Below are 47,069 nucleotides of genomic sequence, written 5' to 3' on the forward strand. Positions count from 1 at the left end.
TGCGCGCGGGTAAAGCCGCCCGGGCCGTAGAACACACGCACGATCGTCACGCGTTTGCCAGGCACGTTCGGCAGCGCATGGGAAGAGATCGGCTCGACGGTGTCGAGCGTCGAACCGGCAGGATCGCTGCTGGCACAGAGCGGTTCGACGATCGCCGAGATCGCGTCCATCGTCGACGGCATCGCCTTGCCGATGACAAGAGCGCAGGCGAGACCGGCGATGGCGGCGAGATAGAGTGGGTGGAGGTCGATTGTTGATGCGGGCCGCAATGTTACGAACATTTTTCTTCCAGTTTTAGTCTGTCATTCCGGGGCGATGCAAAGCATCGAACCCGGAATCTCGAGATTCCGGGTCTGGTGCTTACGCACCATCCCGGAATGACAGCATCGGAATTTCTACCCCTACCCCTCGTCGAACGCCTTGCGCAGCGCGACATAGCCCTGCTGCTGCTGGCTCCAGTTGCGGCCACCGGTCATCGCGCCGTCGACGACGAGATCGTGACCGTTGATGAAAGAGGACTCGTCGCTGGCGAGAAACACTGCCGCATGCGCGATATCCTCGGGCAGGCCGGCGCGCGGGATCGGCTGCGCTGCCTTGTAGACTTCGCGCATCACGGCCGGGGTCTTTTCGGCGGCTTCCACCGACAGGCCCAGCGCCTTGCCGAAGATGCCGGTCGCGATCGCGCCGGGTGAGATCGAGTTCACGCGAATATTGGCTTCGCCGAGCTCCATCGCCACGCATTTGGTGAGATGGATGACGGCGGCCTTGGCCGCGCCGTAGACCATCGACGACGAAAAGCCGGCTAGCCGGCCCGCGATGCTGCCATTGTTGATGATGCTGCCGGAGCCCTGCTTTCGCATGTGAGGCGCGGCGTGCTTCATTCCGAGCATCACGCTGCGCACCAATGTTGCCATCGCCGCGTCGAAACGCTCGACCTCGAGGCCCTCGATGCCGCCGGTCTGGGCCGGGCCGCCGGCATTGTTGAACAGGCAGTCGATGCGGCCAAATTTTTCGACCGACAGCGCGATCAGCGCCCGCATCTGCGCTTCCACGGTCACATCGGTCTGGCGAAAGATACAGTTGGCGCCGAGCTTCCTGGCCAGCGCCTCCCCCTCCGGGGCGCGGCGGCCCGCGATCACGATTTTCGCCCCCTCGGCGACGAATATCTCCGCGGTATGCAGTCCGATGCCGCTCGTCGCGCCGGTGATTACCGCGACCTTGCCGTCCAGCCGTCCCATGTCGTTATCCCCGTTTATCGTTGAGGCCAATATTCCCGTCCGCCGGCAACAAGGCAAGCGGCGGTTGCTCCGGCCAGATCGGCCGCCGCCAACCGGCTTGCCGCGCCAGGTCACGGAGAAATCCCGGACTTCCGTCAGGCTCGGCCTTATTTTGGATTCGCTGATCACGTGAAGTGACAACAACGATGACGAAATTGATCGACGAGTTCAGGCGCGGCTGGCAGGGAATTTCCCAGCCCTCGCCGCTTTTCAGCACCGGATTTGCGCTCTTCTGCCTGGCGCTGGCGACCGTGGCGCGGTGGGGACTGGCCCAGATCCGCCCCGATGTCTTCTTCACGCCCTACTTCCCGGCGGTATTCTTCGCAACTGCGGTCGGCGGCTCCAAGATCGGCATCGGAGCCGCCGTCGCGGGCGGCATGCTCGGCGTCATCATCAATTTCAGCGGCGCTTTGGCCGATTCCGCCAGGTTCGCGCTGTTGCTGATCTTCTGGGCGGTCTGCGGCCTCACCATTTGGGGGGTCGAGCACTACCGGACGATCGTGGCCCAGCAACGGGAGATCTCGAAACGCCTGACCGAGGAGGAGGAATACCGCAAACTCCTCGTCGACGAGTTGCAGCACCGGCTGAAAAACAAGACATCGACGATCCACGCCGTGTTGCACCAGGTGCTGCAGGACCAGCCGCAGATCTGGGACAGCATCGATCACCGCATCCGCGCGCTGTCGGCGACCGACGACCTAATCGCCCGGGTCGACGTCAGCGGCTGCGATATCAAAGACTTGCTGCGGTCGGAGCTCGGACCCTACGGCCATGTCCGGTTCAATCTGAACGGCGATCGGCTATTTCTTCCGGCCAAGCTGGCGGTCAGTCTGGCGCTGATCTTTCACGAATTGGCCACCAACGCCGGAAAATACGGCGCGTTTTCCTCCCCGCGCGGGCTACTGCAGGTGTCATGGTCGGTGTCGGACGATCGCCTCAACGTGACCTGGGACGAGACCGAGGGGCCTTCGATCGAACATGTCGGGGCGGCCGGCTTTGGCACCAGGCTGTTGCAATCGGCACTGCGCGCGTTCGACGGCAAAACCGAGATCAGTTTCCTGAAGACCGGCGTCCACTGCACGATGCAGTGCCACATCCCGGCGAACTGAGCACAGCCGCGGTCCCGGCCCGAACCGCTACAACGAACACGCGAACCGCCCTCCCACCGCAAGGCCAAGGTGAGCGGCGTTGAGATTCTGTTAATGACGATCGACGCGACTTGTTTTGAACGCGTCGACCTGCGCCAGCGTCATGGCTTTTCCCCGTTCCACTTAACGAAACCTATATGGGGCTTCGCCATTCTCCGCCGCCATGCACAGTCCCCATAAACATGACTTTCAGGCGGCCACGATCCCGGCCGGAACTGAAAGCACCATCGATTCCGAATTGAATACCCTGCGAGATGTCTTCAGGCTGCTTCCGGCCGGCGTGACGGTCCAGGACGAGCAGGGTGAATTTCTGCTGGCGAACGATGCCGCCACCGCCTTGCTGCAGATGACGGCCACCGCATCGGCGCCTTCGCAAGGCGGCGACCGTCGCGAGACCTGTCTTGAATTGCTCCGTTCCGGCCGCGCGGCGGTTCTGGAGGAGACCGTTACCAGCGGCCAGACCAAACAGGTGTTTCTGACGTCGCACCGGCCGGTGCGGATCGCCGACCGCAACTTCCTGCTGTCGAGTTCCACCGACATCACCGAGCAGAAGGCGCTCGAGGACCAGCTATTCCGCTCGGCCCATTATGACGAACTGACCGGCCTGCCGACCCGCCGCGTGATCGAACATCGCGTCAACAGCCTGCTGGAGCGCGACAACGATCCGGGTCATTTCGCGCTGGCCTTTCTCGACGTCGACAATTTCAAGCACATCAACGACTACTATGGTCACACGATCGGCGACGCGCTGCTGGTGGAGTTGGCCAAGCGGCTTGGGCTCGATCTTCGCGAATCCGACATCCTGTCGCGGATCAGCGGCGACGAATTCATGCTGCTGTTGAACCCGATCCAGGACGAGAGCGAGGTCGCGGAGTTCATCGCCTTCATCCTGCAGCGGATGAAGGCGCCGTTCTTCATCGAGGAGTCCGAAATCTTCGCCTCGACCTCGATCGGCGTCAGCCTCTATCCCGAACATGGGCGCAGCTACGACGTGCTGCGCCAGAACGCCGATATCGCGATGTACCGCGTCAAGAACGGCGGCCGGGGAGACGCGGTGTTCTTCGATTCCAGCATGGAACGGGAGGCGCTGGCGCGGATGAAGGTCGAGCAGTCGCTGCGCCTGGCCATCCTGGAAAAGCGCTTCTGCTGCGCCTTCCAGCCCAAGGTCGATATCAGGACCAGGGAGGTCAAGGGTATCGAGGCGCTGGTGCGGCTGAGGGACGATGAGGGCGTGATTCAGGCGCCCGGCACCTTCATCAACCTGGCCGTCGAGCTCGGCCTGATCGACGAACTGACCCATCTGGTGCTGGCGGAAATCGTCAAGTCGATCGACCTGATCAACGAGGCCTTCGGACCCGATACCACGATCAGCATCAACGTCGCGGCCAAACAGGCCGGCAACCCCGAATTCATGCGGCCGTTCGCGCAGGCGATCGAGGCCACCGGGTTTCCGAAGCGCTTCATGGTCGAGGTGACCGAAGATGCCTTCGTCACCAAGACACATTTCCAGGACGAGATCCTGCCGATCTTCCGCAAGCTCGGCGTTGGCATCTCGATCGACGATTTCGGCATCGGCTATTCGTCGCTGTCGGCGCTGGCCGACATTACCGCCGACGAGATCAAGATCGACCGCTCCTTCATCACCGACATCCATAAACGCCCGCGCAGCCAGGGCATCCTGCGGGCGATCGAGTCCTTGAGCGAAGCGCTCGGCATGACCGTGATTGCCGAAGGCATCGAAACCTTCGAGGAGCTGGCCTATCTGCAGGCCGCGACCAAGATCCGCTATGCGCAGGGCTATTATTTCTCCAGGCCGATTTTCCTGGAAGACCTCACGCCGGCCACCCCGCTCGCCAGCGAAGCGCGCGCCAGCCTAAGTAGCCGCCCGGCCCAGGAAAACCGCCCCGCTTATTCGCGCAGCGGCGGCTATCGGCGTTGATGCAGTTGATGGCGTAGCGCGGGCAAAGGCGCGCTTCGCGCCGTGCCCACCATCTATCGAACGCGTCGGGTCATATGGTGGGCACGGCAGGCCCGCCCCCTTTTGAGCAAGCCGGCAGCGGAATCGCAGCCGCGTCCGGTTAAGCCTTGGGTAACCGGTTTTCCTAACCGCTTATGACATCAGCGCATTGTATGCACGCTCCCGGGAGCAGGGGGCATGCGCGATCTCTTTCATTACATGCGGGGCATCAGCGCCCGCGCCGGGGCGGTCGGTCGGCATCTGGCCGCGACGATCCGGGGGCCGGTGCTGTGGCTAACGTTTTGCGGCGGGCTTCTGGTCGCGGCGATCTTCGTCGGCACGATCATGATGACGGCCGAATTCCGCGAGCGCGCGCTGGTCAACAGCGAGCGCGAGCTGGAGAACACCGTCCAGTTGCTCGCCCGCCACTTCGACCAGCAATTCGAGGACTCCGACGCGATCGCGGCCGACACCATCCTGCGGCTGCGCGTTTCCGATATCGACTCGCCCGTAACGTTCAAATTCCGGGTCTCGAGTCTCGAAGCGCATGAGATCCTGAGGTCCAAGGGCGGCGCGCTGTCGTATCTGGGCGACATTTCGATTTTCGATTCCGACGGCGCGATCATCAACTGGTCGAGGCCGTCGCCCCTGCCTGCGCTCAATATTTCCGGCCGCGCCTACTTCCAGACGTTCAAATCCGACCCGCAGGCGCCGGCGATCCTGACTGAGGCAATTCCGAGCCTGATCAGCGGCACCCTGAACACCGTCATTGCGCATCGGCTGACCGGAGCGAACGGGGTCTTTCTCGGCGTCATGACGCGGCGTATCAACCTCGCCAACTACGAGAAATTCTTTGCAACCATCGCGCTCGGGAGCGGCGCCACGATTTCCATGTTTCACAACGATGGAACGTTGCTGACCCGCTACCCGCGCGTTGAATCGATGATCGGGCAGAACTTCAGGAACGCGCCGTTGCTGGAGCGCGTCCTGACCAGCGGCGCTTCACAGACACTGCGCATGCAAAGCCCGATCGACAGCGCGGACCGGCTCGGCTCTGCGGCGCGACTGGAACATTTCCCGGGTGTCGTGATCGTAACCAACACGGTCTCCGCCGCATTGGCGGACTGGCGCGAACAAACCAGATTCCTGGTCGCCGCCGCCGCGCTGTCGGCGATGGTGGTCGCACTGATTCTGTTCCTGATCATCCGGCAGATCACCCGGCAGAGCCGTGAAGCGCAGCAACGGCTGGAGGCGGAGCGACGCCAGCTTGATACCGCGCTGAACAACATGATCCAGGGTCTGGTGATGTACGACCCTGCCGGGCGCGTCGTCACCTTCAACCGGCGCTACATCGACATGTACGGCCTGTCGACCGAGATCGTGAAGCCGGGCGCCCATTTGCGCGACCTGATGCAGCATCGCAAGGACACCGGGTCCTTCTCCGGAGACGTTGACGAATTCTGCTCCAGGGTGATGCGGAACATCGCAAACGGCACCGTCGATCAGACCAGCATGCAATGCACCGACGGGCGTTCGTTCATGGCGATCAGCAAGCCGCTGGCGCATGGCGGCTGGGTCGCCACGATGGAAGACATCACCGAACGCTGCAACCTCGAACAGGAACGCGACCGCAACCAGACCTTCCTGCGCGAGATCATCGATCACATTCCTTCGCAGATCACGGTGAAGGATGTGCATGATCGCCGTTATCTGCTGGTCAACCGCGTGGCCGAGGCTCAATTCGGCATTTCGCGCGACTTCATCCTCGGCAAGACCGCCTTCGACGTGTTTCCGAAGGCCGGCGCCGACAGGATCCTGGCCGACGAAGAGAAGGCGCTGCAATCCCCCCACGGCGGCCTGTTCATGGACGAGCATGTCTGGCAAAGTCAGGCAAAGGGCAAGACCTACATCACCTCCAAGCGACTCGTGATACGCGATACCGCGGGCGCGCCGAGCTACATCGTCACCGTCGTCGACGACGTCACCGAACGCCGGAACGCCAACGAAAAGATCGCACATCTCGCCCATTATGATGCGCTCACCGACCTGCCGAACCGGGTACTGTTCCGCGAACAGATCGAGCGTGAACTTCAGAACGCCATTCGGGGCGAACAGTTCGCGCTGCTCTATATCGATATCGACGAATTCAAGGGCATCAACGACTCGCTGGGACACCATGTCGGCGACGAATTGTTGAAAGCTGTCGCCGCCCGCATCCGGGGCTGCATCAAGCCGACCGACCTCATCGCACGGCTCGGCGGCGACGAATTTGCCGTGATCAAGACCGCGGTCGGCGACCGCGCCAACGTGGTCGAATTCGTGACGCGGATTCACGACGCGATCCGCCAGCCCTATCAATGCCTCGGCCATCATCTGTCGACCGACGCCAGCATCGGCATCGCGCTCGCGCCGCAGGACGGCACTGAACTCGACCAGTTGATCAAGAGCGCCGATCTGGCAATGTACGCCGCCAAGGCCGAAGGGCGCCGCACCCATCGCTTCTTCGAGCCGGCGATGGACGCCCGCGCGAAGGCCCGGCTTACCATGGAGCAGGATCTACGTCAGGCGATGATCGATGGCGGCTTCGAGATCCACTATCAGCCGCTGGTCGATCTCGGCAGCAACGCGGTGAGCGGCTGCGAGGCGCTGCTGCGCTGGCGGCATCCCGAACGCGGCATGGTGTCGCCGGCCGAATTCATCCCACTCGCCGAGGACACCGGCCTGATCAACGAGCTCGGCGATTGGGTGATGCAGACCGCCTGCGCCGAGGCGGCCGCCTGGCCATCCGCGATCCGGCTCGCTGTCAACGTCTCGCCGGTGCAGTTGAAGTCCCTCACTTTGGCCTTGCGGATCGCCCGCGCGCTCGCCGTCTCCGGCCTGTCGCCGGACCGGCTGGAAATCGAAATCACCGAAGCCGTGCTAATTCATGACGACGAAACCGCGCTCGCGATCTTGCATCAGCTTCGCGCCATCGGCGTGCGCATCGCACTCGACGATTTCGGCACCGGGTTCTCGTCCTTGAGTTACCTGAAGCGGTTCCCGTTCGACAAGATCAAGATCGACCGCTGCTTCGTCAGCGATATCGAGGTCGACGGCTCGGCGGCGATCGTGCAGGCGGTGGTGAACATCGCCGCGGCACGCAACATGACCACCACGGCCGAAGGCGTCGAAACCGAAGCCCAGCGCGAGGTGTTGCGCAAACTCGGCTGTACCCAGATGCAGGGCTATCTGTTCAGCCGGCCGAAGCCGGCCAGCGAGATACGCCCGCTGCTCGGCGCTTCCGGCGAACAGGCGCGCGTTTCGGCCTGACGCACCGACTTTGTCGGTGCAGGCCTACGCGGCCCAGCGGCCGCGGTTGTTCTCGGCGAGAATTGGCCTGATCAGCCGCCCGAACCGCTCGGCTTCCTCGTCGTGCAAATAACCGGACAGACAGAACGAATGGCAGCCGGCATCGATGAACTGCTGCAGCGTGTCGGCGCATTGGGCGGGATTGCCGACCACGGCGATCCCCGCACCCGGGCGGACCTTGGTGATACCGGTCCATAGATGCGGCAGCAGCAGGTCGCCGTGTTCGCGCGCGAGCTGCTGCACGCGCTGGTTTGCCTCGGACTTGTTGTAGAGCGTCTTCATTTCCTGCTTCTGACGCTCGGTGGCGTGGCGCACCAGCTGGTCCGCGGCCTCCCAGGCGTCCGCTTCATCTTCACGGCATATCACCTGCAACCGCATGCCGAAGCCGATATCGTTCTCGCGGCCATGGGCCCGCGCCATCTGCCTGATTTCGGCGATATTGGACGCGATCTTTTCCGGCAGGTCGCCCCAGAACAGATGCACATCGGAATGCTTGGCCGACAACTCCCAGGCCTGGCGCGAGCCGCCGCCGAGATAGAATTTCGGAAACGGCTGCTGCAACGGGCGCGGCCGGATGTGGGCGCCGGACAGCTTGTGAAACTTGCCTTCGAAGTTGAGCGGGCCCCGCGTGCTCCACAGCGCCTTGAGGATCGAGACTTCCTCCTCCATCAGGGCGTAGCGCTCCTCCTTGGGATAGCGCACGCCCTCGCCTTCCACTTCGCTTTCGTTCTGGCCAGCGATCAGATTGACGCAGATCCGTCCGCCCGACATCTGGTCGAAGGTCGAGATCATCTTCGCCAGCAGCACCGGATTGATGTAGCCGGGTCTTGCTGCAATCAGCGGCTTGATGGTCGACGAACGCGCCGCCATGAAGGCGCCCGAGATCCAGGCCTCCCAGCACGTCGAGCCGACCGGGATCAGCAGATATTCGAAGCCGGCCTTTTCTGCCGCCTGCACCACGCGATCACACAGTTCGGGCGAGCCGGGAATCTGCGCATCCATCAGGCCATAGGCGGTGGTGTCGCCATGCGTGGGCAGATACCAGCCGAATTCGAGCGGACGCATTGACGCTTCTCCCCGTACGTGCCTGTCGTTTGATCGTCTTGATAACAGGTTACAGGAAGCAGTTTAACGCCTATACCAGCCGCGACAATCCGCTTCACGGCGCGCCGCACGGTTCTGATTTGAATCAATGTCGTCGGGGGCGTATTCTGGTTTTAATCGCGCCTTTGGCAGGATGGAGATTCAAGCCATGTCACCGGTCTCATTGCTCCTGAACGTTCTCTGGATCGTCCTCGGCGGCGCGTGGATGGCGTTCGGCTGGCTGGTCGCAGCCGTCGTCATGGCGATCACGATCGTCGGCATTCCCTGGGCGCGGGCCGCCTTCAATATCGCGGCCTACACCCTGTTCCCGTTCGGCTCCCGGGCGGTGTCGCGCGCGGACTATACCGGACAGGAGGACGTCGGCACCGGCCCGCTCGGCGTCATCGGCAACATCATCTGGCTGGTGCTGGCGGGATGGTGGCTGGCGCTGGCGCACGTCGTCACGGCCGTCGTGCTGGCCGTGACCGTTGTCGGCATTCCCTTTGCGTGGGCGCATCTGAAGCTTGCCGGCATCGCGCTGTGGCCGATCGGCAAGGTCATCGTTCCCGCATGATCTAAATGGGAGACCCAGCCGAGGCCGCCTTTTCGGGCGGCTTCAGCCGCTCGAATTCATCGTCGCCGATCTCGGTTTGCCCGACCAGCACGCTGCAGCGCAGGCGCTTGACGAGATAGCTGCCGATCGAGCCGAACCATCGCGCCAGCGGCCCTTGCGGGCGATGACCGACGACGACGAGATGCGCCCCGATTTCTTCGGCGACTTCGGCTATTTTCTGGCCGGCGTCTCCGACCTCCAGACGAGAGGTGGGGGTGAAGCCGAGCGCCCTCAGGCGCTCCGCGCCTTCATTCAGGATGGCCCTGTAGTCCTCGGTCTGCAGCTCGATCGGTATCGTGAGCCCGGCCTCGGGCGTCATGATCGAGGAGACCTCGACGACAGCCAGCAGAAAGACCTCGGCACGGCAAAGCTGCGCAAGCTTCGCACCCTCGCGCAACGCGCGCCGTCCTTCAACGGACCCGTCGTAAGCGAGAAGAACCTTCTTATACATCGGACGTCCCCATCGATGGTGAGAAGATCAAGAACCCAAGACTAGCACCAATTGGCCGGAACGGATCAGTTTTTTGGCCGGGAAAGCGGCCCGGGGTCCTGCCACCTTAGTCGTCCCACCCCCGGAAGGGCCGTTGCCCCCTTGCCCGGCCAATCGGCTAAATGAACCCCTGCTGCACCCGTAGCTCAGCTGGATAGAGCGTTGCCGGCAAGTTCGACGAGATGGCGGTGTCGTTTTGTTGCCGGCTTGCCGGCGGCGAGGATCGCGGCGATTGCCGCGTTGCCCTCGGCCTCCAGCGCAACGATGGCCTGTCGAGCCCAAAGGTAAGACGCGCGAAAAATCTCCGTGTGGCGGTCGAAATCTGTCACATCGATCCCGGGCGGACAGGGTGGCCGCATTACCATATCGAGCGGCGCGGTCGGCAGAGTATCGTAACGCTGATGCGCCACGAGACTTCGCCACAGCACGTTGACCGCACTCGGTGCGGCGGGAAGTAGCTTCTTACGGAACGGCATCAGCATTGCTGCAAAGAGCTCGATCCGTCCAGGCAGCGCCTCATACGCGACGTCAAACATCTCGGCCGCCGGCTCGCCGAAATGCACGACCAGATTGGGACCGCTCTTTAGTTGATGCATCGGCGCCAGCGGCACATTATCGATGAGGCATCCATCGACAAGCATCGCGCCTTCTGCCGTATAGAATGGCGGCAATAGTCCAGGAATTGCACTCGATGCACGCACCGCCTGCCATAGCGGTCCCGACCGGATCAATTCCAGACTGTGGGTCGAAAGATTGGTTGCGACCGCCGCGAAAGGCCGCCAGCAATCCTCGATCAGGCAGTTGCGACCGTATTGATCGGCGAGTGCACGATCGAAAGCCTTGTGATCCAGCAGGGCGTAACGCGGCCAGGTTGGCCGCCGGAAGCTGCGACTTCTGACGAAGATTTCGTGTGTGCCGCGCTCAAGATCCTCAGCCTCGAAATTCTTGGCAAATCCCGCCGCCATCGCCGAGCCGACACTGGTGCCGACAAAGATATCGAACATCACGCCGAGCTCACGAAAGGCTTTGTAGATACCTACATGTGCGGTTCCAAAGCTACCGCCGCCAGCGGCCACGAATCCAATCGCGCGACCGGACAGAAAACGGATCAGACTGTCGATATCAACCTGATCTTCCAGAGCAACATGGTGATGCATGAAGGAGGGTAGCCGGGCAAGCCAAGCCGCGGTTCCACTGACTTGACTGCTCCGTCGGTCATGAACGCGAACGAGGCGTCGCGCCGACATCGGATGGACCTCGCAAGCGAACGCTTCGAGGTCCGTCAAGGCTCCCGCGGGCGCATCTCCACGGCACGCGAACACAACTATGTCGGCTTGGCGGATAGCCTTGCGCGCCCACGCGGAAGCTTCGCGACCCCCGAGATAAACCACCAGCGGCGCGGCGTGTTCAAGTTTGTTGAGCCAGTCAGTGACTTCGGGTGCGTCCAACGCTCGTCCAGGAAACATGGCGTAGACACGAGCGGGATCGACGATCTCGGCATCGGTAGCGGCGAGTCCATCACGCATTCGACGATCAAAGCCGCTTGGCAACGGCTCGCGTCCACCGTCGATCAGCGCGACGGTTCGCGCATTCGGCGACGCGCGAGGCGGTGTGAGGCGCGCAGTCTCCTTGGCGAAACGGAGCGCGAGGGCCGCAAGCAGCACCTCGACGATGGCGGGGGCGTCTTTGGCAAGTTCCAGGTAGGCTGCGCGCGTCAGCGCAAGCACGCTCGTGTCCCGAATGGCAATCACATTGGCGGTGCGTGGGACATTTGCGAAGAAACCGATTTCGCCCACTATTTCGCCGGCGCGAAGTTCGGCGATCGGTTCGAGGTCGCCGTTTCTGCGCACAGCGAGCGCACCATGCAGCACCATAAATAGTGAGTCCGAGGGGCCTCCTTGTGCAACGAGCATCTGCCCGCGCACGAGATCCAGACGGACCATTGCGTTGAGCGCCTTCAGCCGCTGTTCCGAACTGAGCGTTCTGAACAGAGCGAAGTCCTCCGACACGTTTCCCCAGGCAAATGTCGCGCTCGTTCCACTCATTGGCGACACCGGTTCGCTTGTGTGCGGCCCGATGTTAGCGCCGGGCGGCCCTCACCGCGAGCAGTAAAGGGGCGGTACGCCAGCCCGCCGCTGCGATGCATCTTATGGAAGCGCTGCAACATGGACCGCGAAACACCACCGCCGCCTCTGAGGCGCCGCTTTCTGGTCCCCAGCCTTGTCGCCATAGGACTGTGCGGGCCGCATTGAGAAGCCGACCGGCGCCTGGACTGAACGAATTTCAAGACGCACGAGCGGCCGCGGGGCATTTCGCGCCCCTGCAAGTTCATTGACCTTTTTTAAGCGAGGCGGGCGAGATCCCCCCGCGCCACGGTCCCGGCACCCCCGGCACATGCTTTCCTGGCGCACCCGACACGATTCGAACGTGTGACGTCTGCCTTTGGAGGGCTACGCAACCATCCAAACGAGCCTGCCCCACCCCCGGAAGGGCCGTTGCCCCTGCCCGGCCAATCGGCTAAATGATCCCCTGTTGCACCCGTAGCTCAGCTGGATAGAGCGTTGCCCTCCGAAGGCAAAGGTCACACGTTCGAATCGTGTCGGGTGCGCCAGTTTCGTAGAATCGACGGCTTTGGGGTGTGTTGGGGACTACTTCGCGGGCAGACGCAAGCTCGTGAGATCAGTCCCCACGATGATATTTCCAGTGAAGCCGCCGTCTTGTGCTGCTTTTTTATAATCCGCTTCCGTCAGTGGGCTGCCCGGAACCTTGAACGGATATTGCTGATCTGCGCCGAGTGGCGGGATCAAGTGGGTGAGTATCAGATGTTTTGCGCCTGAGCGCTGCGCCATCGCGGCGAGGTCGGGGACCGAACTCTGACGAAGATATGCATACGGAAACATTCCGCTGCCTTTGTCTGGCCCCATGATGGGGTGAATCGCCGAATGCACGATAATGTCGGCGCCCCGGGCCAATCTCTCAACCTGCTCGGATGTCGAGGAGTTGCGCGGCGGTGCGGGGACATCGTTGCCGGCGTCGCCGCCGATCACGACGCTCCCGGCGGGCGTGTCCACGCGGTAAGACGCATGGCCTGCGATGTGCGTCGACCGGACCGCGCTGACCCTCACGTCTCCCGACGACCAGACGAGTTGCGGCTCGTTCGTCGGCTCGAAGGTGATCGTATTGATCAGTTCGGCGGGGCCGCCCGCCGTGCGCTCCTTGAGTTCCGAATGGCGTTGGGCCACTTCGCCTGATTGGATGAACGCATCGGCAATGTGTGCGGTGAACTTCGTGCAGCTTATCGTGACGCCGAGAGGTGAGACCGCATCGGCGCTGCAGACAACGTCGATCTTCGGACCCATGCCGTTGAATGACCAGCGGAGCTGGACAAGGTCCGCAAATCCCTCCGTGTGATCGTTGTGCATGTGCGTGAAGAAGACGGCAGCAAGCTGCTCCGGCCCGATCCCCAACTGCGCCAAGCGCATCGTCGTGCCGCGACCGGCGTCAAACTGCAACTTCACGGCCCCGCAGGCATTGGTATCTTCGCCATAGCGGACCAGGGTTCCGGCGCCAGCCAAACCATTGTAGGACTGCGGACCGCCCTGTGTGCCGGTCAGTGTCACGATGAGACATGGCGCTGCTTCGCCGGTTGATACGTTGGCCATGTACCAGGCCCCGGCAAGCAACGCAGTCGCGACGAAGCGACTTTTCACCCTCAAGCTCCCACGCTCGCTACTGCCAACCATACTTGTCAACATTTGAAGCCGATGGCAATCGCGAAATCGTCACCCCGTGGCACATCATGTCAACCGGCTAGATGGGTGCTATTGGAGGGCAACTGGACCCCGTGCGATATCAGGAAACCCATGATGCGTTGGGCAAAATCGCAGGCCGTCGCAGATTTGCCGATTGGGTCGCGTGGCGGGCTACGAGATCATAGAGCCACGGCGAACAAGTAGTGCCCATCTTCATCGGCCGCGGCGCGCCAGCTCGGAATACATCATCGACGCCGAAACCCGCCGTTCTCGCGATGCAATCCGCGTCCGAACTTATCGCCTATCGCCTGGGCACACCAAGCAATCGCTACCGTGGGCGCCGCGCCAAGTTCAAGTTCCGGGCCCTGTCTAGATTGCGGGTCTGGGCCAGCGCGGCCGCGCTCGGCAAGAGGGCCGACGCAAGGTCGGTCCCGGTGAAATCGGCGCCGGCGAGATTGGCGTCGGATAAGTCGGCTCCCGCAAGGTCAGCGTGGTTGAGATCGCAATTCGCCAAATTCGCGTTCTGCAGTTTCGCGAATTCGAGATCGGCGCGCGAGAGATTGGCGCCGCTCAGATCCGCATTCCTAAGATCGGCGGATTTGAGTACGCCACGCATCAGGCCCATCGATTGGTTGCGCATGTCAGCGCTCAAATCGGCGCCCGCAAGCTTGGCCCCGATCAGGCTGGCACCGGAAAGATCTGCGGTTATGCGAGCGCCGCTCAAATCGGCGTCGCCAAGCCTGGCGCGCTGCATCTGTGTGCCGAGCAGCGATGCCTTTGCGAGAGACGCCTCCGTCAAATCGGCGTCGATCAGCCAAGCCTGGTTCAGGATGGCCCGATCGAAGCGCGCGCCTTTAAGGCTGGTCCCGATGAACTTTGCGAGGCGAAGATTGCCGCCGGAGAAGTCGAGGCCCGAGAGATCGAGGTGCGAGAGCCGCTTTCCTTGCAAATCTGCAGAGCGTTGGCCCGCAGCGTCTTGAGGCGCCGCCTTGAGAAGCGCCTCGACCTCGGCGCGCGTCATCTCCGATGTCGACATTTCGGGACTGTTGAGATCGACGCTGCGCAGCATGTCCTGCGACACGGCGTCAATCGGATTGACCAGCAGCGCCGTCATCGACACAAGAGCAAATGCGAGACGAAACAGCATCGCCGTCTCTCCGCTTTCCAGTAGCCCGTCTCTTGCATTTGTTCGGGCTGGTCGCACCGTCAGGTTGGCCGGTCGAGGTGCGCCTCCGGCTCATGCCAGAGTATGAAACCCGATCATGATCCTGGCAATGCTCGTGATCGCCCCGTCCGAGGCAAAAGCTGCCCGCGAGGGCGAAGTGCCAGATCGCAGGCTATCGCAGTCCTGGCGATTTGGAGCGCGCAACCCGGACGCTGCATCATAGGGCTACGGCAAAACAATAGTGCCCATCTTCATCGGCCGTGGTGCGCCAACAATAACTCAGGTGAAAGCGCGTCTCGGCATAGACCGAAGGGCAAAGCCGGATGGTTCCGCCTTTGGCACCAGTGCCGCCGATCAGTCATCGATCGCCGCAGGCGTCAGAATGGCACCTGTGCTTTCGCACTCAGCGTCCAGATCTGCGTGTTGCTGCCAAGCCCGCCGAACTCTCCGCCGATCGCTACACCGGCTCCGCCGGGGAAGCGGGCGGCGAGACCGCCGGTCGCGCGTGCCGACCATCCTTGCAGCAGGGGTGTCGATGCCAGCGGGAGGCCACCTGCGGCGAGGATCGCACCGCTATCCTCCTTGTTGAAGTAATAGTCACCGTAGAGCCCGGCGAACGGCGTGAGCACGATGCCGCTATCCAGCCATGGCACCGGGTACGCGGCCTTCACGCCACCCGAGGCGCGCCCGCTCATGAAGTCGTGGCTGCCTTGTTGGGTGCCGAGAGAGTCGACATAGGCGTTCTCATGCTCCCAGAGCGCGTAGACCTTCGCGGATGGTTCGATCACGAAGCCGGCAGTCTTGTAGGTGCCGGTCAGGCCGGTCGCGAACATCCAGCGTCCGCCGGTGAAATTGCCCTGCGCGGCGCCGGCGATGCCATTGTATCCGATGCCGGAGTAGGTGACCGCCGCGTCGTAACGCAGTGCCGGCAGGATCTTCCACCCGAGATAGGTGCCTGCGGTCCAGCCGTCGCCCTTCAGCTTCCCGTTGATGTCCTGCTCCGTGTAATTGAAGGTCTCCCAGCCGCCGACCACACCGATCGCAAGGTTTGGCATGACCTTGTAGGTGAGGCCCATCAGCGCATTGACCTGCTGGCCGTAGAGCGAAGCCTGCGAGGCCTGCGAGGCCTGCGGCACGCCATTGGCGTTCGTCGTGCCCCAGCGGTCGATGCCCGAGGTGCGCACGTCGGCCCAGAGCAGCCACTGCCTCTCCTCCTGCCATTTCGGAGGCGCCTTCTTCGGCATCTGCGGATTGATCGCGGCAAAGGCGTCGTCGACCCGCGAGCCGCTGCGTCGCGCCCCTCCGAATGCGTCGCGGCGTCCGTCAGCGCCGAAAGCGCTGCTGGCGATTCCAGGCGTACTTGCGGTTGGCCCGGCCTGGGGATCATCACGTGGATCGGCAGAGAAATTGAAGCGTATGCGTCCATTGCCTGGCGTCACGAAGCTACCGCCATCATTGAAGCTGTCGGTGATCGCGTCATCGATCGCGCCTGATATCGCCTGGCCCGAGGTCTGCGCCGCCACCTTGGTGACGTTGAGCTGAAGCGCCCGCAGCCGCACGCTGTCGACCGGCACGTTGACCGTCTGCGCGAGCGACGGCGAGGTGCTCGGCGCGAACGCAGTGCTGCCGCCGTAGCTGGCCGTGATCGTGTGGCTGCCGATCGCAAGCGTCGAGACGGCGAAGGTTGCAACGCCGCCCGACAAGGTTGCGGATCCGATCGTCGCGCCTCCATCGGCGAATGTGACCGTGCCCGCGGGCGTTCCACCCGTCGCGGTGACGGTTGCAGTGAATGTCACGGGTTGTCCGAACTGGCTCGGATTCTGTGACGACGCCAGCGTGGTCTGCGTCGTCGCCGATTGATAGGTGAAGCGATCGCCGGCCGTGACGGAGGACGTCTGCGAATTGTTGGTCACGACGATGTCCACGGTGCCCGTGCCGGGTGGCGAGACCGCCGTGATCGAGTTCGCCGAATTGACCGTGTAGCCGGCCGCGTTCGCCGCACCGAACCGGACGGCGCCGGTGCCCGCCGTTCCCGCGAAACCTGATCCGGTGATGGTCACCGAGGTGCCGCCCGCCGCTGGACCTGTCGTCGGCGAGATCGACGTGACAACCGGGGCTCCCAGATAGCTGAACTGGTCCGCGGCGGTGGTCGCAGACGTGCCGCCCACGGTCGTCACTCTGACATCGACGACACCCGTGCCGGCTGGCGCTGTCGCTGTGATCGCCGTCGCGGAATTGACCGTGAAGCTGGTCGCGGCCGTAACACCGAAGGTCACCGCTGTCGCACCGGTGAAGCCGCTGCCGGTAACCGTCACCGAGGTGCCGCCGGGCGCCGGTCCCGAGGTCGGCGAGACCGACGTCACCGTCGGTGCCGCCGTGTAGGTGAACTGGTCAGCCGCCGACGTGGCGGAGGTCCCGCCTGGACTGGTCACCCTGATATCGACGGTCCCGGCTCCGGCAGGCGAGACCGCGGTGATGGATGTCGCGGAATTGACCGTGTAGCTCGTTGCCACTGTCGCACCGAACGTCACGGCCGTCGCTGCCGTGAATCCGGTACCGGTGATCGCCACCGAGGTGCCGCCCGCAAACGGCCCCGCCGTCGGCGCGACTGCCGCCACGGATGGAGCCGCGGCATAGGTGAATTGATCGGCGGCCGAAGTCGTCGAGGTGCCGCCGATCGTGGACACCCGGATATCCACGGTGCCGCTCCCGGCCGGTGAGGTCGCGGTGATCGAGGTCGCGGAGTTGACGGTGAAGCCGCTCGCGACTGTGGCGCCGAAGGTCACCGCCGTGGCGCCCGAGAAGCCCGAACCAGTGATGGTGACAGTCGTGCCACCTGCCAAGGGTCCTGATGCCGGCGAGATCGAGGTGACGGTTGGTGGCCCGATATAGGTGAACTGGTCGGCGGCCGACGTTGCCGAGGTGCCTCCTGCGGTCGTGACCCTGATATCAACCGTGCTGCTGCCGGCCGGTGAGGTCGCCGTGATCGAGGTGGCGGAGTTGAAGGTGAAGCTTGCCGCGGACGTGGCACCGAAGGTCACCGCCGTTACACCCGTGAAATTGGTGCCGGTGATGGTAATGGTGGTGCCGCCCGTCTGCGGTCCTGCCGTCGGCGAAATCGAGCTAACGGTCGGGGATGGGATATAGGTGAACTGGTCGGCCGCCGATGTTGCCGACGTTCCGCCGACGGAGGTTACCCTGATATCGACCGTGCCGGCGCCGGAAGGCGACGTCGCGGTGATCGTGGTGGGAGACACGACGGTGAAGCCCGCCGCGGCCGTCGCCCCGAAGGTGACGGCCGTCGCTCCCGAGAAGTTGGCGCCGGTGATGGTCACGGTGGTGCCGCCGGCGCCGGATCCCGACGTCGGCGAGATCGAGCTGACGGTGGGAGCCGCGACATAAGTGAATTGGTCGGCGGCTGACGTGGCGGAGGTGCCGCCTGCCGTCGCCACCCTGACGTCGACCGTGCCGGTGCCGGCGGGCGACGTTGCGGTGATCTGGGTTGCAGAATTGACCGTGAAGCCTGTCGCAGCGGTTGCGCCAAACGTCACCGCCGTCGCACCCGACAGATTGGTGCCGGTGATGATCACGGTCGTGCCGCCTGTCAGCGGTCCCGCCGTCGGCGAGATCGAGGTGACGGTTGGTGGCGCGACGTAGGTGTACTGGTCGGCGGCCGAAGTCGCCGACGTCGTCCCGCTGGTCGTGACGGTCACATCGACGGTGCCCGCCGAACCAGTCGGCGCGACCGCGGTGATCTGGGTGTCGGAATTGACGGTGTAGCTCGTCGCATTCGTGGAGCCGAACTTCACGCCGCCGGCGCCCGTGGTGCCGGTGAAGTTCGTGCCCGTGATCACGACCGAGTTGCCGCCGCCCAGGGTCCCGGATGTCGGCGAGATCGCCGTCACGGTCGGCTGGGCCGAGCAGGTCACCGTCGCCTGGGCCGACCCAGGTGAAATGCTCCAGACATAGACGATGAACTGCGTATCGCTCGCAGGCAGAACGTAATTGCCATTGAGATTGAGTTCGGCGCCTGCTGCCCCGTACTGCTCGAGAATGACGGTGTTTCCATTCTGCCCGTAGAGCGCGAATCCGGAACCGTTGAAAGGGTTGGAGGGCGGATTCGTATCTCCCGACGTCGTGGCGGAATAGGTGAGCTTCTCACCGGCCGAAAGGCTGTATGTCAGATATTGGTAAGCGTCCGACGAGACCGAGAGCCCGCCACCCCACGTCGCGTTGATCTGACTGCAGCCGACAGACATCGCGAAGGAAGGCGATATGAGAGCCAGCTGAAAGAGCGCCACAAGAAGCCACGCGAGCGACGCCTGAACGCATCCTGCGCGGTTGCGGATTGGCGAAATAAATCCAAACGCGGAAAGCATTCTTGTAATCATTGCATGGACGAAAACGATCGCCCGCCCCAAATCAAAAAACAATCCTGCTACGTAGGCAGCCCCACATCGGCCATAGCAGTCAGTTTCGGTCATTGCCACAGAAAACTTCCCAGCGGGTAATGCGGCACTGCTGCCACGCAGAGTTGCGTTGTCAACGCAGGTTCACGTGCTCATAATGGATGCATGAACGTCATCGACGGCAACGGCGCCAGGACTCCGGCCATCGGGCTCGGTGCGGTGGGAATTGCGCGGGCGCACCTGCCCGCGGACAGCCGAAACAGGCAAGGACGCCGTCGCCCATGTACCTCGCAACGAAGTGGTACTTGCCGATGATGTCCCGGAAGTCCTCAGGGTCGAGCCTTGTCGAGAGTGCCGTCGATCCGACAAGGTCAGCGAACATCACCGTGAGCTGACGCTTCTCGGCCAAGATGCTGGACTGCATCGCTGATCGCTCCGCGCACGGAGCCGCATGCTCCGCCACTGCACCCGGCCGACGCTGAAATCATCGGTTGCGCAGCGCGCCATGGCGCACGCGGACCGTGACCACAATTGCACGACCGGAGTGAGTGCTTGCAGAGCTGCCGGCGAGGACCGACAAGATTTGGCTCCAGTGGCGTAGAATCGGATGCCGCATCATGGCGCCACGGCGAGCCATGGTGCCCATCTTCATCGGCCGTAGTACGCCATTCTCGAACGGCAATCGGAAGTTGGGGGCGCCCGTCACACCGCGCCGGAACCGCCCACCACGATTTTCTCGTTCAGCTTTTGGTCGACGATCTCGACCGTACTGTCGATCTCCGCGCTGGCCACGCCGAGCTGATGCCAAATCAACTTCACCAAGAGGTCGACCCGCTCGATGAACGGCGCGCCGCCGGCCACGGCCGGTCCTTTCCGCGCGGCAATCGCTATCCAGGAAAAACTGCCCGGTGATTGTCGTCGGACACGGCTTTTTGTGCGATTTTGAGATGCGTGCTGCGAGGTTGAAGGCCACGAACCAGCCAGACGTTAATGAATTTCTAATTCAGGCATGCAAATGCAGCCTGTCAGAGCTGAATATTTCATAGCTCATGAGGGCGCTGGATCGAATTCATGGGTGGTGACCGCATCGGCGACATGGATGTTGAATATGCGGCGACGGTCGCCGGCGGCGCTATCCAGTCGATGGCAAAACAATCGGTGCCTGCCACGCCGAACAATTTCTCCGTCTGGTTCAACTATGCAATGGGCGCCACGCCAGCGTTGAGAAAGACCATCGACATCCTGGTCGGCGGCAAGCGGAAGTTCGACGCTTCGGTAAATCACGACCTCTACGTCACCTACATCAATCCGCAATCCGATTCTGCGGCTCCAGCCGACTTTCCCGAACAACTAGCCGGCGTGATCGCCAACGCCAAACAATTCCTCGCCACGGCGATAGCCGACAATCGCGTACAGATTGCTTCGCTCGGTGAAGTCTCTTCGCAGGTTCAAGCAAGCAGCGATCCGCGGCCGATCATTGAAAGACTGGTTAGCGAGCTCTCCAAGGCAACGGCGCGGGCCTCTGCCCTGGAGACAACTTTTGAAGCATCGTCGCTGGAACTGGATAAAATCCGTAACTCGCTGAAGGAAGCCGAAGAGCGGTCCAACACCGATGCGCTTACGGGGTTGGCCAACCGCCGCTCATTGGATCAGTTTCTGCGTTCGGCTCAAATTGCCGCGATGGAAACCGGCGACCCGCTGAGCGTCCTCTTGATCGATATCGATCATTTCAAGAAATTCAACGACAGTTACGGGCATCAGGTAGGCGACCAGGTGCTTCGGCTGGTGGCCAAGGTTCTGCAGGAAAGCGTTCGCGAGCAGGACCTTGCGGCTCGCTATGGCGGCGAAGAATTGTTTGCCGTGCTCCCCGGTGCCACCCTGGATGTTTGCGCAGGAGTTGCCGAACGCATTCGTTGCCGCATCTCCGACGCGCGACTGACCCGGCGCACCACCGGCCAGGAGATATCGAGCGTCACCGCTTCAATCGGCGTTGCGCAATTCAGGATGGCCGAATCCGCCGAGGCCATGATTGAGCGCTGCGATCTCGCGCTATATCAAGCGAAACGATCCGGTCGCAATCGAACGGTTACGGAAAAAGACATCAAAGGCGAAGAGGTCGCCGTATCAGCCTGACGATCCTGTTTGCGACAGCAGGATCGCGCCGCCTCACACCGCGCCGGATCCGCCTGCCACGATCTTCTCGTTCAGCTTCTGATCGACGATCTCGACCGTGCGGTCGATCTCCGCACTGGACGCGCCGAGCTGGTGCGAGATCAGCTTCACCAGCAAGTCGACCCGCTCGATGAAGGGCGCGCCGCTGGCCACGGCCCGGGCCGCCGACGACGGCTTGAGCAGGCTTTCCGCCGCCTTGGCGTATTTTGCGAACGGCACCTGGTCCTGCGGGTCGGCGCCCAGTTGGCGGGCAATCGTATCGACGTGGTCATAGATCGACTGCGAGAGTTTTAGATCGCCATGCACGGCATCGCGGATCGACTGCGGCTCGTGCGGCGTGATGCAGCGGTAGTTGCCGGTCAAGAGCATCGACCATTTCGCCAGCGGGACGAACAGCGAATCGAACACCTTGAGCTTGACCGGGACGTCGTGGCCATCCAGCCGCACCGCGTCGATGTCGGCTTCCAGTTCGCGCAGCACCCGGTTATGTGCCTCGTCCTCGAATATCGAAGCCTTGAAGTTGGTCGGCAGACCGACGTGAAGGACGTTCGCCGCCTCTTCCGGCGGGCGGAAGGCCTGCGGATCCGGTGAGCACAGCGATACCAGCCCCGGCTTGAAACGCTCCCAGACCTGGGCGTTGGTATAGGCCTCTTCCAGATCCATTTCCGCCAGTGCCGGGATTCGCTTGAGATAGGGCAGCGGCGGCATGTTCATGATCGACAGACAGGGCAGCTTCGCCTCGGCGATCTTGACCATCAGCACGCGCACGGTGTGATTGGCGTATTGCGGCTCCTGCATCGCCAGGCAAACCAGATCGTAGCGGGAGACGTTGACGTCCTGAGGCGTAACCGCGTCGAGCTTGCCAGGCAGGTCGCGCGAGAAGATCGCGCGGTGCACGGCCTCGTCACGCAGCTTGATGCGAACTTCGGTGCCGTCGCGGTTGATGAGTTCTGCGGTCTTGTTGCGGCAAACCAGCGAGACGTTGTGACCCGCCATCAACAGCTTGGTCGCCAGCAACGAGCCGTACGAGGCCCCAAGGATCAGAATGTTACGCGCCATGATCTCTCTTCCACAGACAGTGCCAGAATTTCTTTACGCCCCGATCCAGGCCAGGCCGGAAATGTCCGCCGGAGATCCGCAATGGGCGGCGGAACGAAGCAGGCATCACGAGGGTGCGGCCCCTTCGGGCAAGCCGCCGCGTTTATCGCAAATTGAAAGGCAGTACAATCGCGCAGCCGTTCTTGTTTTATCCCGCCGCGGGCTTCTGCCGCGCAGCGCGCGACGACGAAACGATGCGGCAATATTGCCCATTTCCGTCGAACGTGGCAGGGCAATGATCCATGCACCGTTGGCATATCCTTGGCATGGTGCGGCATGGAGTGAGTAGCAATGGCTGAAGCCGATCTCGACGTCGTCATCCGGCAAATCGCAAAGGCGCAGAACAAGAGCCTGATGGCGGCCGCCAAGAAGCGTCGCGACCAGATCATGGCCCGCGCGGCCAAGGCCAAGACCAAGGAGGCCCGGGATCAGTTCCGGCTGGTCGCCAAGAGCACGATGCTGCTCGGCGCCGCCGCGGCCAAGCGGCTGCAAATCTCGGCGGAAAACACCGCCGACAGCTACGCCCGGGCGATCAAGAACGCCGAGGAAGAAGCAGCGGCGGCCGCGAAAAAGGCTGCCGCCGCGAAGAAGCCGGCGAAGAAAGCCACCAAGAAGGCTACGAAGAAAGAGGGCTGAGAGCCCGGCCGAAAGAGCAGCCAGACTCTTTCCGTCATGGCCGGGCATAGCCGTCTGAAGGACGGCGTCGCTTCCGCTCGCCTATGCCCGGCCATCCACGTCTTTTCGCGGGCCGATACAGCTAAGACGTGGATGCCCGGGACAAGCCCGGGCATGACGGCTAGTGAGAAGCGCGGCGCTCAAGCTCGCTTGGTGCTGCGATAAATGCCGCGCTCGAACTGACGATAGACCTCGAGCGCACGCCGGTCGGCGAAGGGGAGGATCTGCATCATGATCACGCCCGCGATGCGCGACGCCGGATCGATCCAGTAGTAGGTATTGTACAGACCGGCCCAGGTCTGGCTGCCTGCCGCACGCCCCTCAGCCACCGGATCGATGTTGATCATGCCGCCAAGTCCCCAGCGCAGGCGGACGCCCGGGAAAAAATCGACATCGTTCGACAGCGCCGGATTGGTCGTCTTGAGGATTCCCGCGTCGATGCTGCCGATCTGATTGACCGACATCTGCGCCACCGTCTGCGGTCGAAGAATGCCTTTTCCCCCGTTCAAGACGGCCTGTAGCAGAGCCAGATAATCCGGCGCGGTCGAATGGATGCCCCCGCCGCCGGAAAACACTTTCGGCTCGGCTCGCTTCACCAGAGGCTGCGCCGACAGCGCTCCATCCGCCTTGCGCAGGTGCAGGCTTGCCTGCCGTGCGCGCTGCATCTCCGTGGTCGTGTACGCGGTGTCATGCATGCCGAGCGGACCCGTGATGTTATCGCGGAAATAGCGATCCAGCGTTTGTCCGCTGATGATTTCCACCAGGCGGCCGACCTGGTCGAGACTGCCGCCATAGGCCCATCTGGAGTCCGGATCGAACATCAGCGGCGAGCGGGGCAGCGCCGGGTTGTGGCGGGCGGCCTTGCCGTAGCGAACGACATTCGCGTCCCACAACTGATAGCTGAACCCGGACGTGTGCGTCAGCAGATGACGCAGCGTGACGGGCTTTCGCGAGGGCCGCAGTTGCGGAGCACCTTTTTCGTCGAAGCCGTCGAGCACCTGCGGCGATTCCAGCGCCGGATCGATCCGTGCCGCCGGTTCATCCAGCGTGAGCTGGCCGCGTTCGACCAGCTGCATGGCAGCGACGGAGGTCAACAGTTTGGTCATCGACGCGATACTGAAGACCGTATCGACCGACATCGCAGCGGGCGCGCCCTTGGCGTGTAGGCCGAAGGCGCCCTGGTAGATCACGGAATCTTTCGTCGCGGCCATGGCCACGACACCAGGCACGTCAGCGGCGGCGACCCGCGCCTTCATGATGGCGTCGATTTCACCGTTATGGAGGGTTGGCGCGACAGCCGGAGACGACACGGCCGGAATCACGCTTGCAGCGGCAACGGCCCCCGTGAACAACAGCGTGTCGCGTCGGCTGAGCCGCACCGTCATTCGCTTTTCCCTCTAACGGACCGAGAGCATTTCCTTCAGCTTCAACACTGCGCTGTCAGGCGTGGTCAGCACCGGACGTCCGGTTGCGGCGGCGACCAGTTCCGCCGCGGGCGCCATGCTGTATTGGGCGAGCGCGATCAGGTCGCAGTCGCGCAAATCCTTTGAGGCTTCCACGACCAGCCGGTCATGCGTCGCGCGGTCGCCGCGGTCGAGTGCCGCCATGGCGCCTTCCACCAGCTTCGGCACGATTTCGATGGAGGACGGAAATTCCCGCGGCATCGAGGCCAGCGTCGGCGGGAACGACGACAACAGGCCGATCCTGCGCCCTTTGGCGGCGGCCTGCTCGATCATGGCTTCGTTGGGCTTGAGCACCGGCATCGGCGCGTGCGCGCGGGCGACGGCTTCGATGCAGGGGCCGAAGGCGGAACAGGTGAACAAAATAGCGTCCGAACCGGTACCAGCCGCGTAACGCCCAAGCCCGAGGAAGCGCTCGGTCATGGCGTCGGAAAGCCCGCCATCGCGTGCCAGATCGGCCGACAGGCTGTCGTCCATCAGATTCATCAAGCGCGCCTCCGGCCAAAGCCGCGCGAACGAGGCCTCGATCGGCACGATCGAATGTTTCAGGGCGTGGACGAGAGTGATGCGCATGTCGAGCATGTAACGGCGGCGGCGCAACGAGTGTCAACCCGTTGCGCCGCGCCGCTAGCTCACTTGAACGGGAGGGCGTACATCAAGCCGCCCTTGGTCCAGGTCGCGTTCAGGCCGCGTTCGAGCTTCAGCGGGCTCGCCTTGCCGACGTTGCGTTCGAACATCTCGCCGTAATTGCCGCCGGCCTTGATCGCCTGCAGCATCCACTTGTTGTCGAGGCCAAGGCGCGATCCGAGATCGCCGGCGGAACCGAGCAGGCGCTGGATCGCGGGGGTCGTGGACTTTGTCATTTCGTCGGCATTGGCGGCGGTGACGCCAAGTTCCTCGGCCTCGATCAGGCCGTAATGCAGCCAGGCGATGATGTCGGTCCAGACGTCGTCGCCGTTGCGGGTGAACGGCCCGAGCGGCTCCTTGCTGATGGTCTGCGGCAGAACGGTGTAGTCGGCCGGATTCTGCGCTTGGGTGGTGACCGAGCCCGCGAGCGCCGAAGCATCCTGGGTCATGGCATCGCAGCGCCCGCCAAAGAAGGTCTGCAGCATCGTGTCGGTGCGATCGAACACCAGCGGTTTCCATTCGATCCCGTTGGCGCGGCCGTAATCGCCAAGCGTCACCTCGTGGGTGGTGCCCTGCGCGACGCACACCGTGGCGCCGTTCAGCCCCTTGAGATCCTTGACGCCGCTGTCGGCCCTCACGACGAAGCCCTGGCCGTCATAGAAATTGACCGGCCCCTGCCGCAGGCCGAGCGTGACGCCGCGCAGATAGGTCTGCGTGGAATTGCGGTAGAGCACGTCGATTTCGCCGGACTGCAACGCCGTGAAGCGGTTCTGCGCCGTCAGCGCGACATAACGCACCTTGCTGGCATCGCCGAGCACACCGGCGGCCAGAGCGCGGCAGTAATCCACGTCGAGGCCTTTGTAGTTGCCCTGGGAATCCGGTGTGGAGAATCCGGCGAAACCGGCGCTAACGCCACACACCAGCGTGCCGCGCTGCTTGATCGTATCGACCGTTGCCGCCGATGCCGCAAGGCTCGACGTGACGAGCAAGCCTGTAGCGATGACAATTCTCTTCATTCTGCTCCTCCTAATGACCAACACTTTTCAACGCAGCGTCGACGGCCTGGCCGAGCCGGTCGACGATCATGTCGATGTCGTCGGATGTCGAGATATAGGGCGGCGCCAGCAACACGTGGTCGCCGCGGCGGCCGTCCGCCGTTCCGCCCGCGGGGTAACAGGCAAGGCCACGCTCGAAGGCGGCCGCCTTGATCCGCGTGTTGAGCTTGAGCGCGGGATCGAACGGTTCACGGCTGGCGCGATCGGACACCAGTTCGATGGCCTGGAACAGGCCGCGTCCCCGGATATCGCCGACGTGGCGGTGATTGCCGAAGCGTTCGGTGAGCCGCCGCTCGAGCAGGCCGCCGAGATCCTTGACCCGATCGAGCAGGTTTTCGTCATCGATCACGCGCTGCACTTCCAGCGCCGCGGCGCAGGCCAGCGGATGCGCCAGATAGGTATGGCCGTGCTGGAACGAACCCGACCCCTGCCGGATGGTGTCGATGATGCGATCGCTGGCGAGCATCGCGCCGATCGGCTGATAACCGCCGCCGAGGCCCTTGGCGATGGCCTGGATATCGGGCGTGATGCTCTCCTGCTCCCACGCATGGCGCGTGCCGGTGCGGCCCATGCCGCACATCACCTCGTCGAGGATGACAAGTGCGCCGTGCTTCCGGCAAATCGCGCTGACGGCGCGGAAATAGCCTTCCGGCGCCGGCACACATCCGGCAGTGGCTCCCACCACGGGCTCGGCGATAAACGCCGCCACGGTATCGGGGCCGAGCCGCTGGAATTCCGCCTCCAGTTCGGCGGCCAGCCGGGCCACGAAATCCGCCTCGGACTCGTCATCGTGCTTTTCGCGATAGGCGAAAGCCGGCGTCACATGGCTGAACGCCTGCGACAACAGCGGCGCATAGGGCTCGCGCCGCCAGGCGTTGCCGCCGGCGGCCAGCGCGCCCAGCGTATTGCCATGATAGCTCTGGCGTCGCGCGATGAAGCGCTGGCGCTGCGGCTGACCGCTCTCGATGAAATATTGCCGCGCCAGCTTGATGCTGGCTTCGATCGCTTCGGAGCCGCCGCTGACGAAATAGGCGTAGGCCAGACCGCCCGGCTCATCGCCGACGATTTTCTCCGCCAACGCCTCGGCCGGCTCCGACGAGAAAAAGCCGGTATGGGCATAGGCCAGCTTCGAGGCCTGCCGGGACATCGCCTCGAGCACGCGCGGATGCTGATGGCCGAGACAGGACACGGCAGCGCCGCCGGAGGCATCGAGAACACGCCTGCCATCCTCGGCAATCAGCCAGACGCCCTCGCCGCCGACGGCCTTCGGCGGGGTTTCTCGCAGACTTCGGTGCAGCACCCGGCTCTTGGCAGCGCCCATGATGATCAACCTTTCTCGGCAACATATTGCGACATTGCAGCCAGCCGGGCTTCGGTCTCTGCGAGACGCCGTTTGGCACCCGCGCCGCCCAGCACGAAGGTGACGGCGGCGAGCGACTGCGCAATGGCGACGGCGCCGGTCAGGCTGGGGAAGAACCCCGGCGACGAGGCCGCCTCGTACAGCAGCAGATGATCGGCACCCTCCGCCATCGGCGCCGCGATCGTATCGGCAATCGCAACTAAAGTGGCGCCGGAACCATGCGCGGCGCGCGCCGACAGCACGCTTGCGGTGGAATAGGGCGCGAAACCGATCACCACGACCGCGTCGCCGGCGCGGAACGCGCCGAGGTCGAGATCTTCCGGACCGGAGCCGCCGACCAGTTGCACCTCGTCCGCGCGAAACAGCCGAAGCTGATAGTTGAGCAGTTCAGCAACGCTGCGGCAGCTGCGAAAGCCGGCGATCCAGATGCGGCGCGCGGCGTGCAGCGCCTTGGCGGCATTGGCGACGGAGCCGGCCGAAATGCGCGAAAGACCCGCCGCCTCTGCATCGAGCTTGCCGGTGATCAAGGAGACATCGGAATGGGGGCCGCGCCGCCGATCCCGGGTCCGCGCTGAAAACGGCGATGGTTGCGCGGGCCGGCGCGCCTCGGTGAGCGCGGCGCGCAACTCGTCCCAACCAGAATAACCCAGCGCCTTGGCCAGCCGGGTAAAGGACGCAGGATCGGCGCCGGCCTCGGCGGCCAAATCGCGCATCGAGCGCGTCGTCGCATCGTAGTCGTTGGCGGCGACAAAGCGCCCGACCTGCTGCAGCCGCATTGGCAGCGACGGCAGGGCACTGCATAATTCGGTCAGGGGCGAGGATTTCGGAAGCGGCTGCGCCATGAAACATATGTTGCACAAATCCAAGTTTGGTGCAACATATGATACGCGCCCGCAAGCGCATGGCCGAAGATCGCTGCTTTCAAGAAGGATCCTTGTGCTGTGACGACATCCACGCCCGAACTCCCTCGCCCCCGACGGCTGCGCCCGGCCCTCACCCGCCAGCAGATTACGGGGCTTGTCTGGCAGGTCGTGGTGGTCGGGATCGCCGTTGCGGTCGTTGCCTGGCTCTGGTCGAACGCCCTTCACAATCTGTCGGTACGCCGGATCTCGACCGGATTTGCCTTTCTCGGTCGCGAAGCGGGGATGCCGATTGCGGATTCCTGGCTCGCCTACAGCCCGAAGAATACCTATCTGCGCGCCTTCCTCGTCGGCATCGTCAACACGCTGCGCGTCGCCGTCATCGGCATCGTGCTGGCGACCGTACTCGGCACCTTGATCGGGATCGCGCGGCTGTCGAAGAACTGGCTGTTGTCGCGATTGGCCGCGGTCTATGTCGAGATGCTCCGCGACATTCCGCTGCTGCTGCAACTGTTGTTCTGGTACGTGCTGATGCAGGGCCTGCCGGCGGCGCGCGCCGCCTGGAAGCCGATCGAAGGCGTCTTCCTTTCCAACCGCGGCCTGGTGCTGCCCTCGATTCCGATCGACGAAGCGAATCTCTGGGTGATCGCAGCCGCCGTGGCCGGACTGATTGCGCTGCATCTGGTGCGGCGGCAGTTGATTGCGCGGCAGCTCGTCGACGGCAAGCCGCGCCACCTCTGGCCTTACGCGCTCGCGTTGGTCGTGGGATGGCCGGCGCTGGTATCGTTGGCGCTGGGCGCCTCCTGGACCATCTTGATGCCTGAACTGCGCGGCTTCAACTTCGTCAACGGGCTGACCTTGGCGCCGGAATATTTCGCGCTGCTGATCGCGCTCGTCACCTATACCTCGGCCTTCATCGCCGAGATCGTGCGCAGCGGCATCCAGGCGGTTCCGAGCGGGCAGTGGGATGCCGCCAATGCGCTCGGCTTGAAGAAGAGTTTTGTGCTTCAGCGCATCGTGCTGCCGCAGGCGCTGCGCGTCATCATTCCGCCGATGACCAGCCAATACCTGAACCTGACCAAGAACTCGTCGCTGGCGGTCGCGGTCGGATACCAGGATGTGGTGTCGATCGCGAACACCACGCTCAACCAGACCGGCCAGGCCATCGAGGCGATCGCGCTGATCATGCTGGTGTTCCTGACCATCAGCCTCGGCATCAGCTTCTTCATGAACTGGTACAATGCGCGCATCGCGCTGGTGGAGCGCTGATCCCATGACCTCGATCACGGATTTTCCGCAAAGCCCGCTGCCCGTCGACCGGCCGCGCACCCGCAGACCGTCGGGCGGCCCCATCGTCGGATGGTTGCGCGCCAATCTGTTCGGCTCGATCCCTTCGACCATCGTTTCCCTGCTGTTGATCGCGCTATTGGGCAAGGCGTTCGTAAGCCTCGTGCAATGGGGCTACTGGAATGCGGTCTTCACCGTGCCCGGCGACCAGACCGCCGCCTGCCGGGCGATCCGCGGACTCGGCGCCTGCTGGGCCGTGATCCCTGAAAAATTCCGCTTCATTCTGTTCGGCACCTATCCGTACGACCAGCAATGGCGCCCGGCATTGGCCGTGCTGACATTCATCGCACTGTTCTTTGTGTCGAGCCGGCGCTTCTGGTGGCGCAAGGAGTTGGTGCTGGTGTGGGCGGCCGCACTGGTCGTGATTGGCCTGTTGATGTGGGGCGGCGTCCCCGGGCTGCCCTTTGTTTCCCAGGACCGCTGGGGCGGCCTGCCGGTGACGCTGATCCTCGCGACCTTCGGGCTCGCCTTCGGCTTTCCGCTCGGAATCCTGGTCGCGCTCGGCCGCCGCTCCAAACTTCCGGCGATCCGCTCGCTGTGCGTACTCTATGTCGAGTTGATCCGCGGCGTGCCGCTGGTCAGCCTGCTGTTCATGGCAAGCGTGATGTTTCCGCTGTTCATGCCCGACGGCGTCAACATCGACAAACTGCTGCGGGCGCAGATCGCGTTCGTGCTGTTTGCCGGCGCCTATCTGGCGGAAGTGATCCGCGGTGGATTGCAGGCCGTGCCCAGGGGACAGCACGACGCCGCCGACGCGCTCGGGCTCTCGTACTGGAAGAAGAACGGCCTGATCATCCTGCCGCAGGCCATTCGCCACGTGATCCCGCCGCTGGTGAACACGTTCATCGCCTTCTTCAAGGATACCAGCCTGGTTCTGATCATCGGCATCTTCGATCTGCTGACGACGGCCAAGACCTCGATCATCGATCCGGCCTGGCAACCCTTCAGCGTCGAGGTGTATTTGTTCGTGGCGCTGATCTATTTCGTGTTCTGCTTTGCCATGTCGCGCTACAGCAAGCATCTCGAGACGCAAGCGCGGCCGAATTGACAGCGCAAGGCGGCCGCATCGCCGTCGTTTTTCTGATCGTGACGTCGATCATCAAGGTCTTGTCGAACGCGGCATCGGAGCCGGCTTCTACTTCTGCTTCGAGGCACCTTCCTCGCGCGCGGCGTCATCGCCCGAAAAGGCGGCCCGAGCCGCCAACGCCGCACCGTGCCGCCGCGGCAGCCGGCTCTTGAACCGATGACCGACCACGATGAGTTCACCGGGCGGGCGCCCGGCAGCGTCGGAGCGGTCCAATAGGGGCAGCTCGATTTCAGCGGGCCGATTGTCCTGGGTCACGGCTTCGAGCGCGCGCAGAAAATCCCGCCCGTCGGTCGTGATCTGCCATCCCTCGTCATCGCGAAGCACATGGCCGTTGCCGAAGATATCGATGGCCTGAACCCGCGTCGAAAGACGCTTGAGGCGCACGCTCCAGTCACCACCACTGGCGGTCAGGATGATCATGTCCCGTTTGAGTGAGGCAAGCGTGGCTCGGCCGTTGCCGTGACTAGCCAAGACCTTCAGAATAGCAATCTGTATGCTCACGCCTACGCCTCGGGCCGCAACGCTTTTTGTTATTCTGCGCAGCCGTTGAGGTCAGCTTATTGCGTTTGCGGGGGCGGCCGTCCAGCCGCCGCCACCAGTTATCCGCAGGCTTGATGCCGCCGGTTACTCCACCTTCGCGATGTTGGCGCCTTCGATCACTTTCTTCCACTTCTCGGTCTCGGCGGCGATGTCGGCGCCGAACTTCTCCGGCGTCTGGATCAGCGGCTCGCCGCCGAGTTCGACCAGGCGCTTTTTCATGTCCGGCTCGGCCAGGATCGCGTTGATTTCGGTGTTGAGCTTGGCGATGACTTCCTTCGGCGTATTCTTCGGCGCCCCCATGCCGAACAGCGCGCTCGCCTCGTAGCCGGGAACGGTTTCGGCCACCGTCGGCGTGTCCGGCAGTTGCGAAGACCGCTCCGTCGTCGTCACCGCCAGGGCCCGCAGCGCGCCGGATCTGACGTGCTGGATGATCGACGGCATGTTGTCGAAGATCACCTGCACCTGGCCGCCGAGCATGTCGGTGATGGCCGGCGCCGCGCCGCGGTACGGCACGTGCTGCATCTTGACGCCGGTCATCGCCATGAACAGTTCGCCGGACAGGTGCACCGAGGTGCCGTTGCCGGAGGAAGCCATGTTGACCTTGCCCGGATTGGCCTTCGCATAGGCGATGAACTCGGCGACGTTCTTGGCCGCCACGTCCTTGTTGACCGTCATCACGTTCGGCACGCGGTTGAAGGACGCCACCGGCGCGATGTCGCGGACGAAGTTGAACTTCAGATTGGCGTAGAGCGAGGCGTTGATGTAGTTCGCCGGGTTGATCAGCAGCACCGTGTAACCGTCGGGCTCGGCATTGATGACGCTCTCGGTGCCGATGTTGTTGCCGGCACCGGGCTTGTTCTCGATCACGAATTGCTGGCCGAGCTTCTCCGACAGCCGCTGGCCGATCAGCCGCGCGATGATATCGGTGGCGCCGCCGGGCGGGTAACCGACCACGAAACGCACCGGCCGCGTCGGATAATCCACCGCGGCGGCGCTGCCGATGGAGGCGAATGCCGAGAGGCCGATAGCCGTCAGGCAGATCGCGGTGCGGCGTGAGACCATGAATTTTCTCCCAAAAAAAAGCCGGGTTCAGAGCCCGGTCCGTTCTATTGAATTGATCGCGGGCCGCGTTGTAACAAACAAACCCAAACGCGGCCAGTGCGACACGTGCGCTGACGACCGCGACGAAAGGATGAGGCATGTCCGTCAAGGTGAACGCACTCGACCATCTCGTGATCAACGTGTCCGACGTGGCGCGCTCCACCGAGTGGTATCGCAAGATCCTAGGCATGGAGGTCAGGGTGTTCGACCCCGGCCCGGGCAAGACGCCGCGGACATCGCTGGTGTTCGGGAACCAGAAGATCAACGTGCGGCCGCGTGGCGCCGACAAGGTCGAGTGGTTTACGGCCGACCACGAGACCGCCGGAAGCGACGACCTGTGTTTTCTGACCGCAAGCACGCCGGACCAGGTGGTCGCGCACCTGAAGGCGAATGGCGTCGCGATCGAGGAAGGCCCCGTCGCCAAGCAGGGCGCCCGCGGCACGTTGCGCTCGGTCTATTGCCGCGATCCCGACGGCAGCCTGATCGAGATTTCGTCGTATGAGGGTGGGATGTAATAGAGTCTCCGTCATTCCGGGGCGCGAAGCGAACCCGGAATCTCGAGATTCCGGGTTCGATGCTTTGCATCGCCCCGGAATGACGGATCGGAGAGTCACGATTTGCTCCCCGCGCCATCCAATGGCAGAACTACGCCCAAGCAAGAACCAAGGCAGACGGTCCAAAGCTGCACGGGAGGAACCATGTCGATTTCACAGCCAGCGCCGGGCGTCGTCGGACCATTTGCGGGCCTCGACGTGCCATGGCTGCTGCGGATGCGCAGCCAGACCCGCCGCAACCATCCGTTCCTGATCTGGGCACCGTTCGAGGCGCCGGCGCGGAGCTGGTCCTACGGCGAATTTCACGAGCGTGTCGGCGCGCTGGCTGCCGGCCTGGTCAGGCGCGGCGTCAAGCCCGGCGAATATGTGCTGATCCATCTCGACAACTGCATCGAGGCAATGCTGGCATGGTTTGCCTGCGTCGAGCTCGGCGCCATCGCGGTTACCACCAACACCCGCTCGGCAGCGGCGGAAATGGAATATTTCGCCGGCCATTGCGGCGCGGTCGCCGCCATCACGCAGCCGGCTTATGCCGAACTGATCTCGGCCAATTGCCGCGGCCTGCGCTGGATCGCGGTGATCTCGCATGACGCCGGCAGCGCGCCGGCAGCCGGTGCATCGCGCGGCGACAGCTTCGATTCGCTATTCGCCGACAGTGCCGACCGGCCGCGCCGCGCTACCGATCCGATGGCCCCGTGCAGCGTGCAATATACCTCCGGCACCACGTCGCGTCCCAAGGCGGTGCTGTGGACGCATGCCAACGCGCTGTGGGGTGGCAAGATCAACGCCGCGCATGAGGACCTGCATGCGACCGACGTGCACCAGACCTATCTGCCGCTGTTTCATACCAACGCGCTGGCCTATTCGATGCTGGCAACGCTGTGGGTCGGCGGATCCTGCGTGATCCAGCCGCGGTTTTCCGCCAGCCGGTTCTGGAACGTCGCGCTCGAACACAACTGCACCTGGACCTCGACGATCCCGTTCTGCATGAAGGCGCTGCTCGAGCACGAAATCCCGAGCAACCATAAATTCCGGCTCTGGGGCACGGCGGTGAACGATCCGCCGCCCTTCGCGGCCTTCGGCATCAAGACCATCGGCTGGTGGGGCATGACCGAGACCATCACCCACGGCATCGTCGGCGAAGTCGACCAGCCCAATACGCCGATGTCGATCGGCCGCGCGGCGCAGGAATATTCGATCCGCGTCACCGACGATGACGGCGCGCCGACCGAGGTCGGCGACACCGGCAATCTCCTGATCAAGGGCATTCCCGGCCTGTCGCTGTTCGCGGAATATCTGCACAACGAAACCGCCACGCGCGAAAGTTTCGACGAGCATGGCTACTTCATCACCGGCGATCGCGTCACGCTGCTCGACGACGGCTTCCTCAAATTCGGCGACCGCGCCAAGGACATGCTGAAGGTCGGCGGCGAGAATGTCGCGGCATCCGAAATCGAACAGGTGATCGCGGTGGTGCCCGGCGTGCGCGAGGCCGCCGTGGTGGCGAAGAAGCACCCGATGCTGGACGAGGTGCCGGTGGTCTTTATCATTCCGGCCGCGGGTGTGGCGGATGCGCCGCCCGGCCTTCATGACTCTGTCATGGCCGCCTGCCGCAAGTCGCTGGCCGACTTCAAGGTGCCGCGCGAGATTCGCTTTGTCGATGAAATGCCGCGTTCGACGCTGGAGAAAGTGGCAAAGGCGGAACTGCGGAAGATGCTGGGGTAGCGCATTCACCGTCATTGCGAGCGCAAGCAATCTCGAAATGGAGGCGTCATTCCGGGGCGATACGAAGTATCGAACTACGATGTGCAATTGCACATCTGAGAATCTCGAGATTCCGGGTTCGCTTCGCGCCCCGGAATGACGGAACAAAACTCAATTCACCTCGAACCGGATCGGCAGCTTCTTCGGACCGTTGACGAAGTAGGCCTGCGTCATCTTGACCTCGCCGTCGAGCGCGACCGATTTCAGCCGCGGCAGCAATTCCTCGAACAGGATCTTCATCTCCAGCTTCGCCAGATATTGCCCGAGGCAGAGATGGGCGCCGTAGCCGAACGCGACATGGCGGTTCGGCTTGCGGTCACAGCGGAACCGGTACGGCTCCTCGAACACGTCCTCGTCGCGATTGCCTGACGCGTAGCACAGCATCAGCCAGTCGCCCTTGGCGATCCTGCGGCCGCCGAGCTCGGTATCCGCGGTCGCCGCGCGCATGAAATGCTTGACCGGGGTCATCCAGCGGATCGCCTCGTCGACCAGCCCCGGGATCAGGTCGGGATTGGCCTTGACCCGCTCGAATTGCGCCGGGTCTTCAGCCAGCGCCCAGAGCGCACCGGCCGTCGAGGACGAGGTGGTATCGTGGCCCGCGGTCGCGACGATCATGTAATAGCTGGTGGCGTCATGGTCCGGCATGTAGTCGCCGCCGATTTTGGCATTGGCGATGACGGTGGCAAGATCCTCACGCGGGTTGCGGCGGCGGTCCTCGGTAATCGCGCGGAAATAGGCGCCGAAATCGTTCACGACGGACTGCATCATCATCGAGAACTGTTCCGCCGACAGCGCCTCCCTGATCCGCGCCGTATCGGGATCCTGCGGGCCGAACAGCTCCTGCGTCAGCTTGAGCATTCGCGGCTCGTCCTGTTCGGGCACGCCGAGAATCTCCATGATGACATGCAGGGGATAGCCGAGCGCGACGTCGGCGACGAAATCGCAAGCGTTGCCCTTGTCGAGCATGCGTTGCACCGTGGCGCGCGCGATCTCGCGCACCCGCGCCTCGAACTTTCCGAGATTGGCGGGCATGAACCAGCCCTGGGTCAGCGCCCGGTATTTCGGATGGTCGGGCGCGTCCATCTGCACCAGCGAGCGCACCAGGTTCGGCCCGCCGGCGATCTTGCGGACGCGCTCCTCGACCGCTCGCGTCATCAGCGTGGTCGGACGATCGGCGTTGTGGAACAGCTCGTTCTGGCGGCTGACGGACTGGATATGCGCATGCTTGGTGACGACCCAGAACGGGTCGAATTTCTCGGGCCGCGCGATCCCGAGCGGGTTGTTGGCGCGAAGCCAGCGATAGCTGTCATGGATGCGATGATCGGCATAGGCGGCCGGGTCGACCAGGGTCGCCGCGATGTCAGCGGGAATATCGACATTGCCGCTCAAGGTCGCCGTCGTATCCATGGGACTTCCCCGTCTGCATCATTCGTCACGGCGCCGTGCGCACCGATGATCCCAGATAGCTAGCCGGGTGAAAAGCCCGAATACTTGCGTTGAGCGGCTGACGGGAACTGCGCGAACCGGCAGGAAGACCTATCGGCTCGTCATTGCGAGCCAACGGGTCGCGCGAATGCGCGCCCGATGACAGGCTCCGCGAAGCAATCCATTCCTCGACTCGGGGATAGATAGATCGCTTCGTCGCTAGCGCTCCTCGCAATGACGGGAGAGATAACTCAATAATGCCCGAACGCCACCGGGCGGAACGCGTGCAGCAAATGCTGGTCCAGCTTGTCGCCCATCTCTTCCATCATGGCGAATGCCTTGGCGTGGGTAAACTGCAGCCGGTAGGCACGCTTCTCGACCAGCGCGGCGTAGATGTCCACGATCGTCGTCAGGCGCACGATGTCGCTGATCTCCTTGCCGCTCAGGCCGTCGGGATAGCCGGTGCCGTCGAGGAACTCGTGGTGATGCAGTATCACGTCGAGCATTTCCGGCGGGAAGCCGCCCTGCGCCGTCAGCGCGTCGAAGCCGCGGCGCGGATGCTGGCGCATCACTTCCATTTCTTCCAGGGTCAACGGATCCGGCTTGTCGAGGACTTCAACCGGAATGAATGCCTTGCCGACATCGTGCAGCAGGGCGGCGCGGACGAGACGGCGCTGGTCGTCCTCACGCATGCCGAGATGTTGCGCGAACGCGACCGCAAAACCGGTGACGAACAGGCAGTGTCGGTAGCTGTCGGTGTGGTGGCAGCCGACGGTCGTCAGCCATTCCCGCAGCGAGGAGTGCTTGATCGCCTTGATGATCTTGTTCTCGACCTCGACGATGTCGCTGAATTTCAGGGGGACGCCGGCCGGGAGCCGATTGAAGATCTTGACCAGCACCCCATGCGCGGCCTCGACGCCGCGGTTCAGCGCCTTGCCGCGATCGGTTTCGTCGTAGCTTTCGGTGTCCGGAAACGCGGCGCGGATCCGCTGCAGGATACCCTGCGCATCGAACGGCCGCGCGATCGTATCGGTGGCGCCGAGCGCCCAGGCCTGCATCGATCCGTGGTGAAGCGCGTCCGCCAGCACGAACAGCCGCGGCATCTCGCGATAGGCATCGGCCCGCAGCTTGTTGCGCACGAGCTGCACGCTCTCGGCGGAGCGCAGGTTGATATCGACCACGATCCCGGAGAGATCGCGCGAGGGAGAATCGGGAATGGCAGAAGTCGCGATGGTGTCGACCTGGCCGACCGCCTGCAGGATGCTGGCCAGTTCGCTGCTTTGATCGCTCCGATCCGAAGCCAGCAGAAGCCGGCGCATGGTCGGAGTCTTGTTGGGTAGAGCTGACATGGGACCCCAGAGCCTCACGGTGATGACCGAGGCAGAGGCTACCGGACAAGGCGTTCCCTGCGCCTTAAGAGGTATTGTCAACGGGAAGATACCGTAATCGTTACAATTTTAGGGATTGGGCGCATCCCCGACTGCCATCATCCGCGAAGGCGGATGATCCAGTACGCCGGGGCGCCTGCGAAAGCTGGCGCGGCCGCGGCGTACTGGATGCCCCGCATTCGCGGGGCATGACCGGACAAAAAAATCCGCCGGAGAAAATCTCCGGCGGATCGTGCTTGTTCGATATGGCGGCGCCTTACGCCTTCATGTTCGCCTTCACCGCTTCCGCTGTGATCGGCAACGCGCGGATGCGCGCGCCGCAGGCGTTGAAGATCGCATTGCCGAGCGCGGGCGCGATGACGGTGACGGCCGGCTCGCCGACGCCGGTGGCCTTCTCGCCATTGGCGATGACGTTGACGGCCACTTCCGGCACCTGGCTCATCCGCAGCGGCGTGTAGGTATCGTAGTTGGTCTGCTCGATGCCGCCGTCCTTCAGCGTCGCCTTTTCGTACAAGGCGAGCGAGAGTCCCCACAGCGCCGCGCCCTCGACCTGGGCGCGGATGTTGTCGGGATGCACCTGCGTGCCGACGTCGGTGGCGATCGTCAGCTTCTTGACCTTGACCTCGCCGGAAGGCGCCACCGCAACATGGGCCACGCACGCGGTCCAGCTTGCGGTCGCCCGCTCCTGCGACGAGACGCAGGCCACGCCCATGCCTTCACCTTTCGGCAATTGCTTGGTGCCGTAACCCGCCAGGCCCATCGCGGCCAGCAAGGTATTGCGCAGGCGTTGCGCGCCGCCGTCGTTCTTGCCTTTGCCGTCCAGCAGCGCGATCCGGTATTGCGCCGGATCCTGGCCGGCAGCATGGGCGAGTTCGTCGATCATGCTTTCGACCGCCCAGAAGGTCCAGCCCGGCGCCACCGACCGCAACTGTCCCGACGGGGTGGCATTTTGCGCCATCTCGTTCTTGATCGCGCGGACGTTATGATTGGGCACGGAGTAGAAGAAGTCCGCGCCGTTGACGGTGAAGCCGTCGAGACCACCCTTCTTGTCGACCGAGGGCGTCAGGAAGTCAGGAATGCCCCAGCGCTGGGTCGGCCACGCGCTGACCACGTCGTGGTTGAGCGCGATCAGCTTACCGTCGGCGTCGAGACCCGCCTTGATCTTCTGGAACGTCAGCGGCCGCGAATAGTCCATGGTCATGTCGTTTTCGCGGCTGTAGATCACCTTGACCGGCTTGCCGACAGCCTTCGCCGCCTGCACCGCCGGCACCATCATGTCGGCGTCGAGACGCCGGCCGAAGCCGCCGCCCAGCCACATCTGGTGCATCACGACGAATTTGGGATCGACGCCGGCCGCTCCTGCGGCGATCGCGCCGGAGCGCGTCGCGAACTGGTTGCCGGAATAGATATGCCAGATATCGCCTTTCAGTTCGGCGGTCGCGTTCATCGGCTCCAGCGGCGCATGGATGTTGATGCTGGTGGTGTACTCTGCCTCCATCACCTTGGCCGCCGTCCCGAACGCCGCCGCCGTGTCGCCGTCCTTGACGAAGAACAGGCCGGAATCATCGAGGGCCTGGAGTCGTTTGGCCTCGTCGAGCAGCGACTGGCTTGTCAGCTTGGCGTTGGGACCACCGTCATAGCTGATCTTCAGCGCGTCCGCCGCCTTGGCCGCGTTGGTATAGGTGTTGGCTACCGCCACCACCCAGCCGGTGGTGCTGCCGGTCTTGTCGTCGAGCGTGACGGCCTTGACGAAGCCCGGCACCTTCTTCGCCGCGCTGTCGTCGACCGCCTTCACCGTGGCGCCGTAGCGCACCGGCGGCGTGACCACGCGGCCGTACAACATGCCCGGCAGCATGACGTCGATGCCGTATTTGGCTGACCCGTTGGTCTTGGAAGGAATGTCGAGCTGCGGCACCGAGACGCCGATCATGGTGTACTGATCGGATGTCTTCAGCTTGATCGCCTTGAGCTCGTCCGGCGTGAAGGTCTTGGTGATCTTGCCGCTCTTGACGATGTCGGCAAAGCTCATCGACTTCTTCGACTTCGGATGCGTGATCGTGGAATTGCGCACCACGAGTTCGCCCGCCGGCACGCCCATCGACGCGGCGGCGGCTTCCGTCATCGCGATACGTCCCGCGGCGCCGGCGCGGCTCATCGCCTCGAAGTTCATCATCGTCGACCAGCTTCCGCCGGTGATCTGCGCGCCCAATACCGGGTCATTGAACTTCGGATCGTTGGAAGCGAGTTGAACCCGCATGTCCTTCCAGTTCGAACCGAGTTCCTCGGCGACGAGCTGGGCCATGGTGGACGCAATGTGCTGGCCCATGTCGGCCTTGCCGCAGGTCACGGTGACGATGCCGTCGGGCGCGATCGAGTACCAGACGCTGGGATCGAAATTGGCAGGCGCGGCGAACGCCTGGTCGGCGCCCAACAGGCCGGGGACGGCCGAATAGCCGAGCGCAAGGCCGGCAGCGGCAGAGCCGACCAGGAACGAGCGGCGGCTGAGCTCGGCTGAAACGCTTGAGGTGATTTTCACGTGCGTATTCATGTTGCCCTCCGCTCGGTGCCGGCATTGGAGGCGGTACGCATTTCGGATGCGGCGCGCATAATCGCCTTCTGGATGCGCGAATAGGTCATGCAGCGGCACAGATTGCCGTCCATATGCGCAACCACTTCATCCTTGGTCGGATTGGAATTCTTGGAGAGCAGCGAAGCCGCCTGCATGATCTGGCCGGACTGGCAGTAGCCGCATTGCGGAACCTGCTCGACGATCCAGGCTTTCTGCAAGGGATGATCGCCCTTGGCGCTGAGGCCTTCGATGGTGGTGATCTTCTTGCCGACGGCGTCGCTGACCGAGGTCTGGCAGGAACGAACGGCTTCGCCGTTGACGTGAACCGTGCAGGCGCCACACAGGCCGGCGCCGCAACCGAATTTCGTGCCGGTCATCTGCAATTGCTCGCGGATGACCCAGAGCAGCGGCGTATCGTTGGCCGCTTCGACGGACATATTCCGCCCGTTGATATTCAGATTAGGCATTTGCGCATCCCCTTCCGGTGTCGGAAGCCGCTTACGGCGGCAACTCACTTTTGGGTATTGGCTGGTATCCACCGGGTCGATGCCAGTTGGCGGGCAGAATGATACCGAACCAATCGGGTGGCAATGCAATTTGGAATCGTTCGAAGAGAATATAATTCTGAGTCCTTGTGTTGTGCGTTGCGGCAAGACTTTGTCACGAACTTGTCAATAAACCCGCCGACGCAAGCATCGTCGTCCGTTTCTGCATTTCCCAACAGCGAATGGATCGCGCTAGGATGCGGCAAGGTCAGATTTATCCGGAAAAAATTCGTGGGAACGCGCAATGCCGAAGCTCAATCGTGACGGGGTCAACATCTATTACGAGGTGCACGGCTCCGGTCCGCCGTTGTTGCTGACGCACGGCTATTCCTCGACCTCGGGCATGTGGCAGGGCCAGATCGAGGCCTTGTCGAAACATCACAAACTCGTGTTGTGGGACATGCGCGGTCACGGCCAGTCCGATTATCCCGACGATCCCGCGGCCTATAGCGAAGCGCTGACGGTCGGTGACATCGCCGCCCTGCTCGACGAAATCGGTGCCGCCAAGGCGATCGTCGGCGGGCTTTCGCTTGGCGGCTACATGTCGCTGGCGTTCTACCGCGCTCATCCCGAGCGCGTGCGCGCGCTGCTGATCATCGACACCGGCCCCGGTTTCAAAAAAGACGACGCCCGCGACGTCTGGAACAAGCGCGCGCATGACACCGGCGACCGTTTCGACCGCGAAGGCCTGGAGGTTCTGAAATCCGCCAGCCGCGAACGCTCCGGCGTCACCCATCGCGACGCATCTGGTCTGGCGCGCGCCGCGCGCGGCATGCTGACCCAGCGCGACGCCCGCGTGATCGAATCGCTGCCCGATATCAAGGTGCCGTCACTGGTCGTGGTCGGCGCCGACGACACGCCGTTTCTTGCCGCCTCCGACTACATGGCGGCGAAGATTCCCGGCGCGCAGAAAGTGGTGGTCCCGGCGGCCGGCCACGCCGTCAACATCGACCAGCCGCAGGCCTTCATCGACGCGGTGCTGCCGTTCCTTAACGGGCTCGACGCCAAAGCCGCCGCGAAGGTCGCATCATGAGAGCGTTTGCCGCCGCGGCCGTGGTGCTGATGTCAGGCTTCTCCGCACCCGCCTTCGCGCAACAATTGCCGCCGGGCGGCGGTCCCGCCCCGCCGCCCTTCATTGCGACGCTGTCGAACACCACGCCGCTGGCGTTCGGCATGAACGAGGAAACCGCGGCCCGCGCGCTCGGCACCCCGCTGCATTACGTCAGCGGCCGCAGGGGCGAGGAAATCTACCTGACGTTCCGCAATATCGGCGGCAGCGGATTGTTCTACAAAAAGGACCGGCTCTATCTGCAATTCCGCAAAGGCAGACTGACCGGCTGGAAGGGCGACTGGGGCCATAACTGGATGTGGCAGTAACTCCCGTCAGCAAAAATTACACGTAACCTGCTTCGTGCAACTCAAACGCAAATGGATGACCCGTGGGACAAGATATCAGGCTGAAGGCTTCGGACGGATTTGAACTGGGCGGCTATCGCGCCGATCCCGCAGGCGCGCCGAACGCGGCCATCGTGGTGATCCAGGAGATTTTCGGCGTCAATCACCACATCCGCGCGGTGTGCGATCGTCTGGCTGCCGCCGGCTATGTCGCCATCGCGCCGTCGATCTTCGACCGCATCGAGCCGAATTTCACCAGCGGCTATACGCCGGACGAAGTCGCGAACGCGCGCAAGTTCGTCGCCAATCCGGACTGGGCCGCCATGCTGCTCGACACCCAGGCGGCGATTGACGCGGTCAAGGGCAAAGGGCCGGTCGGCATCATCGGCTTCTGCCTCGGCGGCAGCATCGCCTATGTGGCGGCCACCAAGCTGTCGGGCCTGTCGGCCGCCGTCGGCTACTACGGCGGTGCCGTCGTTCGCTTCGCCGACGACAAGCCGAAGGTCCCGACGCAACTGCATTTCGGCGAGAAGGATGCCGGCATTCCCTTGACCGATGTCGAGACCATCAAGGCCAAGCGGCCCGATGTCGAGGTCTTCATCTATCCGGGCGCGCAGCACGGTTTTCACTGCGACGAACGGGCGAGCTACGACAAGACCAGCGCCGACATCGCCTGGCCGCGCAGCCTGGAGTTCTTTGCGAAGCATTTGAAGTGACGACGAACGTTCGCGCGTAGTCTAACCGCCGTCATTCCGGGATGGTCCGAAGGACCAGACCTCAGGTGCGCAATTGCGCACCGGGGAAGCTCGAGATTCTCGGATGTGCAATTGCACATCCCAGTTCGATGCTGCGCATCGCTCCGGAATGACAGCGTGAGAAAAATCTAGAACCAGCGCTCGCCGACCAGCACGGTGTCGCCGGGGCTGATCGAGGTGCCGGGCAGGACCACGAAGCGGCCGGTTCCCGACACATCGGTGTGGGTCACCGTGACGCTGTCGCGGCGGGCGCGCGGCGAGAAGCCGCCGGCGATCGCCACCGCGCTCTCGACCGTCATGTTCGGCACGTAGGGATATTGCCCGGGGGCAGCCACCTCGCCCAGGATGAAGAACGGCCGGTAGGATTCGATCTCGACGGCGACCGAGGGGTCGCGGATGAATCCGCCGCGCAGCTTGACCGATATCTCCGACGCCAGTCCCGCCGTGGTGCGGCCGCGCGCCGGCACCGAGCCGATCAGCGGCATGGTGATCGAGCCGCCGGCGTCGATCGCATAGGTGTTGGTGAGGCCTTCCTGTCCGTAGACCACGACGCGTAGCTTGTCGCCGGCATCGAGATGATAGACCGCGTCGTATCGTGCCGGCGCCGCCGCCCGCATCGGCTCGACATAGGCTGCTTGGGTTACTTGGGCGACCTGTGCGGGCGGAGGCGCCGAAGCATCACGCGGGGCGGCCGCGAAGGCGGAGCGAAGCGCGCCGATGGCGCCGCCACCCGAATCCGCCGCGACCGCGAGCGGCGGCGGGCTGTACGGCTGGCCATAGGCCATCGAATCGAGATCGCTTTGCGGCGCGACCGCAACGGGTCCGGCCGTCCGCATGCATCCTGACAGAGCCAGCGCGGTCATGGTCGCAGTGATCGATAATCGAAACGCGCGCGCAACCCGCACCGGAGCCATCCCTCAAAGCGAGACCGCCCTAGTCTTGCACCGGTTATGGTTAACAAAGGGTTTTTTGCGGGCGGTTCGGGCACCGGACGTAACCTCTCCCCGCGCAGCGAGGAGAGGTTGAGAACCAATCAGGCGGTGACGCCGACACCGATCGGGCACGACACGCCGGTGCCGCCCAGTCCGCAATAGCCCGCCGGATTCTTGGCGAGATATTGCTGATGATAATCCTCGGCAAAATAGAATTCGCCGGATGGCGCGATCTCGGTGGTGATGGGGCCGAGCCCCTTGGCCGCCAGCGCCTTCTGATACACAGCCTTCGACGCGTCAGCCGCTTTGCGCTGCGCGTCGCCGAACGTGTAGATCGCGGAACGATACTGGGTGCCGACATCGTTGCCCTGGCGCATGCCCTGCGTCGGGTTGTGATTTTCCCAGAACGTCTTCAGCAACTGCTCGTAGGAGATCTTCTTCGGATCGAACACGACCAGCACCGCTTCGGTGTGACCGGTGCGGCCCGAGCAGGTCTCTTCATAGGTCGGATTGGGGGTGTGACCTCCGGCATAACCGACGGCCGTCGTATAGATGCCGTCCCCGAGCTCCCAGAACTTGCGCTCCGCGCCCCAGAAACAGCCGAGCCCGAACACCGCCTGTTCGAGACCTTCGGGATAGGGCGGCTGCAACTTGCGGCCGTTGACGAAGTGGGTGGTGGCGGTCGGGATCGGCGCGGCACGGCCGGGCAGCGCTTCGGCGGCGCTCGGCAACGCGGTGGTCTTGCGCATGAACAACATGGAGTACCTCCAGGCGGGACATCGGCGGACGCGGCAACCGCGCCGGCCGGTTGACTTCTATATAGGTGTTTACGCCGGTCGCGGCAGCCCTGTTACCCGCGACACGTGACGTCCGCTCAGTCCCGCGAATAGCCGATCAGCGGCTTGCGGGGCCGGAACAGGATCATCAGCAGGATGCCGACCACGCCCAGCACGGCGAAAACCGGCTGGTCCAGCAGGACCTTGACGATGCTGTTCCAGAGCCAGGGCGCGTGGCCCTCCACCCAGGTCCGGAACGCTTGCTGGCTGGATTGGTGAATGTCGTTCCAGAACTGGCCAAACCGGGTGAAACGCAGGGTCTGGTCGGCCACGAACCGGGCCCCGTCATAGACCATGAAGATGAATCCGCCGGCCAGAAGCAGCAGGCCGATAAGCCGGAAGAAACCGCGGATCATGCGTCACCTTATATCTGTCGCGCCCGGAAGGCTTGCAGCCCAATACCGGGGCAGCCTGAGAAATTCAACCTCATCAGCATCTTATGCCCCATTTCCGGCCGGATTCCCGGGAGCTGGGGAAACCCGGAAACCGTTGACGGTGCAGGACACGCCCTCTATAAGACCCCCAATGGCGGCGGGCGCAATCCCGCCGCCGCTGTTCTTTGAGCAGCGCCGGTCGGGAAGCATTTTGGCTCCCGCGCATGGCATCCTCAAGAACACCTTGGAAAATACAACCAGAGACGATCACCCTTTGAACGGCCGGCGCGCTCCAGCCCGACCACCCGAGCGATGACAGCCGAAGGATAGTTGAGAACATGGCCAATACCACCTCCGCCAAAAAGGCGACCCGCAAGATTGCCCGCCGCACCATCATCAACAAGTCGCGCCGTACCCAGATGCGCGGCGCGGTGCGCACCGTCGAGGAAGCGATCAAGAGCGGCGACCGCGATGCAGCACTGAAAGCGATGAAGCATGCGGAACCCGAACTGATGCAGGCAGCGCAGCGCAACATCATTCACAAGAACAATGCGAGCCGGAAGGTGTCGCGCCTGACGCACCAGATCGCCAAGCTGGCGACCAAGCTCGCGAAGTGATCGTCACGCTGGCGAGGTGATCGCCAGGCTCGCGAAGTGAACTGACAGAAATAGACATTCGTCAAAGCCCGGCTTCGCCGGGCTTTTCTTTTTTCAAGAGACTGGTTCTTTCAAGAGACTGGTTCGTTGCTGCGCCGTCGACGGCGTGTCATATTTCTCGCGCTCCCGTATTTTTACGAGGTGCATTTTTCTGCACCGGCCGTGCTGTGCGCACATGCAAAAAAATTGCGCGCCCCGCTGCCACGATTGATCAGCGCTCGCGCCGACGCCCCAACAACGCGAGGTGGGGGTTACCCTCAAAAACAATCGCGAAAAACTTCGTCTCGCTAGTCACTTATCCACATAGCAGCTTCAAGCGTTTTGAAAACCGCTCCGGGTAACCATGATTGTAACGGTTTCTTAAAATTTTTTGCGGGTGCAGCGAAAATTGTCACGATGGCTGACGGCGCGCGATTCTGTGCGCTGATTCAAAAACTTGGTGTGGAAGCTCGCAATTGCAGCGTTGCAACACCGGCGAAGAGTCGAGCGACAACGTCGAATCACGGATTGTCAGAAATCGTGCTTGGTGTATTCCTTACTCGTTCGCGACGCTCAAGGCTCTCCAGACCAGCGCGGTTTGAGACCCAAGAGCGGACGTGCAAATCGGCGGCGGTGTGCGCGTTAGCGACGCTTTCCAAGCGATGCTAAGTTGGTAACTCATAGCAATATGAGGACGGCAGTTCTGTGTCTAAATTTCTCCGGCGTGGCGTGCGCGGTTCGCGCACTCCGGACAAGAGAAATAAGTCACGCAAAAGATGGCACTCAATGGTGCCGCTGCCGGCAACCGGATCGACTGGGAACGCGTAGCCCGCGAACGTGTTGAAGACGACAGACTGAGGTTACGCGGCGGCGGCAGTGCCGGGCATGAATGTCCGGTAGCGGCAGACTGACTTTGAAAACACTTGCGATCTGATAACTCGTCGCGTTCTCGCGGCGAGAGGGGGAGGTAGTATGCTTTACGGAATCATCTCAGCATTCGACATGCTCATTTCGGGCGACACCGTTTCAGAAACCTCAAGCATTGTATTCAATCAGCCCCCGGCGCGAACTCCGGAAAGACCGTCGAGTACGCGCTGACCCAGCGGACGCTTCTTCTCCAAGCTGAAATCCAAGTGACGGCGATTTCGCCGAGCGCTCGATCTATGTCCGGAGACAGCCCCGCTCGTGGTCGCGTCTGGCAGGAGCCCGCAAGGAAACCTGCAAGGCGATTTGGCAAACACTGTTTTACTCTTTCAGAAAAGTTCTCAGGCAA

The 47,069-nt window shown here is 63.2% G+C and carries 38 protein-coding genes and 2 tRNA genes (1 of these 40 only partly in view); 15 read left to right on the plus strand and 25 right to left on the minus strand.

Going from position 1 to position 47,069, the window contains the following annotated elements:
* A protein-coding gene (locus FFI89_RS33970; protein ID WP_138831796.1) for a cupin domain-containing protein crosses the window boundary here: on the minus strand, nt 1–281 show its 5' portion. 220 nt of this gene lie to the left of the window's left edge; only the first 281 of its 501 coding nucleotides appear in the window; its start codon is at nt 279–281; the stop codon falls past the left edge of the window.
* 120 nt (nt 282–401) lie between these two features.
* The gene (locus FFI89_RS33975; protein WP_138831797.1) at nt 402–1,238 is read right to left on the minus strand and encodes an SDR family NAD(P)-dependent oxidoreductase; all 837 of its coding nucleotides are present in this window, start codon (nt 1,236–1,238) and stop codon (nt 402–404) included.
* 185 nt (nt 1,239–1,423) lie between these two features.
* On the opposite strand from FFI89_RS33975, the gene FFI89_RS33980 reads away from it, so the two are divergent.
* The 3 genes from FFI89_RS33980 (at nt 1,424) to FFI89_RS33990 (ending at nt 7,691) form a co-directional block, all read left to right on the plus strand.
* Nucleotides 1,424–2,386, plus strand: a complete 963-nt coding sequence (locus FFI89_RS33980; RefSeq protein ID WP_138831798.1) for a sensor histidine kinase — start codon at nt 1,424–1,426, stop codon at nt 2,384–2,386.
* Between the two features lie 202 nt (nt 2,387–2,588).
* Nucleotides 2,589–4,364, plus strand: a complete 1,776-nt coding sequence (locus tag FFI89_RS33985) for a bifunctional diguanylate cyclase/phosphodiesterase (RefSeq protein ID WP_138831799.1) — start codon at nt 2,589–2,591, stop codon at nt 4,362–4,364.
* Between the two features lie 237 nt (nt 4,365–4,601).
* Nucleotides 4,602–7,691, plus strand: coding sequence for an EAL domain-containing protein (locus FFI89_RS33990; RefSeq protein WP_138835957.1), 3,090 nt, complete (start codon nt 4,602–4,604; stop codon nt 7,689–7,691).
* Nucleotides 7,692–7,715: 24 nt separating this feature from the next.
* Here FFI89_RS33990 and FFI89_RS33995 read toward each other — a convergent pair whose 3' ends face one another.
* Nucleotides 7,716–8,795, minus strand: a complete 1,080-nt coding sequence (locus FFI89_RS33995) for an LLM class flavin-dependent oxidoreductase (protein WP_138831800.1) — start codon at nt 8,793–8,795, stop codon at nt 7,716–7,718.
* A gap of 187 nt (nt 8,796–8,982) precedes the next feature.
* Between FFI89_RS33995 and FFI89_RS34000 the strand changes: the two genes are divergently transcribed.
* Entirely contained in the window at nt 8,983–9,387 is a 405-nt protein-coding gene (locus FFI89_RS34000) for a YccF domain-containing protein (protein ID WP_138831801.1), read from the plus strand.
* Nucleotide 9,388: 1 nt separating this feature from the next.
* Here the strand turns inward: FFI89_RS34000 and FFI89_RS34005 are convergent, their stop codons facing one another.
* The 3 genes from FFI89_RS34005 to FFI89_RS34660 all read right to left on the minus strand — a co-directional run bounded on the left by FFI89_RS34005 (nt 9,389) and on the right by FFI89_RS34660 (nt 12,392).
* Nucleotides 9,389–9,877, minus strand: a complete 489-nt coding sequence (locus tag FFI89_RS34005; RefSeq protein WP_138831802.1) for a universal stress protein — start codon at nt 9,875–9,877, stop codon at nt 9,389–9,391.
* Nucleotides 9,878–10,062: 185 nt separating this feature from the next.
* Nucleotides 10,063–11,961, minus strand: a complete 1,899-nt coding sequence (locus FFI89_RS34010) for a patatin-like phospholipase family protein (protein ID WP_138831803.1) — start codon at nt 11,959–11,961, stop codon at nt 10,063–10,065.
* Between the two features lie 358 nt (nt 11,962–12,319).
* Nucleotides 12,320–12,392 (minus strand) — tRNA-Trp (locus FFI89_RS34660).
* A gap of 58 nt (nt 12,393–12,450) precedes the next feature.
* Here FFI89_RS34660 and FFI89_RS34015 point away from each other — a divergent pair.
* Nucleotides 12,451–12,527 (plus strand) — tRNA-Arg (locus tag FFI89_RS34015).
* 37 nt (nt 12,528–12,564) lie between these two features.
* Here the strand turns inward: FFI89_RS34015 and FFI89_RS34020 are convergent.
* From FFI89_RS34020 to FFI89_RS34665, 4 genes are all read right to left on the minus strand, one after another.
* Nucleotides 12,565–13,626, minus strand: coding sequence for an MBL fold metallo-hydrolase (locus FFI89_RS34020; protein ID WP_168213133.1), 1,062 nt, complete (start codon nt 13,624–13,626; stop codon nt 12,565–12,567).
* Nucleotides 13,627–13,996: 370 nt separating this feature from the next.
* Nucleotides 13,997–14,815 carry a pentapeptide repeat-containing protein gene (locus FFI89_RS34025; RefSeq protein ID WP_138831805.1) on the minus strand — a complete coding sequence of 273 codons (819 nt, stop codon included), beginning with the start codon at nt 14,813–14,815 and terminating at the stop codon, nt 13,997–13,999.
* 395 nt (nt 14,816–15,210) lie between these two features.
* Nucleotides 15,211–19,134, minus strand: a complete 3,924-nt coding sequence (locus FFI89_RS34030; RefSeq protein WP_246669339.1) for an IPT/TIG domain-containing protein — start codon at nt 19,132–19,134, stop codon at nt 15,211–15,213.
* A gap of 810 nt (nt 19,135–19,944) precedes the next feature.
* Entirely contained in the window at nt 19,945–20,103 is a 159-nt protein-coding gene (locus FFI89_RS34665; protein ID WP_371722286.1) for a hypothetical protein, read from the minus strand.
* Between the two features lie 282 nt (nt 20,104–20,385).
* Between FFI89_RS34665 and FFI89_RS34040 the strand changes: the two genes are divergently transcribed.
* Nucleotides 20,386–21,375: a GGDEF domain-containing protein gene (locus FFI89_RS34040; protein WP_138835960.1), complete on the plus strand. Its 990-nt coding sequence runs from the start codon at nt 20,386–20,388 to the stop codon at nt 21,373–21,375.
* 33 nt (nt 21,376–21,408) lie between these two features.
* On the opposite strand, the gene FFI89_RS34045 is transcribed toward FFI89_RS34040, so the two are convergent.
* Nucleotides 21,409–22,473 (minus strand): ketopantoate reductase family protein, encoded by a 1,065-nt coding sequence (locus tag FFI89_RS34045; protein ID WP_138831808.1) that lies wholly within the window; start codon nt 22,471–22,473, stop codon nt 21,409–21,411.
* 330 nt (nt 22,474–22,803) lie between these two features.
* Between FFI89_RS34045 and FFI89_RS34050 the strand changes: the two genes are divergently transcribed.
* Nucleotides 22,804–23,148 carry a hypothetical protein gene (locus FFI89_RS34050; protein ID WP_138831809.1) on the plus strand — a complete coding sequence of 115 codons (345 nt, stop codon included), beginning with the start codon at nt 22,804–22,806 and terminating at the stop codon, nt 23,146–23,148.
* Nucleotides 23,149–23,327: 179 nt separating this feature from the next.
* On the opposite strand, the gene FFI89_RS34055 is transcribed toward FFI89_RS34050, so the two are convergent.
* From FFI89_RS34055 to FFI89_RS34075, 5 genes are read right to left on the minus strand one after another with little or no spacing between them, the layout of a single operon-like run.
* A complete protein-coding gene (locus FFI89_RS34055) occupies nt 23,328–24,572 on the minus strand; it encodes a serine hydrolase (protein WP_168213134.1) in 1,245 nt (414 codons plus the stop codon).
* Nucleotides 24,573–24,584: 12 nt separating this feature from the next.
* Complete coding sequence (locus FFI89_RS34060; RefSeq protein ID WP_138835964.1) at nt 24,585–25,220, minus strand: aspartate/glutamate racemase family protein; 636 nt, start codon at nt 25,218–25,220, stop codon at nt 24,585–24,587.
* 59 nt (nt 25,221–25,279) lie between these two features.
* Complete coding sequence (locus tag FFI89_RS34065) at nt 25,280–26,290, minus strand: amino acid ABC transporter substrate-binding protein (protein ID WP_138831810.1); 1,011 nt, start codon at nt 26,288–26,290, stop codon at nt 25,280–25,282.
* Between the two features lie 10 nt (nt 26,291–26,300).
* Complete coding sequence (locus FFI89_RS34070) at nt 26,301–27,650, minus strand: aspartate aminotransferase family protein (protein WP_138831811.1); 1,350 nt, start codon at nt 27,648–27,650, stop codon at nt 26,301–26,303.
* A 5-nt stretch (nt 27,651–27,655) separates the two neighbouring features.
* Nucleotides 27,656–28,531, minus strand: coding sequence for a MurR/RpiR family transcriptional regulator (locus FFI89_RS34075; RefSeq protein ID WP_138831812.1), 876 nt, complete (start codon nt 28,529–28,531; stop codon nt 27,656–27,658).
* A gap of 99 nt (nt 28,532–28,630) precedes the next feature.
* Between FFI89_RS34075 and FFI89_RS34080 the strand changes: the two genes are divergently transcribed.
* The gene (locus tag FFI89_RS34080) at nt 28,631–29,818 is read left to right on the plus strand and encodes an amino acid ABC transporter permease (protein ID WP_138831813.1); all 1,188 of its coding nucleotides are present in this window, start codon (nt 28,631–28,633) and stop codon (nt 29,816–29,818) included.
* A 4-nt stretch (nt 29,819–29,822) separates the two neighbouring features.
* Nucleotides 29,823–30,944: an amino acid ABC transporter permease gene (locus tag FFI89_RS34085; protein ID WP_138831814.1), complete on the plus strand. Its 1,122-nt coding sequence runs from the start codon at nt 29,823–29,825 to the stop codon at nt 30,942–30,944.
* Between the two features lie 87 nt (nt 30,945–31,031).
* Here FFI89_RS34085 and FFI89_RS34090 read toward each other — a convergent pair whose 3' ends face one another.
* Nucleotides 31,032–31,484 (minus strand): aminoacyl-tRNA deacylase, encoded by a 453-nt coding sequence (locus FFI89_RS34090; RefSeq protein ID WP_210249056.1) that lies wholly within the window; start codon nt 31,482–31,484, stop codon nt 31,032–31,034.
* A gap of 123 nt (nt 31,485–31,607) precedes the next feature.
* Nucleotides 31,608–32,585 (minus strand): tripartite tricarboxylate transporter substrate binding protein, encoded by a 978-nt coding sequence (locus FFI89_RS34095; protein WP_138831815.1) that lies wholly within the window; start codon nt 32,583–32,585, stop codon nt 31,608–31,610.
* Nucleotides 32,586–32,722: 137 nt separating this feature from the next.
* Between FFI89_RS34095 and FFI89_RS34100 the strand changes: the two genes are divergently transcribed.
* A complete protein-coding gene (locus FFI89_RS34100; RefSeq protein ID WP_138831816.1) occupies nt 32,723–33,139 on the plus strand; it encodes a VOC family protein in 417 nt (138 codons plus the stop codon).
* A 183-nt stretch (nt 33,140–33,322) separates the two neighbouring features.
* Nucleotides 33,323–34,903 (plus strand): AMP-binding protein, encoded by a 1,581-nt coding sequence (locus FFI89_RS34110; protein WP_138831818.1) that lies wholly within the window; start codon nt 33,323–33,325, stop codon nt 34,901–34,903.
* A 150-nt stretch (nt 34,904–35,053) separates the two neighbouring features.
* Here FFI89_RS34110 and FFI89_RS34120 read toward each other — a convergent pair whose 3' ends face one another.
* The 4 genes from FFI89_RS34120 to FFI89_RS34135 form a co-directional block, all read right to left on the minus strand.
* On the minus strand, nt 35,054–36,349 hold the full coding sequence (locus tag FFI89_RS34120) for a cytochrome P450 (RefSeq protein ID WP_138831819.1): 1,296 nt from the start codon (nt 36,347–36,349) through the stop codon (nt 35,054–35,056).
* A gap of 269 nt (nt 36,350–36,618) precedes the next feature.
* Nucleotides 36,619–37,716: an HD-GYP domain-containing protein gene (locus FFI89_RS34125; protein WP_138831820.1), complete on the minus strand. Its 1,098-nt coding sequence runs from the start codon at nt 37,714–37,716 to the stop codon at nt 36,619–36,621.
* A gap of 295 nt (nt 37,717–38,011) precedes the next feature.
* Nucleotides 38,012–40,303: a molybdopterin cofactor-binding domain-containing protein gene (locus tag FFI89_RS34130; RefSeq protein ID WP_138831821.1), complete on the minus strand. Its 2,292-nt coding sequence runs from the start codon at nt 40,301–40,303 to the stop codon at nt 38,012–38,014.
* On the minus strand, nt 40,300–40,791 hold the full coding sequence (locus tag FFI89_RS34135; RefSeq protein WP_138831822.1) for a (2Fe-2S)-binding protein: 492 nt from the start codon (nt 40,789–40,791) through the stop codon (nt 40,300–40,302). Before FFI89_RS34135 ends, FFI89_RS34130 begins: the two co-directional genes overlap by 4 nt.
* A 322-nt stretch (nt 40,792–41,113) precedes the next feature.
* Here FFI89_RS34135 and FFI89_RS34140 point away from each other — a divergent pair, with 322 nt between their 5' ends.
* The 3 genes from FFI89_RS34140 (at nt 41,114) to FFI89_RS34150 (ending at nt 42,980) form a co-directional block, all read left to right on the plus strand.
* On the plus strand, nt 41,114–41,902 hold the full coding sequence (locus FFI89_RS34140) for an alpha/beta fold hydrolase (RefSeq protein WP_138831823.1): 789 nt from the start codon (nt 41,114–41,116) through the stop codon (nt 41,900–41,902).
* Nucleotides 41,899–42,246, plus strand: a complete 348-nt coding sequence (locus FFI89_RS34145) for a hypothetical protein (protein WP_138831824.1) — start codon at nt 41,899–41,901, stop codon at nt 42,244–42,246. The genes FFI89_RS34140 and FFI89_RS34145 overlap by 4 nt, the downstream gene beginning before the upstream one ends.
* Before the next feature lie 62 nt (nt 42,247–42,308).
* Nucleotides 42,309–42,980: a dienelactone hydrolase family protein gene (locus FFI89_RS34150; RefSeq protein WP_138831825.1), complete on the plus strand. Its 672-nt coding sequence runs from the start codon at nt 42,309–42,311 to the stop codon at nt 42,978–42,980.
* Nucleotides 42,981–43,147: 167 nt separating this feature from the next.
* Here the strand turns inward: FFI89_RS34150 and FFI89_RS34160 are convergent, their stop codons facing one another.
* From FFI89_RS34160 to FFI89_RS34170, 3 genes are all read right to left on the minus strand, one after another.
* Entirely contained in the window at nt 43,148–43,924 is a 777-nt protein-coding gene (locus FFI89_RS34160; RefSeq protein ID WP_371722296.1) for a polysaccharide biosynthesis/export family protein, read from the minus strand.
* Between the two features lie 128 nt (nt 43,925–44,052).
* The gene (gene msrA / locus FFI89_RS34165) at nt 44,053–44,709 is read right to left on the minus strand and encodes a peptide-methionine (S)-S-oxide reductase MsrA (protein ID WP_138831827.1); all 657 of its coding nucleotides are present in this window, start codon (nt 44,707–44,709) and stop codon (nt 44,053–44,055) included.
* Between the two features lie 116 nt (nt 44,710–44,825).
* A complete protein-coding gene (locus tag FFI89_RS34170) occupies nt 44,826–45,143 on the minus strand; it encodes a hypothetical protein (RefSeq protein ID WP_138831828.1) in 318 nt (105 codons plus the stop codon).
* Nucleotides 45,144–45,499: 356 nt separating this feature from the next.
* Here FFI89_RS34170 and rpsT point away from each other — a divergent pair, with 356 nt between their 5' ends.
* Entirely contained in the window at nt 45,500–45,778 is a 279-nt protein-coding gene (gene rpsT, locus FFI89_RS34175; RefSeq protein ID WP_138831829.1) for a 30S ribosomal protein S20, read from the plus strand.
* The last annotated feature ends 1,291 nt before the right edge of the window (nt 45,779–47,069 follow it).

The organism is Bradyrhizobium sp. KBS0727 (genome assembly GCF_005937885.2).
Classification (GTDB): Bacteria; Pseudomonadota; Alphaproteobacteria; order Rhizobiales; family Xanthobacteraceae; genus Bradyrhizobium.

Excerpts from the sequence above, each read along its gene's own strand:
- rpsT (WP_138831829.1), top strand. The coding sequence starts at position 45,500 with ATGGCCAATACCACCTCCGCCAAAAAGGCGACCCGCAAGATTGCCCGC.
- FFI89_RS34000 (WP_138831801.1), top strand. The coding sequence starts at position 8,983 with ATGTCACCGGTCTCATTGCTCCTGAACGTTCTCTGGATCGTCCTCGGC.
- FFI89_RS34010 (WP_138831803.1), bottom strand. The coding sequence starts at position 11,961 with ATGAGTGGAACGAGCGCGACATTTGCCTGGGGAAACGTGTCGGAGGAC.
- FFI89_RS33975 (WP_138831797.1), bottom strand. The coding sequence starts at position 1,238 with ATGGGACGGCTGGACGGCAAGGTCGCGGTAATCACCGGCGCGACGAGC.
- FFI89_RS34170 (WP_138831828.1), bottom strand. The coding sequence starts at position 45,143 with ATGATCCGCGGTTTCTTCCGGCTTATCGGCCTGCTGCTTCTGGCCGGC.
- FFI89_RS33995 (WP_138831800.1), bottom strand. The coding sequence starts at position 8,795 with ATGCGTCCGCTCGAATTCGGCTGGTATCTGCCCACGCATGGCGACACC.
- FFI89_RS34025 (WP_138831805.1), bottom strand. The coding sequence starts at position 14,815 with ATGCTGTTTCGTCTCGCATTTGCTCTTGTGTCGATGACGGCGCTGCTG.
- FFI89_RS34095 (WP_138831815.1), bottom strand. The coding sequence starts at position 32,585 with ATGGTCTCACGCCGCACCGCGATCTGCCTGACGGCTATCGGCCTCTCG.
- FFI89_RS34125 (WP_138831820.1), bottom strand. The coding sequence starts at position 37,716 with ATGTCAGCTCTACCCAACAAGACTCCGACCATGCGCCGGCTTCTGCTG.
- FFI89_RS34130 (WP_138831821.1), bottom strand. The coding sequence starts at position 40,303 with ATGAATACGCACGTGAAAATCACCTCAAGCGTTTCAGCCGAGCTCAGC.
- FFI89_RS34040 (WP_138835960.1), top strand. The coding sequence starts at position 20,386 with ATGGCAAAACAATCGGTGCCTGCCACGCCGAACAATTTCTCCGTCTGG.
- FFI89_RS34140 (WP_138831823.1), top strand. The coding sequence starts at position 41,114 with ATGCCGAAGCTCAATCGTGACGGGGTCAACATCTATTACGAGGTGCAC.
- FFI89_RS34075 (WP_138831812.1), bottom strand. The coding sequence starts at position 28,531 with ATGGCGCAGCCGCTTCCGAAATCCTCGCCCCTGACCGAATTATGCAGT.
- FFI89_RS34055 (WP_168213134.1), bottom strand. The coding sequence starts at position 24,572 with ATGACGGTGCGGCTCAGCCGACGCGACACGCTGTTGTTCACGGGGGCC.
- FFI89_RS34070 (WP_138831811.1), bottom strand. The coding sequence starts at position 27,650 with ATGGGCGCTGCCAAGAGCCGGGTGCTGCACCGAAGTCTGCGAGAAACC.
- FFI89_RS34085 (WP_138831814.1), top strand. The coding sequence starts at position 29,823 with ATGACCTCGATCACGGATTTTCCGCAAAGCCCGCTGCCCGTCGACCGG.
- FFI89_RS33985 (WP_138831799.1), top strand. The coding sequence starts at position 2,589 with ATGCACAGTCCCCATAAACATGACTTTCAGGCGGCCACGATCCCGGCC.
- FFI89_RS34065 (WP_138831810.1), bottom strand. The coding sequence starts at position 26,290 with ATGAAGAGAATTGTCATCGCTACAGGCTTGCTCGTCACGTCGAGCCTT.
- FFI89_RS34135 (WP_138831822.1), bottom strand. The coding sequence starts at position 40,791 with ATGCCTAATCTGAATATCAACGGGCGGAATATGTCCGTCGAAGCGGCC.
- FFI89_RS34005 (WP_138831802.1), bottom strand. The coding sequence starts at position 9,877 with ATGTATAAGAAGGTTCTTCTCGCTTACGACGGGTCCGTTGAAGGACGG.
- FFI89_RS34120 (WP_138831819.1), bottom strand. The coding sequence starts at position 36,349 with ATGGATACGACGGCGACCTTGAGCGGCAATGTCGATATTCCCGCTGAC.
- msrA (WP_138831827.1), bottom strand. The coding sequence starts at position 44,709 with ATGTTGTTCATGCGCAAGACCACCGCGTTGCCGAGCGCCGCCGAAGCG.
- FFI89_RS34060 (WP_138835964.1), bottom strand. The coding sequence starts at position 25,220 with ATGCGCATCACTCTCGTCCACGCCCTGAAACATTCGATCGTGCCGATC.
- FFI89_RS34145 (WP_138831824.1), top strand. The coding sequence starts at position 41,899 with ATGAGAGCGTTTGCCGCCGCGGCCGTGGTGCTGATGTCAGGCTTCTCC.
- FFI89_RS33980 (WP_138831798.1), top strand. The coding sequence starts at position 1,424 with ATGACGAAATTGATCGACGAGTTCAGGCGCGGCTGGCAGGGAATTTCC.
- FFI89_RS34045 (WP_138831808.1), bottom strand. The coding sequence starts at position 22,473 with ATGGCGCGTAACATTCTGATCCTTGGGGCCTCGTACGGCTCGTTGCTG.
- FFI89_RS34100 (WP_138831816.1), top strand. The coding sequence starts at position 32,723 with ATGTCCGTCAAGGTGAACGCACTCGACCATCTCGTGATCAACGTGTCC.
- FFI89_RS34110 (WP_138831818.1), top strand. The coding sequence starts at position 33,323 with ATGTCGATTTCACAGCCAGCGCCGGGCGTCGTCGGACCATTTGCGGGC.
- FFI89_RS34050 (WP_138831809.1), top strand. The coding sequence starts at position 22,804 with ATGGCTGAAGCCGATCTCGACGTCGTCATCCGGCAAATCGCAAAGGCG.
- FFI89_RS33990 (WP_138835957.1), top strand. The coding sequence starts at position 4,602 with ATGCGGGGCATCAGCGCCCGCGCCGGGGCGGTCGGTCGGCATCTGGCC.